This window comes from Longimicrobium sp., from assembly GCA_036389795.1.
GTDB lineage: Bacteria > Gemmatimonadota > Gemmatimonadetes > Longimicrobiales > Longimicrobiaceae > Longimicrobium.
This window is the reverse complement of the sequence record DASVWD010000099.1, coordinates 56,021-110,531: the sequence shown is the minus strand read 5'-3', so window position 1 is coordinate 110,531 and position 54,511 is coordinate 56,021. Positions and strand designations below refer to the sequence as shown.

Sequence of the window (54,511 nt, the reverse complement as noted above, 5' to 3'; positions counted from 1 at the left end):
GCGCGGCCTGCTGGCCGGGTGCAGCTCGCTCAACTGCGTGGCCACCGGCTTCGCGGTCGACGAGACCAACCAGGACATCCGCACCCTCGGCGCGTACATCCAGCAGCAGTTCGCGCTGAACGACCGGCTGTTCCTGACGGGCGCGCTGCGCGGCGACGACAACAGCGCGTTCGGCGCCGACTTCGGCTTCATCGTCTACCCCTCGCTCAGCGCCTCGTGGGTGCTGGCCGAGGAGCCCTGGTTCCCGCAGTTCGACGCGCTCAGCACCCTGCGCCTGCGCACCTCGTGGGGCCAGGCCGGGCTGCGCCCGGGCTTCCGCCAGTCCGAGACCTTCCTGGCGCCCACCGCGGTGACCGTGGGGACCACCAGCTCGCCGGGCTTCACCATCGGCGGCGTGGGCAACCCCAACCTGAAGCCGGAGCGCTCCGAGGAGCTGGAGTTCGGCTTCGACCTGGGCCTGTTCGACGACCGGGTGGGCCTCGAGTTCACCCACTACAACAAGACCTCGCACGACGCGCTGATCGCGCGCCCGCTGGCCCCGTCGCTCGGCGTGACGCTGTCGCGCTTCGACAACCTGGGCGAGGTCAACAACCGCGGGTGGGAGTCGTCGCTCAACCTGCGCCTGGTGCGCGCGGCCAACTTCGAGTGGGACGTGCACGCCACCTACACCCGCTCCCGCAACCGCCTGGTCGAGCTGGGCACCGACCCCGAGACGGGCGTCGACATCGAGCCGATCATCTTCGGCCTGGGCGGCGACACGCAGCGCCACCAGGAGGGCTTCCCGCTGGGCGCGTACTTCCAGCAGCCGTACACCTTCGAGGACGCCAACAACAACGGCATCATCGAGATCAGCGAGGTGGAGGTGGCCGACAGCGCGGTGTTCCTGGGCTCGCCCTTCCCCACCCGCGAGGCGTCGTTCCAGACCAACCTGACGCTCTTCCGCTGGGTGAAGCTGTCGGGGCTGCTCGACTACCGCGGCGGGTTCCGGAACTTCAACAGCACCAAGGAGTTCCGCTGCGGCACGTTCTTCAACTGCCGTGAGGCGTTCGCCGGGTACCCGGGCATCGATGTGTCGCTGGAGGACCAGGCGGCCTACATCGCGGCGGCGTACGGCGGCGTGGGCGGCAGCGACTTCACCACCGCCGCCGGGTACATCGAGGACGCCAGCTTCGTGAAGCTGCGCGAGGTGGCGCTCACGCTGGGGCTCCCCGAGAGCCTGGCCCACCGGCTGCGGGCGCAGGGGATGTCGCTGACGCTGGCCGGCCGGAACCTGAAGACCTGGACCGACTACACGGGCCTGGATCCGGAGATCAACGGCGCCGGGACGGGGTCGAACTTCAACACGTTCGAGTTCCTCACGCAGCCGCCGGTCCGCTACTGGACCGCCCGGATCGACGTGAACTTCTAGGGAGCAAAAGGAGCGACGATGCTCATGCGTTTCAATACCAAGAGGGGGGGCTTCGCGCCCCCCCTCCGGGCCGCCCTCCTCGCCGCGGCGCTGGCGCTGCCGGTCGTAGGGTGCGACTCCCTGCTCGAGGTCGACGACGAGGACGTGACGAGGGACGAGAACTTCGCGGACCTCACCTCGCTGACGTCGCTCCGGGCGGCGGCCATCGGCGACTTCTTCGTCGGCTACGAGAACATGATCTTCTACGGCGGGATGCTGGGCGACGAGTGGATCTTCTCGGAGACCTTCCCCACCCGCCTGGAGGTCGACAAGCGGGCGATCGACACCAACAACGGCACGCTGCTGGGCGTGTTCTCGTCGGTGGCCACCGCCGGCGCGAGCGCCGACTTCATCAACGCGCGCTACGACGTGGTCGACCCGGGCAACACGGCCAAGTTCCAGCGCGCCGAGGCCCGCAACCTGGCCGGCTACGCGTTCATCTTCTTCGCGGAGAACTACTGCGAGGGGGTGCCGATCAGCCGCCTGCAGCGCACCGACGCGGGGGCGCTGACCTTCGTGTACGGCCCCGGGCTCACCCGGGAACAGATGCTCGACTCGGCGCTGGCCCGCTTCGACGCGGCCATCGCGGCGCTGCCGGCCACGGGCCGCACGGCGAACGAGACGGTGCAGGCGCGCCTGGCGGCCATCGGCCGCGGCCGGGTGTTCCAGAACAAGGGCCAGTGGGCGAACGCGCTGGCGGCGGTGGCGGGGATCCCGCTCACCTACACCTACGTGATCAACCACTCGGCCAACTCGGGCGGCGAGAACAACATCATCTGGGGCTTCAACCGCAGCACCGAGCGCATGTCGGTGTCGTACCAGCCCAACAGCGGCGGCACGGCCGTCGCCGGCGACCGGGAGGGCGGCAACGGGCTGCCGTGGATCGCCAACCGCGCCGCGCAGGGGCATCCCCTGGGTCCGGGCGTCTCCACCACCTCGGCGCCCCGCGCGCGCGACCCGCGCGTGCTCTGGTTCCGCAACAGTGGGGCGGCGACCTCGACCACCCCGGGCAACGACGTCGGGTTCGACAACAGCACGCCGCAGCTCGACGCGCTGAAGTACCCCGACCGGCCCGCGTTCACGGTGCTGGCGAGCGGCGTCGAGTCCCGCCTGATCGCGGCCGAGGCGCAGCTCAACCTGGGCAACCCGCAGGCGATGCTGGACTCGCTGAACGTGCTGCGCTCGCAGGTGCAGCCGCTCATGCAGCTGCTGAACTACGACTACGTCAACCAGCAGCAGCTGGTGGGGTACGCGCCCGGGCAGTCCGCGGTGCTGGCGCCGATCGCCGCCCTGCCGGCCACCTTCGCCGCCCAGCGCGACCTGTTCTTCGAGGAGCGGGCGTACTGGCTGTGGCTCACGGCGCACCGCCTGGGCGACATGCGCCGCCTGATCCGGCAGTACGGGCGCCTGGAGGACCAGGTGTTCCCCACGGGCTTCCACTTCAAGGGCGGCCCGTACGGCGACGACGTGAACCTGCCGATCCCGATCCAGGAGGAGGCCAACCCCACGGCGATCGGGCAGTGCATCAACCGGAACGCGTAAGCGCTCCGGCGGTCCGGTTCGGGCGGTAAACGAGGGCGGGGGAGGGGCTTCGGGCCTCTCCCCCGCCTTCGCTCTGGGGAGTGCGGAAGGTGCGTGAGCGCGTGAGTGCGTGAGCGCGAAAGGCGCTCGTGCAGTTACGCACTTCCGCACTCATACCACGTTTCCGAGCATTGTTCTGGTTCGCGAGAAACAGATTGGCATCACTCAGAGGACACGGAGGACACGGAGAGAACTTCAATCTCTCCGCTGTTCCTCTGTGTTCTCTGTGCCCTCTGTGTGAGACCTTTTCAGGGCTGATACCCGAACGATTCCCTGCGAAATGGTATCACGCACTGCGTTTGGGCAGGTCCCTCCGCTGCGCTCCGGGCCGGGCTGCGCGCCGTAGGGCACGATACCACCGTGCCCAACGGCGCCGGGCCACCACGGCCACAAACTCCCGTGGCCGCGGCGTCCCGGCCCTCCGGGCGCGCATCCCTCATGCAACTTCGTCGTGCGCAGCGCCCGGGGTGTTCACCCTCTCCCCGAAGTGCGGGAGAGGTCGCGCGCTGTCCGTCCGCGAGGCTGTTTTCGCGGACGGATCACGCGCGGGGTGAGGGGCCGGACACGACGAAGCCCCCGGCGCGCGATGCGCCGGGGGCTTCGTTCACGTCAGTGGTCGATCAGGGACTCGAACCCCGGACCTCTCGCATGTGAGGCGAGCGCTCTAACCAGCTGAGCTAATCGACCGTTATCGCGGGCCGGTTTGCACCGCGCCCGCGCCGGGAGATGGGCTGCTGCCTGCGGGGCCCTGACCCTTTTTCCCCCAGATTCCTGCCAGTACCCCGTAGGGGAATCGAACCCCTGTTTTCGCCGTGAGAGGGCGATGTCCTGGGCCGCTAGACGAACGGGGCGTGCTGCCGCAGAGCCTGTAAATCTACCCACCTCAAGGGCTTGCGTCAACCCCCGGCGGATGAGAGGCGCCGCCCGGATTCGAACCGGGGGTCGAGGATTTGCAGTCCGCGCCACTCCCCTCTCAGGTCCGCTAAACTAGCGACTTTCCTCGCGATTCCGCAAGTCCCTGCCAGGTCCGGAAACCCCGAACACGACGGGGTAACGGGTCGCTACGTAGCAAAAACGTAGCAAGCTGGTCGCTGTCACCTGGAACCCCTTACAACCGGAGCCATCATGCCCCACCACACCGCCCTCTGCCAGGGCGCGGTAGAGCGCATCCGTGCATCCCTCGCACCGTACCGGAGTTTCGTTGCGCCTACTTCGCCGGGGCACTTCCGGTTGCTTTCGATGGCGGAAATCGCCTTCGCCAACGGCGGCTTCCCACGTGTCGCCCCGCCGTCCCCGGGGCCGGAGGTGGAGAGGCTGACCCGCGGCTTGGTCCGGCCGACCTCGGGCCATCTGTATGCGTCCCCGTCGGAGCCGCTGCGCCATTCCATCGCCGGGCGGAGGCTGCGTGCCCTCGACTGACCGGACGATCGGGCGACGGCGCGGGCAGAGGCGGGCGATCGTCATCGCTCGCGCCGCAGCCCTCCACCGTCACCCCGCCGCCCACAAGCCCGGCTGGATCGTGGACCTCTTCGCCGGGGGTGGCGGCTGGAGCGTCGGGGTGGAGATGGCGCTGCACCGTCCCGTGGACCTCGCCGTCAACCACGACGAGGACGCGCTGCAGATGCACGAGCTCAACCACCCGACGACGAAGCACAAGAAGGCCGACGTCTTCGAGGTGTGCCCGCACCTGGCGTGCGAGGGCCACCCGGTCGAGTACCTCCACGGGAGCCCCGACTGCACCGACCACTCCAAGGCCAAGGGCGGCAAGCCGATCCGGGCGCGCAAGCGCCGGGCGCTCGCCTGGGTGTTGGTGCGCTGGGCCGGGCAGGTGCGCCCGCCCGTGATCACGATGGAGAACGTCGAGGAGATCCGGGGGTGGGGGCCGCTGCGCGCCCGGCGCGACAAGGCGACAGGGCGCGTGGTCAGGCTGGACGGCACCGTCGCCGCGCCGGGCGAGGTCGTGCCGCTCAAAGAGCAGTGGCTGGAGCGCGACCCCACGCGGGCGGGCCGGACGTTCCGCGCGTTCGTCCGGGCGCTGGAGGGGCTCGGCTACCGGGTCGAGTTCCAGGAGCGGCGGGCCTGCAACGCCGGCGCGCCGACCATCCGCAAGCGGCTCTACATGATCGCCCGCTGCGACGGCCTGCCGATCGTCTGGCCGGAGCCGACGCACGGGGACCCCAAGAGCGAGGCGGTCCGAAGCGGGAGACTGCTGCCCTGGCGGACGGCGGCGGAGTGCATCGACTGGCGCCACCCGATGCTGTCGATCTTCGCCACCAAGGAAGAGGCGAAGGCCTGGGGCAAGGCGCACGGCCAGGCGCCGCCGGTCCGGCCGCTGGCGGATGCGACAATGCGGCGCACTGCGCGCGGCGTCCGGCGCTACGTCCTTCCGCCCGCGAAGCCGTTCGTGGTCACGCTGAACCACGGCGGCGGGCGGGAGCACGCGCCGAGGGGCCTGGACGAGCCGCTCCGGACCGTCGCAGCGGCGCGCGACGCGCACGGCCTGGTGGCGCCGTTGATCGCGGGCGTCGGCGGGCGGGCGGGGCAGTTGCCGGAGCGGCCCGGCGACGTGCCGTTCGGGACGGTGACCGGGAAAGCCGACGTGGCACTGGTGGCGCCGCTCCTCACCGAACACGCGAACGCATCCGCGCAGCGCACCTTCGCGATCGACGAGCCGCTCCGGACGCAGGTGGCGGATGTGAAGGGCGGGCACTTCTCGCTGGTGGCGCCGGTGCTGGTGGACGCGGCGCACGGGGAGGTGTCCCCGGACGGGCGGGTGAAGCGCTGGGGCAGCGGCGCGCGCTCCAGCGAGGAGCCGGCGCCCACGATCCTCGGGACCGGCAACCCGGCACTGGTCGTCGCCTCGATGCTCCCGAATCCGCCGCTGTTCCGATACCTCGGGCACGGAGAGCGGTTCAGGACGCCCCGAGACCGGCGCGACCGCGGCGTCACCATCGGCGTTCCCCGCACCGGCCGGAGGCGTCGCCCTCGGCATGTGATGTGCGCACCCGTGGTCGTGCCCAACAACACCAACAACGCCGCCCACGCGGTGGACGAGCCGGTCCCCACCGTCACCGGCGGCGGGCGCAACATCCTGGCGGCCGCCATCCTCGTGCCCCGCTACGGGGAGCGCGACGGCCAGGAGCCGCGCGTGCGCTCGCTGGAGGAGCCCACGCCGGTAGTGGTTCCCACCGACAACGGCGGCAGCCTCGCGGCCGTCCACCTGGCGAGCTACCACGCGGAGCGCGCAGAGGGTGACCGGGGCCATCGGGGCGGGGACGCAGGCGAGCCGGCCGACACCATCGACACGGCCAACCGCCACGCCGTGGTTGCCGCGTTCCTGGCCCAGCACAACGACGGCTTCTATCAGGGCGACGGCCGCTCGCTGGAGAACCCCGCCGGTACCGTCTGCGCGAGCGGTTCGCCGCAGGGACTCGTCGTCGCTCACGTCTCACACTTCCGAACGGGCGCTACCGGCCAGGAGGCGGACACTCCGCTCTGCACGGTCACCGCCAACAGCTTCGAGAAGCGCCCGGGTGGAGCCGCACCCATCGGTATCGTCGCCGCGAGCCTCACGAAGTTGCGCGGCACCAGCACGGACGCGGACCCGGCTGAGCCGCTCGACACCGTGAGCGCCGGCGGGACGCACCACGCACTCGCGGCCGTCCACCTCTCGCACGACCACGGCCACGACCCGGCCGGCGGCGAGGGCAGCCCGGAGCAGCCCGCGCGGGCGGTCCCCACGCACCCGCACGCCCGCCTGGTTGCCGCCTTCCTTCAGAAGTACTACGGCGCGGTGGCCGGCCAGGACTCCGGCTGCGACGAGCCCGTGGACACGATCTCCACCCGCGACCGCATGGGGCTCGTGACGGTCGTGATCGAAGGCGTTCTCATGGTGATCGCCGACATCGCCATGCGGATGCTCCAGCCGCGGGAGCTCTACAACGCGCAGGGCTTCCCCCGGAGCTACATGATCGACCGCGGGGCGGACGGCGGGCGCTTCACCAAGACGGCGCAGGTCCGCATGTGCGGCAACAGCGTCCCGCCGCCCGAGGCGATGGCGATCACCGCCGCGAACCTGCCGCACCTGCGTGCGCAAGCGAGGGCCGCGTGATCGGCCCGCCGCGGTCTTCCCGCCCAGACGTGCGCAATCCCGTCCTGCGGCTGGTGTCGGCGCAGCGTATCGCCCGGCTCTCCCCGGTACTGCGGGCGGAGCTGCGCCTCCTCCTGCTTGAGCTTTCGCGCGACGCCAACGAGCGCGCACAAGCCTGCTGGCGGAAAGGAAAGCCGCCGATGGCGGCCTACTGGAAGGCCGTGGCCGTCTACGCGCGCCACATCGCGCGAGCTGTCGGGAGAACGCCCGTGACCTCCGGCCCGTCCGCGTCGGGGGCCCCCCGATGCCTCTTTTCCCTGAGGAACCCGCTTCCACGTGCGATCAAGCAGAGACGACGGTCACATGATGCGTCTCACCCGCCGCCGCATCCGGCTCCGCCGGGACCTGCCCCGCCTACTAGCCCGCCTGGCCGCCCGGGGCGTTCTGGCTAGGGCGGCGCTCCTCAAGCGGGTGGAGCGGGCGAGGCTCCGGCTCTTCGGCAGGAAGCGGCTCTCGAAGGAGCCCTGGGCGGGCGAGAGGGCGGCGAAGAAGGCGATCCGGCGGGCGTTCCCCTGAACTGAACTGAACTGGAGACGAGATGGAGAAGACGTGCCCGCGTGGCGATCAGGTGGTCGGCGCCGCCACACCAGAGCGGCGACCTCTAACGGTCACCGACGTCTACCGGTTGCTCGCGAACGCGCTCGAAGGGCTTGCCCTCGCGGCGGGTGCCGCAACGCTTGGTGCTGATCCGCAGTGCATCCGACCGCACGCGGACCGCGCCGCGTCCCTGATCCTCTTCGGGACGACCCAGCCGCCCGGTGATCCTGACGCAGCGCCCTCGAAGCCGTGGTGCGACTGCGCCGGCGGCTACCTTTGTGGTCACGCGCCGGAGCGGCCGTGCCGGTGCGCGTGCCACGCCGCCGCCGATTCCGGCTCCCCTACCCCTCTGCAGGCCGTCGGCGGTCCCCAGCCTGAGCCGACCGGCGAAGAGTACCGCCTCGCGATCAGTGATGCGCTGGCGGAGATAGAAGAGGCGGGGGGCGAGTTGAGCGCATCGGAAGAGACGACGCGGCGCCGAATTCGCCGGGCCATCCGCATTCTTCGCGGAACGGACAACTGGAGGCTGCCCGGGTGCGAGGGCGACGACGAAGCCGAGGAGACGGAGGAGGTGCGGCATGGGTGACCGCAGCGCAATTGAGTGGACCGACGCCACCTGGAACCCGGTCACCGGCTGCACAAAGGTGAGCTCCGGCTGCGACAACTGCTACGCCCACAGACTGGCACACGGGCGGCTGGCGGATGTCTACGGGAAGCGGCTGCCGGTGGTGGACACGGAGACCAATCGCGCCGACCCGTTCGCGGTCCGCCTGTGGTCCGAGCGCCTGGATCAGCCGCTCCGCTGGACGCGGCCGCGCATGGTGTTCGTCAACTCCATGTCGGACCTCTTCCACGTGGATGTACCCGACGGCTTCGTGCGCGAGTGCTTCCGGGTCATGCTGGAGGCGCGGCGCCACACCTTCCAGGTGCTCACCAAGCGGCCGAGCCGGATGCGCCGCTTCGTGAACCGCAACGCAGACCTTTTCGCCGGCGACGGCGGGTACGTACCGGAGCACATCTGGTTAGGAACGAGCGTGGAGAACCAGGCGGCCGCGTTCCGCGTGGGGCACCTGCGGCTCGTGACCGCCCGTGTCCGCTTCCTTTCCTGCGAGCCACTCATCGGATCGCTCGTGCTTCCGTCTCGGGAGGGAATCCACTGGGTGATCGGGGGCGGGGAGAGCGGGGACGGCCACAGGCCGTGCGACCCGGCGTGGGCGCGCTCGCTTCGGGATCAGTGCGTCGCCGCAGTCGTGCCGTTCTTCTGGAAGCAGTGGGGCGGACGGACGCCCAAGGCCGGCGGGAGGCTGCTGGACGGGCGCACCTGGGATGAGTTCCCAGTGCTGGACGGCCGGAGCATTTCCGCGTTCCCGGAGGTGGGGCGATGAAGCCGTATTATCAGCACCACGGCATCACGATTTATCACGGCGACGTGTTGGAGGTGCTGTCGTCGTCGTCGATCCTTTCCCACGTCGTGGTGACGAGTCCCCCTTACAACATGGGGATCACGTCGGGAGGTAACGGGCGCGGCCTCTACCGCACCAGCAAGACCGGCAAGGCTCTCGCCGCAGCGGGCGCCAGATCGGCGCTTGACCCGTTCTGCGGTTCGGGCACCACGCTCCTCGCCGCAAAAACCGCGGGAGTCACCGCCATCGGCATCTACGTCGACGAACGGTGGTGCGAGGTCGCGGCCCGCCGCTTGGACCAGGAGGTTCTGCCCGTCGGTACCGTCGCAGCATCTCACGCCTCCGAGGTGCCCCATGCGTGAGCGCCCGATCCACTTCCCCACGGACTCCCAAGTGCGCGCGGCGCTGGAGGGGAGGAAGACCGAGCGTCGGGTGCCGGTGAAGCCGCAGCCGATCCGCGAGGAGTCATCGCTCCACGTGCCCGGAGCCAAGGTTCTCCTCCTGCCGCAGCCAGGCGGTCTGCCACGCCGTGTCTCACGAGCCGTCCTCGCCCGCGAATGCCCGCTCGGATGGGAAGGTGACCGTCTGTGGCTACGCGAGGCGGCGCGGGTGTCCGCCAAGTTCTCGGGCGGCGGGAACGACTGGTACGCGCTCGACTTCCGCGCTGGCGGTCCGTCCCCCACGCACCACGGCCGTCTCCCCGGCCGTTGGTTTCCGGATCGCACCTTCACTGCCGACGGCGTGCCGCGCTGGTGCTCGCCAATGCAAATTCCCCGCTGGGCCTCGCGCCTCACGCTGGAGATCACCGAGGTGCGGGTGGAGCGGTTGCAGGAGATCAACGAGGCGGGCGTCTTCGCGGAAGGGGTGCAGATCCCCATCAACGCGGAGACCGGCAACCCCCTGTTGCGCCTGTCGGGACCGTTCGCTCCGGCCCTCTACCTGAGCGCCGGGTACACCAGCGCCGACCTGATCCGCGCCCACTTCGCCTCTGAGTGGGACACCGCGCACGCCCGGCGCGGATTCGGCTGGGACGCCAATCCGTGGGTGTGGGTGATCGGCTTCCGCCGGGTGGAGGCGGCATGAGGTGGAACCTCTCCTGGCGCGCCGATCCCCGCGCGGTGCCGCTCGCCAACCGCCACTTATACCCGGCAGTCGCCCGACTCGCCGCAGTTCGTCCCGCCGGGTCGCTGCCTGGTGCTCCTCTCGCCCGCTGCCGATGCGCTGGGGGTGACGAGATGGCCGGAAGCGGAGTACGTGAAGCACGCGTGGGCGGGCGCCTGGGTGCAGCCGAACTACCCGGCGGCGGACACGTGGACCTGCTGGAGGCGGCGGCATGCGCCTGAAGCCCTTCTTTAGCTACTACGGGTCGAAGCACCGCATCGCGGACCACTACCCCACCCCGCAGACGCGGCGGATCGTGGAACCCTTCGCGGGAAGCGCCGCCTACGCCTGCCGTTGGTTCCGCTTGGACGTGCTGCTCATCGACGCGAACCCGAAGGTGGCCGGCGTCTGGGACTACCTGATCCGTGCGAGATCAAGCGAGGTGTTGGCGCTGCCCCTGCTGGCGGACGGCGAGGGTGTCGAGGCGCTGGGGGCCGTGCCGCAGGAGGCGCGTTGGCTGGTGGGCTTCTGGCTCTCCAAGGGCGCGGCTCACCCGCCTCTCTCGCGCTCGGCGTGGGCGCGCGAGCCAAAGTGGCATCGGCAGTTCTGGGGCGAGCATATCCGCGCCCGGATCGCGCACCAACTCCAGTGCATCCGCCACTGGAAAGTGCGCTGCGCGAACTACTGGGATTCGCCCGATGCAAGGGCGGACTGGTTCGTCGATCCGCCGTATGAGGGGCGGGCCGGCAACCACTATCGGCGGTTCGGAAGCAAGGGCTTCGACTACGCGGCGCTCGCGTCGTGGTGCGTGGAGCGGCACGGGCAGGTGATGGTCTGCGAGAATGAGGGCGCCGCGTGGCTCCCGTTCGGCCCGTTCCGGGTGGCCGCCGGCATGAACGGTACGCGCCGCAGCGGCATCTCCCGCGAAGCACTCTGGCACCGACCGTTGATCGACGCGCGCCATCTCGCGCTCCCGCTGGAGGAGGTGGTCTGAATGGACGCCCGCCCCGGCCTGATCCCTTTCGACTCGCTTCCGCCGGCCGGCGGAGAGGCGCAGTTGCCCGCGCGTTGGTGGGAAACCGACGGCGTGCCGCCCGGCTTCCTGGGTCGCCGCTGCCCCGGCCCCTGCGGCGGAAGCCAGTACCTCGTGCGCAAAGGCGAGGAAGCCCGGGACCCCGGCGCCTGTGAGGTGTGCCTGGCCGGAGGGCCGGAGCTGCACGACCAGAAGCGCGCGCGAACGCGCCTGGAACGCGAGGCGACGTTCACGCACCCGGCGGAGCGGCGCATCCTGGCGGCACTGGACTCCGGCGCGATCCGGCCGCCCCGGCGCAGATACCCCGACCCGCAGCCCCGCCGGGGCGTGCTGCCCCCGGCCCCCGACGAAGTGGAGAGCGAGCGGTGAGCGCCGAAGCCCAGGCCTGGGCGATCTCCCAGCGGATCGGCAACGCCACGCGCAAGCTGGTCCTGTGGGGGCTCGCCGGACATGCGCACAAGAACGGCCGCCACGCGTGGGCGGGCGTGGACACCCTGGCTGAGTACGCCGAGTGCGACAAGCGGACCGTCCGGCGGCACCTCTGCGCCCTGGAGGCAGAGGGGTGGATTCGGGAGGGGGACCAGAGCGTCATTCCCGCCTACATCCGGGCCGACCAGCGACCAATCGCCTTCGACCTCGCCATGGACCACGCGACCCGCGAGAAGTGGAGGACACAAGCCGCCGCCGGCCGCGCTACGGACTCTCGCCGCGCGCGCGCCGCCCGTGCCGGAGCTGAGGGCGGGCGTCGCAGCGCCGCAGCGCGGTGGAGCGAGGGCCAGGCGGACGAGCAGGTGGAGGCCGGCGGGGCACCCGACATCGGACGGGGTGACGATTTGTCACCCGGTGAAGAGACGCCACGGGGTGACAACACAGGCCCCGACGGGGTGACACCCGGGGCAGAGCGGGGTGACAGAGCTGTGTCACCCAAACCAAAGGATGAACCAACACCTGAACCAGTCGGTCAGTCGGACGGGCGCGCGAGGCGCGACGTCGAAGCGATGGACGAGCAGGAGTTCGTCGGGTACGTCGTTTCCCTCGCCAACCTCGGGATGCAGCACGGCGCGGTCGGCGAGGCGTTCAACCGCCTGGTCCACACCAACCCGCTCCACCGGGACGCGGTGGAGCGCTGGCGGCGCGGCGAGATCTTCGGCGAAGGCGCGGAGAACGCACCGCCGCCGGAACCGGTCCCGCGGCAAGTGATCGCGGCGGCGGTCTACCGAGCGGCCAGGGCCTACCGGCCGACGCCCGAACGCCGGCAGATCGACCGCATGTCGTACTTCACCCCCGTCGTCCGCCAGGAAGCCGAACGCCACCGAACCCGCAACCTGGATCCGCCGCCCCATGCCGGACACGACGACAGCGCCTCAGGCCGCCGCCCATCCCCCCGCCGGACAGCACCCGCCGGCCGGCCCGGCGCGCCGGGAGCCCGCACGTACTCCGATGCGGCGTGACCAGCCGCCACAGCCCCTCGGCGAGGTGTTCGGCGGCTTCGCGGACGCCTACGCCCTCTGCACTCGCTGCTGGGAGCGGTCCGGCTCCACCGAGGGTGCGGCGGTGCGCCGGGTCTCGCCTGAACTGGCCGAGGAGGGCAGCCCGGCCCCGCCGCCATGGTGGTTCCCGGTCGGCGTCCTCTGGAGCAACGGCCGCATGATGGGCGCGGTGCCGGAACTCTGCCCCCAGTGCCACCGGCGAGAGTGCGAGCAGGCGGCGGCGGCTTCCGCAGCTCTCGACAGCGACCAGACGCCTCGCCCCACCCCCTCGCGCTTCGAGCGGTGCGAAGCGGCGGGCGGCAACCCCTGGAACTTCAAGGCCACCTTCGCCGACCTCCAGCCCCGACCCGGACAGGAGCGCGCCTACGCCGTATCGCGCGAGTTCTCGAAGGCGGATCGCAACGACCGCTACACCGCCGGAACCCGCAGCGTGCTGCTCTGGGGCGAGTTCGGACGCGGCAAGACGGTGATCGGCCACTGCGTGCTCTACGACCTGCTGGAGAAGGGCGTGGCCCCTGGAACGGGCGTGCTGTACGACGACTGGGACACATTCCGCTACGAGGTGCGCGCCACCTACGACGCGAAGCTGCCCACGTGGCCGTTGATCCGTCGCCGTGTAGAGGCCGACGACTGGATCTGCGACGACTTCCTGGGCGGCAAGGTGAGCCCGGCGGCGTTCGAACTTGCCGCCCTCATCCTGAACCGCCGCGAAGGCCGGCGCGTCTGGCTGTCGACCAATGAAGACCCCGCGCGGTTGGAGGCGAACTATGCGGAGCACGTCTTCGGCCTGAGTGTGGGCCGCGTGGCCTCGCGGCTGGCCGCCTTCCGTGTGGTTCAGGTGGGCGGCGACGCGGACCTGCGCGGCGTGAGGTTCTGACCCATGCCCCTTACGCCGAACCAGAAGGCCTCCATTCGCAACGCCGTCGCGGACCTGGCCGGACACCCTTTGAACGACGACGAGGTAGAGATGGTGGACGCCGCCGCCTCCCTCGCGGACCGCCTGGCGACCACGCCGCGCGCGGACGCGGACCCGGCGCAGCTCACGCTCGCGATCCGGGCGCCGTTCCGCATCTGCCCGGAGTGCGCGGGGACCAGGAAGCGGCCCTATGGGGCGTGCCGGACCTGCACGGAGGCGACATGAGCGAGAGACCGATGCTTCGCATCCTCAGTCTCGGTGCCGGCGTCCAGTCGTCCACGCTGCTGCTGATGGCGGCGGCAGGCGAGTTGGAGCACGTCCCCGACGCGGCGATCTTCGCCGACACCGGCTGGGAGCCGCGCGCTGTGTATGAGTGGCTGGACTGGCTGGAGGAGCAGGTGCGCGGGGTGATCCCCATCTACCGCGTGTCGCGTGGGACGGACGCGCGCGGCAACGGCTCGATCCGCGACAGCTACTACATCGCGCAGAACACCGGCAAGCGCTACGTGCAATTGCCGGTGTTCGTGAAGGTCCCCGTTACGCGCATGATGCTGCCTGACGGCCGAGATCTGGAAGACGCTGTCGCAGAGGTGCGTGGTTGGAGCGAGAAGACGTTCCAGAAGATCCGCGACAGCGTGAAGGCGGAGCGGCGTGGGGCGGGTGTGACGATCATAGATCTGCACACAGGCTCGCACATCTTTACCCGAGACTTGCGCGCGCGGTTGGCTACCACTCTGTGGGAGATCCGCCGCCTCCGCCGCGCCGCCGGGCAGCGCGTGGTGGGCTACACGAAGGGGATGGCGCGCCGTCAATGCACGAAGGAGTTCAAGATAGAGCCCATCACCCGCAAGGTTCGCGAGCTGGTGGGGCTCCGGCCGGGACAGCCCGGACCGCGCCGGATCGTAGCAGAGCAGTGGATGGGTATCAGCCTGGACGAAGCCGTCCGGATGAAGGACAGCCGTATCCGCTGGCTTCAGCACCGCTACCCGTTGATCGATCTGCGCTGGACCCGCCGCGACTGCCTCCAGTGGTGGGAGTCGCGCGGACTTCCCACGCCGCCCAAGAGCGCTTGTATCGGCTGCCCGTACACGGACGACGCCCGCTGGCGCCACATGAAGGAGACCGCGCCAGCCGAGTTCGCGGAAGCCGTGGAGTTCGACCGCATCATCCGGCACGGCGGCGGCCGTGGCACCCTCAGGGGTGAGAACTATCTGCATTCATCTCTGCTGCCGCTTGATGAGGTGGACTTCTCCACCGCCGAGGAACGCGGCCAGGGCAGCCTCTTCGACGGCTTCGCGAACGAGTGCGAGGGGATGTGCGGCGTATGACCCCCGACGCCTTCGCCTCGCTTTACACCCACTACCACCGCCGGGTCGTGGCCGCCTGCTTCACCTACGGACGCCGCCGACCCCGCGCAGCTCACGCTCGCGATCCGGGCGCCGTTCCGCATCTGCCCGGAGTGCGCGGGGACCAGGAAGCGGCCCTATGGGGCGTGCCGGACCTGCACGGAGGCGACATGATCCACCTCGTGAAACTCTCAGGCGGGGCGGCCAGCGCCGTCACGGCGGACCTCGTCCGCATGGAGACCGGCGCCGCGCCGGAGTGCCTGTTCACCGACACGCTCATCGAAGACAACGACCTGTACCGCTTCCTGCTGGAGTGGTGCGGCTACCTCTACGGCGTGGACGTGTCGGACCTGGTGCCGCTCGCGCTCACGTTGCCGCAGGTGTGGGAGGACGAGCCAGGTCGCAAGGCGGCGCTCGCTCACCTGCGCATGCGGGCCAGCGCCCGACTGCCGCAACTGCACTGGCTGGCCGACGGGCGCCACCCCTTCGAAGTGTTCTTCGAGGAAGGCCGGATGGGTGGCGGAGCCCGGCAGGCGGGCCCGTGCAGCCGCATCCTGAAGCGGGCGCTCTCGGATGACTACGTCGCGGCGCGGTGGAGCCCGGAGGCGGTTCGGTTGTACGTCGGGCTGGCTCACTCCGAGGGCCACCGCTTCCACGGCGGGCGCGGGCGAGGTGGAATCCGCAGGCTCTTCCTGCCGTGGCTGGTCTATTCCCCACTAGTGGACCGTCCCGACCTCGACAGACCCGCGCTTCGGACCTGGATACGCGGTGTTGGCATCGCCACCCCGCGCCTCTACGCGCAGGGCTTCCCCACCAACAACTGTGGCGGCGCCTGCGTGAAGGCCGGACACGCCTGGTGGATTCACCTGCTGAACACCAACCGTCCGTACTTCCTCTGGTGGGCAGCGCTGGAGGACGCTTTCCGGCGGGCCACCGGCAAGGACGTGTCGATCCTGCGTGACCGGCGCGGTGGCCGCACCCGCCCGCTCACCCTCTATCGCCTGCTGCAGCTGGTCGAGGCGCAGACCGACCTAACGGAACTGCTCATCGCGTCTGACACCGGCTGCGGCGGCTCCTGCATGCTGCCAGCGACGTGGGGCCGAAGGAGGAAGGCCGCATGAGCCCCGACGCCTTCGCCTCGCTCTACCGCCACTACCACCACCGCGTGCTGGTGGCCTGCCGCTACTACCTGCGCGACCGCACCGAAGCCGAAGACCTCGCGCAGCAGGTGTTCATCTGCTGGTGGCGGACCCTCACGACCACCGAGGTCAAGCATCCCGAAGCCCTGCTCTTCGGCATCGTCCGCCAGCGCGCCCGTAACTGGAAGCGCGACCGGATCCGCCGCTGCCAGTTGCAGGACGCCTACGCGCTCGCGCTCACCTGGGAGAGTGACCCTCGCGAAGCCACGGCCGAAGCGGACGCGGACCTGCGCGAGCGGGTGGAAGCGAGCCTCCCGCACCTCACCGCGCCGCAACAGCAGGTCGTCCGTCTGAGCCTCGACGGCGTCGGCAGCAAGGAAATCGGCCGCCGGATGCATCTGCGCGACAAGCAAATGATCGGGCACCGCGACCGGGCCTGCGTGAAGCTCGCCGCGCTCCTGGCCGGGCCGGCGAAACCGATCCGCGGGAGTCCGCGACAGCGGGCCCCCATCCTCCAGCACCACGCTTCCGCAGTGCGCCACCGGCACCCCGAATGGACGTACGCGCAGGTAGCGTGCGAGGTCGTGCGCGCCACGGGCTACTCCCCGAGCCGGCAGACGTTCGCGGCCTGCGGGCCCAGCCAGAACGATCCTCAGGGAAAGACCCCATGAGCCGAGTCGCAACTCTTGAGGACGTCCGCACCGACGTGCCCTGCCCGACGTGCGGGTGGGAGTGGAACGTCACGGCGGCGCCTGGCATGCTCGGCCACTGGGCCGTGCGCCACACCTGTGAGCGCGACGGGACTAGCAACAGCACAAAACAACGCTGCCGGTGGAGGCACTGGGTTGCGGTTTACTACGCGCGGCTGTCGACAGGTGGGATCGAAGTGTTACTCAGGGGCTATACCTACGACCGCGGCAAGACCCTGAGCGCGTTCGCGGAAGCGCTAAGGTCGATCCAAGGTTTTTGCGAACGCGACGACAATAGCATCGGCCTTCCCCCAATCAACGAGGACGAGGTCACCACGATGATCGCCATTGCGGAAGCGCAACAACGCGCAGCGGCAGGCACGAAAGGAGGCGCGAGTCGGCTGGTGCCCGACGCCGCGAAGCGTCTCTTCCCACCGCTCCAACCGAACCCAGCAGTTGTAACGGGACGATGCAGCGCGGGTCCTTCCGGCGTCGGAGGCTCGCGGGTAACGCGCGACCGCTCCACATCTCTAGATACAGGCGGGGGGAGTCACTCCCCCCTGCGCCGCTCCGGAGGCTGAGAGATGCCGTCCGGTTTCGGGCTGATGAAGGTCAAGCCCTACGCAATGCGGCGGGAAGAACTTGGCCTCGTAGGCTTCACCCCGAAGGCCGTCCGAGACGCATTGAAACGCTTTGATGTGGGCCGGGATAGCGACGGTTGCTTTGATGCGGATTTGCTGCACCGATTGTGGCAGGAAGAAATTGCCGAGCGGGGGGCGGACGTGAGTCGCTCCCGCCGACCAGAGCAGGGGGGAGTGGAGGGGGGGGAGTGGGGGGAGCGAGAGGGCGCACCCGCGGCCAACGCCGAACCGCTCGACACCTCTCCCGGCGAGCTGCCCGCTGACTGGCGCGAAATCAAGGCGAAGGACAAAGGGCGCTTCCAGGCACTCAAGGAGTGGTTCCTCGCCGGGAAGCACAGGCTGGACTTCGAGGAGCGGTTGGGACAGCTGGTCGCGCTCGACTTCCACGTGGAGAAACTAGAGGCGCTCGCCTACGCCGTGCGCGAGGTCTTGAACCAGGTGCCGGGCAAGTACGCCCCCCGCATGGCCGGCGTCCAGCAGGATTTCCGCGCGAGCATCGAGGATCTACGCAACCGCCTCGCCGACGACCCGTCGCGCATGGGAGTGCTGGAGCAGGTGGTCGCCCTGGACAGCGACGCGACCACCCGCGCGCAGGCGATTCTGGATGATGCGATCGACGAAGTGCTCTCCGCTCTTGCCAACGTAGCCGAAAGCGCCGAATCGGATGCCGAGCACGACGCACCCTAGCGCGATCCTCAACTGGCGGCGCCGCTTCACCGCCACGGTGCGCGAGGCGTTCCGGCCCAAGCCGCGCTTCAGCGCCACCGAGTGGGCGGAGAAGAACAGGAAGCTCTCCGTGCTGAATAGCTCGGAGCCCGGGCGGTACCGCATGCGGCGCACACCGTACTTTCGCGAAGTGCTGGACGCGGTGTCCGACCCCACCGTGCAGCGCGTCGTGGTGATGAAGTCGGCCCGTGTCGGGTATACTCAAGGGGTGCTGGAGAACGCCATCGGGTACCACATCGACCAGGACCCGTGCTCGGTCTTGATGGTGCAGCCGACCCTGGAGGATGCCGAGAAGTGGTCGAAGGAAAACCTGGCGCCGCTGATCGACGAGACGCCGGCGGTCCGCGCGAAGATCGGTGAAACGAAGTGGAAGGACCCCGACCAGACCATCCTCTCGAAGCGCTACCCGGGCGGCATCCTTCGGATCGTAGGTGCCACCAGCCCGCGCGGCTTCCGGCGCTTCGACTGCCGCGAGGTCTACTTCGATGAGGTGGACGGCTACCCGCTCTCCGCCGAGAACGAAGGCGACCCGATCACCTTGGGCGAGAAGCGCGCGCGCAACCACTGGAACAAGAAGTTCTTCTATGGCTCGACGCCCAAGGAGAAGGCTACCAGCCGTATCCTGAAGCTATGGAACCTCTCGGACCAGCGCCGGTGGTACGTGCGCTGTCCTCATTGCGGGCACGAACAGGTGCTCCGCTTCGGGGGGCGGGAGCAGCCGTTCGGGCTCAAGTGGGAGACGGATGACTTTGACGGGGTGAAGAGGGTGGTGCCCGGTTCCGTTATCTACCTGTGCGCAGGCGGCGCGTGCGTGATCGACGAGCGCTACAAGGTGTCGATGGTTGAGGGCGGGCGCTGGATCGCGGAGAAGCCCGGCCGCAGCGGCGTGCGTGGGTACCACATCAGCGCGCTTTATTCACTCGTTGATCCAGGCGGCTGGGAGGGGATCGCGCAGGAGTGGCTCGACGCGCAGGGAGATTGGGAAGCGCTCAAGGGCTTCATCAACACGGTGCTGGGTGAGTGTTGGGAGCAGCCGGGGACGTCGATCACCGCGGAGGGGCTGGAGGCCCGGGCCGAGCGGTGGCTGACTCCATCGGGCGGGCGCATCGAGGTCCCGCACGGCGTGGGGCTTCTGACGGCCGGCGTGGACGTGCAGCCCGACCGCATCGAGCTTCTGGTGAAGGGGTGGGGGGCGAGGGAGGAGAGCTGGAACATTCTGCACGATCGCATCTACGGCGATCCCACCCAGCCGGCGGTGTGGGAGGCACTGGAGGCGTTCCGGATGCGCATCTGGCGCCACGCCTCTGGCGCGCCCCTGCGCGTCGCGCTGATGTGCGTGGACTCCGGGTACCTGAAGAACGAGGTATACCGGTACGTGGCGTCCCGACAGGACGGGCCGGTGCCGGTGCGGGCCACCAAGGGGGGGAAGACGGAGCAGGCGGAACCCTACAAGATGTCGAAGGGCAAGAACGAGCAGGGCGTGCAGCTGGTGCTGGTCGGGACGGTGCCCATGAAGGATACCTTGTTCCAGCGCCTTCGGACCGAGCCGCGTGGCGACCAGGCCGCGGCCGGGTTCTTCCCCGACGGCTACATTCACTTCCGTGCCGCGGACCCCGAGTGGCACAATGGCGCCGACAGCGAGTACTTCGCCCAGTTCGGCCGCGAGCGGCGGGTCTGGAGGGAGGGCCGGTTCATGTACGTGAACGAGTCCCGGCGGCCGAATGAAGCGATCGACCTCGAAGTGGGAAACCTGGTCGCACTGCACCTGCGGCTCCCCAAGGCGACACGCAGGACGCAGCTCGCGCAGTTCGCGGAGGCGCTGTCCCGGTGGACGCCTCCAGGCGCCGCCGCTGCGCTCGCTGGAGGCGGGACCCACCGTCCACGCGGCGGCGTGAGGGTGATCGCGCCGGGCAAACGACTGTGATCACTCTTGCGGAGGTGGACGCGACCCTGTAGTTTCTTTGCCCATGCAGTAGGCGCGCCCTGAGCGCACCCGACCCGGTGGGGGTCCGAGCCGATGTTTCGGCTTGGGCCCCCGCTTCGTTTTGCCCCCCTGCATCCTTCAAAGTGGCAACTCGCGAGGAAGCCCTGGCCGTCGCGGAAACTCAGCTCGCAGAAGTGCGGGCTGCGATCAGCCGCGTTCTCCACGGCGGACAGTCGCGCACGGTGAACGACCGCCAGCGGGTAGAGACCGAACTGCGCGACCTCCGCGCGTACGAGCGGGACCTGAAGGCGGAGATCGCGCGGCTGTCCGGCGGGAGTTCGGGGCTGCGGTTCTTCAAGGTGGTGCCGCAGTGAACCGCGCCGCGCCCACGCGCCGCACACTCGCGATCGCCGCACTGTCCGGCTACGCGGAGTCGCTGGGTCACCGGGGCGCGAGTCTCTCCGAGCGCGCGCTGCGCTCCTGGGAGACGGCGTCGGGTAGCGCCGACAGCCTCGCGCTGCGCGACCTGCCGACGCTGCGGGACCGCTCGGCGGACCTGGTCCGCAACGAGCCGCTGGCCGCGGGGGCGGTGCAGACGCAGGTCGACAGCGTCGTGGGGACCGGGCTGCGGCTTCGCGCCACCCCGCGCCGGGGGCCGCTGGGGCTCTCTCGCGTCGAGGCGGAGGCGTGGGCGGACGAGGTAGAGACGCTTTGGGACGCGGTGAAGAACCATCTCGACATCGAGCGCGTCTCCTCCTGGCGGCAGCTTCTGGAGATGACCTTCATCGGCACCGTGGTGCGCGGCGATCTCCTGACCATCCGGCGGTACCGCAAGCGCGCGGGCGACGCACTGGGACTCAAGCTGCAGCAGGTGGAGCCGGGCCGGATCTCGAACCCGCGAGGGGCGTGGGATACGGACTCGCTGCGCGCGGGTGTGGAGAAGGACGCCGACGGTGCGGCGGTGGCCTACCACGTGGCGGACCGCCACCCGAACGACTGCCTGGCACGGCGCGCCGGCCCGACGACGTGGACGCGCGTGCCGGCGTTCGGACCCCAGAGCGGCGAGCCGCTGGCGCTCCTTCACCTGCGCCGGCGCGACCTGGGGCAGACCCGGGGGACGCCCCTCTTCGCCCCGGTGATCGCGCTGTTCCGCCGCTTCGGGATCTTCAACGACGCGTACGTGGAGGCCTGCATCGTCAACACCATGCTGGCCGTCCTCATCACCACGCCGGACGACGGCTTCACCGACCCGATGTCGCTCACGGCCGAGAGCGCGGACGCGGCGGCAGCGGGTGAGATCGCCGAAGACGAAGTGAAGCTGGGCTCCGGCACCATCGCCACGCTTCCCCACGGAAGCTCCGCCACCATCGTAGACCCCAAGCGCCCGAACGACGCGTACGGCGCGTTCGTAGACACGATCCTGATGCAGGTGGGGGCGGCGCTGGGGCTGCCGTTCGAGGTGCTCACGCGGCGGTTCCAGTCGAGCTACTCCGCCGCGCGCGCGGCGCTCCTGGAGGCGTGGCGGACCTTCTATGGCTGGCGCGAGTGGCTGTCCGAATCGCTCTGCGCGCCGGTCTACGGATGGGTGGTCGCGGAAGCGGTCTCGACGGGACTGCTGGAAGCCCCGGGGTTCTTCGACTCCCCGCTCACCCGCGCGGCGTGGCTCGCTCACGAGTGGATCGGCGACGCGCCGGGCCAGCTGGACGAGCTCAAGGAGGCCCGCGCGGCCGAGATACGGCTTTCGCTGGGGATCACCACGCTGCAGGAGGAGACGGCGTCGATGACCGGTGGCGACTGGAGCCGCAACCACGAGCAGCGCGCGGAGGAAGTGCGCCGCCGCCGTGAGGACGGCCTGGAGGGGCCGTCCGCAGAGAGCCTCGCCGAGGCCGACGCCATGATCGAGCGCGCGAATGCACAGGAGGCTGGGACATGAGCGGCCGCACGGTCCCGCGCCGCCTGGCCGCCGCCTTCATGGTGGCGCAGTGGGCGATGCAGCGCGAATGGCTGGAGGCGATGCGGCCCGTGGCCGAGCAGATCGGCGGGCGGGACCTGAGCGCGGCGCAGCTGCGCGAGGAGCTCCGCGCCGCGCTGGAGCCGTTCCGCAAGGACGCGGTGGCGGTCGAGTGGGGCCAGCCCGTCGACGGGGCGCCGCGCGCGAGCGTGCGGGGCGGCGTCGCGGTGCTCCGGATCGTCGGCCCGATGTTCCACTACGCGGACGAGTTCACCGACGTTTGCGGCTGCACGGCGTACGACGCGCTTGCTCGCGATGTGGCGGCGGTGCGGGCCGCGTACCGCGCAGGTGTGGTGGGCGCGGCCGTGGGCTACTTCGACACGCCCGGCGGCGAGTTCGGCGGCTGCGGGGAGGCGGCGGACCTGGTCCGGTCCCTCGCGGCCGAGATGCCTACCGTGGCGTACGCGTCCGACCTGTGCTGCTCCGCCGGGTTCTGGCTCGCGAGCGCGTTCGGTGAGCGCGTGGGGGCGGACGCTTCCATGTGGGGCTCGCTGGGCGTGGTGAGCTCCTACGTCGACAGTTCCGAGCGAGACGCGAAGGCCGGGGTTCGCAGGTTCGAGATCGTCTCCTCGCAGAGCCCCGACAAGCGCGCCAACCCCGCAGAGGATGAAGGGCGCGCGCGGCACCAGGCGCTGGTGGACTCGCTGGCCGACGTCTTCATCGACCACGTCGCCCGCAACATGAACGTGCCGCGCGCCCGGGTGCTCTCGGACTTCGGCCGTGGGGGCGTCCTGGTCGGACAGCAGGCGGTCGCCGCGGGAATGATCGACCGGCTCGGCTCCTTCGAGGGGCTGATCGCGGAGCTTTCGGACAAGTACGGCCCCGGTTCCCGGGGCACGCCCGCCGCCGGCGGGTTCACCCTCTCCCAGGAGCGCACGATGCGCCAGGAGCCCATGTCCGGCAGCGAAGAGCAGCCGGGGCCCATCACCGCCGACTCGCTGCGCCAGGCCCACCCGCAGGCGGTGGCGGAGCTCGAGACGGCCGCCGCCGCGCGGGAGCGCGAGCGGATCCGCGCGGTTCTCGCCGAAGCGACCACCGAGGACGAGCGCGCCGCGGTGGCGCCGCTCATCGAGGACCCGCAGGCCACCGCCGGGGACGCGGCGCGCGCCATCCTCGCCGCCGCCCGCAAGGCAGGCTCGACGGCCGGTGCCAGGGCGAAGGCCTTCCACGACGCCGTGCGGGCGGACGAGGTCGCGCTGGACGCGCCCGCTCCCAACGCCGCCACCGCGGGGGCGTCCGCCACCGACGCCGCGCAGGTGCTGCAGATCCTGAACGCCGGCAAGCTGCCGGCGCCCTCGCCGAACTGACGGGCGCGCAGCGCGCGCCGCTTCTTCCCACTTCGCGGAGAGACCAGCCGTGAGCTTCGACCTGAACCCCAAGTTCGCGACGGAGGGCACCTACACGCCCGACAACCTGATCGCGGACGGCTGCCCCCACGCGGACACGGTGACCGTGAAGAGCGGTCAGAACGTCGTCCGCGGCACGGTGATGGGCAAGTGCACCAAGGACACCGTGGGTGTCGCAACCGCGGGCGCGAACACCGGCAACGGCACCGCGTCGGCCGTGACGCTGGGCGCCAAGGCGCAGGCGGGCACCTACACGCTGCGCTGCGTGACGGCGGCGAGCAACGCCGGCACCTTCGCGGTGTTCGCCCCCAACGGCGAGCGCCTGGCGGACCTGACGGTGGGCGTCGCCTACACCGGCGGCCACATCAACCTCACGATCTCCGACGGCGCCACCGACTTCGTGGTGGGCGACACCTTCACGGTCGCCGTCTCCGGCTCCGGCAAGTGGATCAAGTCTCTGGCAGCGGCGGTGGACGGCTCCCAGGACGGGACTGGCATCCTGGCGCACGACTGCGACGCCTCGGCCGGCGACAAGCTCGCGCCGATCTACACCGGCGGGCCGGCCGAGATCAACCAGCGCGCGCTCACCTTCGGGACCGGCCACACGGCCGGGACGGTTAAGGACACGCTGGCGGCGCGCGGACTCTACCTGCGCAGCAGCGTCAAGGCCTGACGCCCGCCTCCACTCACGACGACCACCAACAGGAAAGGTCCGACCCATGGCCGACACGTACACCACCCGGGTGCTGATCGGGGTGGTCGAGAGCCGCGAAGGCGGCAAGCTCCAGACGTTCTTCCGCAATTTCTTCCCCTTCCGCGTGCAGAGCGACCGGGAGGAGATCCTCTTCGACGTGGTGGACAAGAAGAAGCGCCTGGCGCCCTTCGTCTCGCCGCTGGTCAAGGGCAAGATCATGGAGGCGTGGGGCTACGTGACCCGCGTCTTCAAGCCCGCGTACCTGAAGCCGAAGGGGGTCGTGCGGCCCACCGACGCGATCAAGCGCCTCGCGGGCGAGAAGCTGAACGGCGAGATGAGCATGGCGGAGCGCCGGAACATCCACATCCGGAACCACCTGTTCGAGCAGGACGACGCCTGCGACAACCGCGAGGAGGTGATGTGCGCGGAGGCGCTGCGGCTCGGGCAAGTCACCGTTTCGGGAGACGGCTACCCCACCCAAGTGATCAGCTTCGGGCGCAACTCCGCGCACCGGATCGTCCTCTCCGGCGCCGACTTGTGGAGCGCGTCGACCGCCACGCCCAACGACGACCTGGAGGAGTGGGCGGAGCTGGTGCGCGACAACGGCGACGGCGCGGTGGTCACCGACTGGATCATGGGGACGCGCGCCTTCAAGGCGTACAAGAACTGGCTCAAGGACAACGAGCCGGACCTGCTCAAGATCCTGCTCAACGCCCAGAACCGGGGCCAGACCACCTCGCTGCAGATGGGCCCGCAGGCGGCGCGCAAGATCGTCAACCAGGGAACGGTCGGTGAGTTCCAGTTCTGGACGTACAGCGACACCTACCAGGACGAGGACGGCGTCACGCAGCAGGTGTTCCCGAAGGAGGAGGTGCTGGGCGTCTCCATGGACGTGGAGGGCACCATCTGCTACGGCGCCATCATGGACGCCGACGCCGGGGAGAGCGGGCTCGCGGTGATGGAGCGCTTCCCGAAGAACTGGAAGGAGGCTGACCCGTCGGCAGAGTACGTCATGACGCAGTCGGCCCCGCTCGCGGTGCCGCTGCGTCCCAACGCCACCGTGAGCGCCGTGGTGCTGGCGTAACCCCCCCGGCCTCGCGCGGAGGAGTCGAAGAACCCGGGCGGGGCCGTACCCCGCCCCTCTCCAAACGATCAACCTCTCACCACTACAGGTGATCCCGATGGCGGACGACGTGAAGATGGTGAACGTGATCCCGCTCGTGCAGGTGCGCTACACGCCGCCCGGCGGCAGCCGCGGCACCTACCTGCCGGGCACGAAGGAGAAGCCCGCCGAGGCCTTCCCGATGGAGGAGGGCGAGGCGCTCAGGCTGGCCCGGATGAAGCCGCCCGCCGTGGAGATCGTGCCGTCGGCCACGTCGGCGGACCAGCCGCAGCACCCGGCGGCGACCGTCCCGCCGACGCGCGCGGAGCTGGAGCAGGGGGCGAAGGCGCTCGGGATCGACCTCGGCTCCATCGTCGGCACGGGCAGGAACGGCGCGCTGAAGAACGCCGACATCGCCGCCGCCATCGCCGCGCGGCGCCACGAGCTGGAGGCGGACGTGGACGACGATCCGGGCGGGCGCATCCCCGGCCTGGTGACCGAGTAGTCCGCTCACCGCCGCCGCCCCCGTGTTCACCCCTCAGGAGGTGGAGACAGATCTCCGGCTGACCGGAGGCAAGCCCGTGCTCTATGGGCACCGGCCGTTCACGGTGGACGGCGCCACCGACCGGGTACTCACCGCCGGCCACGGCTTCCCGGCGGGGCTGCGGCTGGAGTTCGTGGGCGGGGCGCCGGGCGGGCTGGCGACGGGCACCGGCTACTACGTGCTCGCCCCCAACCCGCAGGGGTTCCAGGTGGCCGCAACGGCGGGCGGCGCGGCCGTGGACCTCGTCGGCGCGGCCCCCGCCGGCAGCCAGGTGGCGCTCTCCACCTGGGGCCACTGGGACGTCGACCGGCAGGAAGACACCTTCGAAGGCGAGCGCGCGGTTCACGGGGAGCCGGCCGGGCTGGTGCGGGTGGCGACCGGGATGGTGTCACGGGTCCACCTGCGGGCGCGCGCCGCGCTCTTCTTCAACGGCGTGCGGTACGTCATCCTCGCCGCGACGCCGGTGGGAGACGGGGAGGAGACGGAGATCGTGGTGGGCAAGGGCAGCTAGTTTCCCTGCGGAAACAACGACCCCGTGCAGATTCCAGCGAGCATCCTCGAACGCGTGCTGCAGGCGGCGGAGGGCCGCCTCGGCGAATCCTCCGCCACGACCCCGGCCGGGGTGACGTACGAGCGGCCGGCGGCGCTGGTGTGCCGCTCCCCGCTGGCGCCGGGGGAGCCGGGAGAGCTGCCCCGCATGGCGGTGGTCCTGGCGCAGCCGCCGGAGAAGCTCGGGGAGACAGGGGAGCTCAGGGCGCCGGGGTCGGTGACAAGCGAGGTGTTCGCCGCCGTGGTCTGCCAGGTCGAGGGCAGCAACGAGAGCGGGGCGCCTGGGCTCGACACGTTGCTGGACCCTCTCCGCTCATGGGCGATCATCGCCTTGCTCTACGACTGGACCGAGCCCCGGCCGTTCGGGGGGCTGGTGGAGCGGGCGGAGTACGTCGGTGCCCGGTGGGACCGCGACCAGGCGGGCGTGCCCTTCGGCGAGGTGATGCTTTTCTTCCGCTTCCAGCTCGCGACCGATGCGGCGGACCCGACGACACTCTCACCCGTGGCATGAGGGCCCACTGATGCTGATCGAGCTCCTGTCGGAAGTCATGAACCGCTTCGGACGCTTCCCGGTGACAAACCCTCCCACGCGCGTAGACTGGCCGGCTGACGTCGCCCAGCCTCTGCTGGACGTCAAGGCTGCGCGGCCGGTCGAGCCACCGCGCCGCCGGGCGAAAGGGGCTCAGCCGTGAAGACGACGCCCATTCGCCACGTCGTTGTCGGCGGACGCGACGTCTCGCAGCACATGAGCGCGGGTTTCCTGCGCAGGTGGACGAAGCCGAACGGCTTCGTGTACTCCGAGCTTCACCTGCGGTGGCGCCGCGACGCAGAATCGGCAGCGCTTGCGGGCGACCTTTGGTGGTCCATCAGGGAGAGCGGCGCGCCCTGCGAGGCTGAGATCCGCGAGCGGTGCGGGCCCGTGGGTCCCACCAACTGCGGCTGGCGAGCGGCGTTCGTCCTGCGCGACGACCCGCCCACTGAGCCACAGGACGTGCTGGTGCTCGTCCAGGCCACCGCACTGGAGGAGATCCGCGCATGATCTTCAAGACCGGTCGCCTGTTCGTGGGCGGCTACGACCTGACCAACGGCCTGCAGCGGATCTCGCTGGGTGCCACACTGGACGAGAAGGAGACCAGCCACGCCGGCAGCGCCGGAATGCGGCAGTCCGATGCGGGGATCGAGCAGGCGGAGTTCTCCTGCGGGCTCCTCTATTCCGACAACAACGTCGACGCCCCAGGCGATGCGCTGTTCGCGCTTCAGGGCGACGCTGGCGTGCCGCTCGCCTTCGCGCTCGGCTCCGCCGCCGCCGGAGACCTCGCGTGGCTGTTCCTGTCCACTGCGTTCCGCGCTCCGAAAGACCTGCGCGTAGGTGAGCCGGCGACGATCACGGCGGAAGGACGGAGCAGCTCGGGGCCGCTGGTGCGGGGGCGGGTGATGCTGAACCTCACGCGGAGCGTGACCGGCGCAACCAACAACGGAACGGCCGTGAACCTGGGGGCCGCGCTCTCCAGTCAGCGGGTCTACCTGGTCGTCCATGTCGGCGCCGCCTCGGCCGCGCTCGCCACCACGTTCAAGCTCCAGAGCGCGCCGGCGTCCAACTTCGCCTCGCCCACCGACCGCGTCACCCTCACTCCGGCCGGCCCGAACGGCGCCGCCTGGGGCTCGCTCGCTGGGCCGGTGACCGACACCTGGTGGCGCGTGGTGGACACCGTCACCGGCAGCGCGCCCACGGTGCCCCTCTTCGTCGCGGCAGGCATCCGCTGACACACCCCTCCCTCCCTCAGCACCGGATGGCAACCGATGATCCTCAAGAACCCGTACGTAAGCGTGACGACCTCCGGCCCCACGACGGTCGACCTCTCCGCGTACGTCCAGCAGATCTCCGGCGGTCCGGAGTTCGACGAGGTGGACACCACCGTGGGCAACGCGGCCGGCACGAAGTCGAGCGAGGCGGGCATGGAGTCCGGCTCGCTGGAGGTCACCTGCCTCCAGGCCTTCGGCACGGGCACCCCGGACGCGGTGAACGCCGCGGCATACGAGGACGCCCGCAACGGTCTCAACGTGACCGTGGAGTTCCGGGCGGTGAACGCCAGCCGGTCGGCCACCAACCCCGGCTGGAGCGCGGCCTACAAGTGCTTCGTCTACAAGCCGGTGGACACGCAGGTGGGCCAGGCGATCACCACCGTGCTCCGCTTCGTGAAGCAGGGTGCGCTGAGCAAGCTCACGTCGTAAACGGAGGGACGAACGATGCCCAGGAAGGAGGTCGCCCCGGCCGCGCCCGTGCCGTCGCTGGCGGAGCGGGCCCGGGCGCGGGTCGCGGCCAAGCGGGCCGAAGCACGGCCGGTCGGGGCCACCAGCGAGTGGCACTACGTGCCGGAGCTGGAAGGCGAGGTGGAGGTGCGCGGCGGTTCGGGGGTCACCCGCTCGGCCGTACTGATCGACGTCGCCGCGTCGGAGCCGGAACACGAGCAAACCGTCGCTCTCCTTTCCGCGATCAAGCACACTACTCGCGACCCTGAGACCGGGGCGCTCGTGTTCGCGGGGATGAGCATGGACGACCTCGCCGCGCTCGACTTCGAGACGCAGTGCATCCTCGGACCGCCGGCACTGCGGGCGGCGGGACTGGGCGCGCGCGAGGGAAAAGGCGAGGCCCCGACCACTGGCTCTACTTCCGCATAGCCACCGAGCTCGGCGGGATGACCGTGGCGGAGCTCAAGCGGCGCATCACCGCAGAGGAAGCCGCCGACTGGGAGGAATGGTTCCTGGAGGAGCGGCGGCGGGTGGAGGAGGCGGCGGGGGGCGGGGCTGGCGGAGCCGGGGCGCCGTCGCTCGCGGACGTGGAGGATGGTTACGCCGAGCTGGACGCGCTGCTCAAGGCGGGCGGCCTCACCGAGGAGCAGCACCGCGAGGCGTGTGAGAACCTGAAGCGCAAGCGGGAGGTCTGGGCGGCAGCCGGCGTTAGCTGAAGAGCACCAGCAGAACCAGAACTGCCAGCACGACCCCAGCGGCAATCGTTCCCGCCGTGACCGGCTTTGCTGGGGGCGGGCCCTGGGTGCAACCGCAGGTCGGGCAGGTTGGCGCCGCAGAGTCGATCAGGGAGCGGCACTCGCGACACGGAACATCGTGAGTCATCGGGAGGTGGATACGGCGGGGGCGGAAGGGGTGGATTTCACGTACCTCGTCTTCGTGAAACTAATAGCAGGCCAATTCCGACCCCAAGCCCGATCAGAAGTCCTACGGCGAGCGCGAGTAGGAGTAGGGCGGTGATCATCTGCACTATCCTCCGGGCTTTTGAGTGTGCGGTTCTTACGGTAACGAGCGGGTCCGGCGTTCGTCAAACCCTTCGGCTGATCTCCGCTGATGGCATTGAAGTCCGAGCTGGCGACGCTGGCTGTCCGCATCGTCGGGGACAACGACGAGCTCCGTCGCGCGCTCAAGCGCAGCGAGGGCGACGTCCGCACGTTCGCCAAAGCCACGTCGGGTTTGCGGGATTCGTTCCTCGGCAACCTAGCCTCCGATGCGTTCCAGCGAGGCGCGCGCGAAATCATTGCCTTCGGCCAGAGCGCGGCTCGCGAGTTCCTGGAGGCGGAGCGGTTGGGGAAGATGCTCGGCAACGCAGTTGAAGGCGTTGGTCAGAACTTCGCGCGCTTGGAGCCCCATATCGACGGCGTCGTCTCGCAACTGGACCGCATGTCCGCTTTCGATGATGAGCAGATCACCGAGGCGCTCACCCGCATCATCGAGGTAACCGGAAACACGGAGACTGGACTTAGGCTTATCGGGCTCGCCGTAGACATTGCCGCCCGGCGTGGGGACGACCTGGCGCAAACCGGGGAGAAGCTCGCCCGCGCATGGAACGGTCAGACGCGGCCGTTGCGCGAGTACGGCGTCACCACGAAGGACGTCAACCAGGCATTCACTGAGCTGCGTGCCAACTTCGCCGGGGCGGCGGAGGCCGAGCTGCAGACCACGCCGGGCCGCATCAAGGAATTCGGAAACATCGTCAGTGATTTGAAAGAAGCACTTGCGGAGGTCGTCGCCACGTCGCCCGATGTGCGCCGCCTATTCACCGATGTTTACGACGGAGCTACCGGGGCTGCCAGCGGCGTGGGTGGTCTGACGGAGTCCCTTGGCGCTCTGCTCGACACCATCTTCGACCTGCCGCAGGTGTTCCGCAACGCTGGGTGGACGACGAACAACTGGGGATGGCTGGGGCTTCTGACTGACCCACATGCAGAGGACCGCCTCGACAAGGCCTTCAAGGACCGGCGCGCGCTCAACATGCGGCAGCGCGAGGCGCTCTCCGCAATCTCCCGGCAGACCAGCGTTGAGTCTCTGCGTGCGACCATGGAGGCGCTACGTCGAGAACAGGCGGCGGTGAGTTCCGTGGCAGAGCGCTACGGGGAGATCACAGATCTTCTCGGCGCTGCGAATCAGCGCATTCTTGCGCTTCAACGTCCTGCGCGGCCGGGAGGACGTCCGAACCAGCCGGGCGGCGGTGGGGGCGGCGGCGGTGGGCGCCAGCGCCCGGAGGAGCCCTTCGCCGACCTCCTCAAATCCGTCAGGGCCGAGCTTGAACACCTGAAGCTCCTCGAAGAGGCGGGCCACGCCAACCGCGACGCGCTGCGGCTGATGTGGGAGCAGGCGGCTCGCGTGAACGACCAGGTCCGAAAGCTTGGCGGTGAAGCTCCCGCCAACCTTCTGCGGGCAGCCGTGGATCTCCGCCGGTTCGTGGAGGAAGAGGCCCCGCGGCCGCTCGCCGAAATCTCACTTACCCGCGGGCTGGCCGATGACAAGGCGCTCCATGCGCGCGGCGGCGCCCTCATCGGACATCAGCAGGGGGCGCGCGACGCAGCCAAGATGCGCGCCCAAGCGGAGGAGTTCCGTCGCATGCGCGAAGAGGTGGAAGAGCAGATGGAGCGGCTCGGACCGATCATCGACATGGCCGGGTCTCACTTCAGCGATTGGGCGAGCGACGTCATCGAGAACAACCGCAAGGTCCTGAAGTCGTTCCGTGAGATGCTGACCGCCCTCACCGCGGACCTTGCCCGCTTCTTCATGAACCAGGCGGTCCAGCAGTTCGGGCAGATGATCCTGGGTGCGGTGGTCGGGGGTGCATCGCCCTCCTCCACGTCCTCCCGGCTACCCGCGATCCTTGCCCCCATTGATGGTGCGCGTGCGACGGGGGGCCCAGTCTCCGCCGGTGGCGCGTACCTGGTGGGCGAGCGCGGCCCGGAGCTCTTCCTGCCGGGTTCCTCAGGGAACATCATCCCAAACCACCGACTCTCTCGGGGTGGCGGTGGCCGTCCGGCGGCGGGCGGCGGCGTGGTCAACGTTCACGTCACCGTCAACCAGAACGTCCAGGCCTGGGACGCCAGGAGCGTGTCTCAGATGCTGGAAGGCTCGCGCGACGAGATCGCCATGCAGGTGGCCCGGGCGATCAACGGAAGCGGCGCGGTGCGCAAGGCCATCCGGGGAAACTGAAGCACAAGGAGGAGCCAGCGATGCTTCGCGATTTACTGAGGCGGCTGTTTCGCCGCCGCCCCGCCCCGCCGCCGCCGCAGGCGACAGCGACCGTGCGATTCGACGATGTGCCGTGGGACGCTGACCGCGTGGCCCGGTTCCTTGAGGAACACCGGGACGCGGTGGCGGCGGCGGTCGCGAAGTGTGCCCGCGCCGGCGGGCCCGAGCGCCCGCAACCCCCCACGTCCTGAACTGCCGTGCCCTCCTTCCCCCGCACCCTGCTCTCGCGCGAACAGTCGGCGCTGATCGACATGCCCGCCGGCTTTCTGTCGGTGGGGCACACCGGGGGCATCCAGGCCAGGACCGGCAACGCCGTGGGGCGCACCTGGAGCGAGGAGTGGGGGCCGCTCAAGCGGGGCCGGCCTGAGGTGGAGGCGCTGCTGGTCTTCATCGAGGAGGCCGCCGCGCGCCTCGTGGTCTTCGACATCGCACACCTGCTGACGCCGGGGTCGGGCCTGGCGAAGAACGGCGCGGCGGCGGTCGCTTCGGCCACGATCCTGGACGCGGGCCCCGGGAGCAATCAGGGCGCCACGATCACGCTTTCCGGACTGGGCCCCGCCGTCACGAACGCAATCCGCGCCGGCGATGCGCTGCGGATCGCGGGGCTCAACCCACTCTTCCGCTTCACCTCGGACCAGAGCAGCAACGGCGGCGGCGGCGCTACGGCCACGATCTCGCCGGCCCTGCCGGTCGGCTACACGGTGCCCAACGGCACCGTGGTCACGCTCTCCAACTGCACCCTGCGGGCGATGATCGCGGGCAAGCCGGAGATTCCCGCCGCGGGGCCGGACGGCTGGTACATGGGGCTGCGGGTCGCGTTCCGGGAGGCGCCGTGACGCGGGCACTCACCTCCGGCATGGTGGCGGCCGTCTCCGCGGAGCGCAGCACGGCCGTCCACCTGATCCAGGTCTCGCACTCCGGCGGCACGCTCCGGCTCGCGACCGCGCCGCAGGACCTGCCGTGGAACGGTTTCACGTGGGACGCCGTGGGCGGGCTGCTGGAGCTCGGCGCGGCGGAGGAGAGCCCTGATGGGGAGAGCCAGAGCATGGAGCTCACCCTCTCCGGCGTGGACACGGCGGTCATGTCGGCGCTGCTGGCGAACCAGGTGCGTGGCTTCGCGGCGTCGGTGTGGCTCGCGCACGTGACCGAGGCCACCGGCGCGATCGTGGCCGACCCGCTCCTCCTTTGGACAGGCTACCAGAACGAGGCGTGGGAGATCGGTGAGGAGCCGGGCGGGGACGGGGCGCCCGGCACCTGCACGGTGCGCACGCGCGTCGTCTCGCGCTCCGCGCGGCTCGCGCATCCGCAGCCGGTGCGCGCCAACGTCACCAGCCACAACGAGCTTCTGGCCCGGGCCGGGCAGGCGGCCGGGGACACCTTCTTCCAGAACGTGCCGACCATCGAGGGGAAGCCGATCTACTGGGGCACCAACGCGCCGAGCGGACCCTCGCGCGGCGGGCAGACGCCGGGGACGCCGTCGGACACCGGACTGAGGCCATCGACATGAGCATCGACAACGCCGTTCAACCCGCACTCAATCACGACCTGTGGATTCGGGTCTTGGCTGGCGAGCCACATGAGGTCATCCTGGCGGATGCGGTGTTCGACTCTGCCGACGAGTCGTTTCATGCCAGGGCTGCGCTTCTGCTGTACGATCATCCGAAGGGTTTCACCTGGGATCACGTAACGGCGCTTCTCCAGTCGTCGGTTATCTACCGCGTTGGCGATGCTATGGAGGTGGACGAAGTGGCGACGGCGCGAGTCCGCCAATGCGCGGGCCTGATCGCAGCCATGCTTCCGCCCCGCGACCTCCTGGATTGGTTCCCGGCGCCGACGCGCGACCGCGCTCCCACACGGGAGCCCGGCCAGTGAAGCGCGCCGAGAACTGGGACGTGCGCCTGCACCACTGGGCCGCCGGCCGCGTGGGCCGGCGCTTCGCATGGGGCCGCACCGACTGCGCCTCGCTGGTGCGCCAGGCGGCACGGGTGATGTACGGCCAGGAGGTGTTCGCCTCGGTGCCGCGCTGGGCGAGCGCCCGGCAGGCCGTGGAGGCCATGCGCGTGAGCGGCGGAGTCCGCCCGAGCCTCCAGCGCCTCCAGGCCTGGTGCCTGCCGCTCGGGTTCGCGCAGAGCGGGGACGTCGCCGTAGGCCCGGAGCAGGGCGGCGAGGCGCAGACGGCCGTGGTCGTGGACGGCCGGGCGCTGGTCTCGACGCGGGCCGAGGGGGTGCGTCTGGTTCCCCTGTCGGAGCTGAGCGCGGGGGTGCTGCTCTGGAGGCTGCCGAGCCATGAGTAGCCCGCTCGGGAAGATCGTCGCCGGGGCGGCATTGATCGGGGTGCAGTTCATCCCCGGGGTGGGGCAGATGGTGTCGGCGGCGGCGTTCTCGCTGGGCGCGAGCTTCGTCGCCTCCGGGGTCGGCGGGCTCCTCGCGGGACGCCTTCGCGGCGGGCAGGAAGGCTTCCAGACCAGCGCCACCAGCGCCCAGGCGGACGTGCCGGTCATCTACGGCACCGTGAAGATGGCCCCCAACATCGTGGATATCCGGGTCGATCCCAACAACAACAAGATCCTCGCGATCGTCGGCGTGCTAGGGGTGGGCTCGGATGACGGCAACGGCATCCAGGCCATCGACGAGATCTACCTGGACGACAAGCTGGCCGTCTCGGCCTCCGGCGTGGTGCAGAGCGCCTTCGTCGGCAACAGCACGATCGACGGGGCGACCGCGCGGGTGCGGGTCGCGAAGTACATGGGCACGTTCGGCCAGAGCGTGGACGCAGAAATGTCGGCCCGCTTCTCCTCCACCGGCTGGCCCTCGTCCTCCCGCGGGCGAGGCATGGCATACGTGCGGCTGCTCCTTACCTACGACAACGAGAAGTTTCCCGGGGGAATCCCGCGCATCGCCTGCGTGGTCCGGGGGCGGCGCGTCTTCGACCCGCGCGACTCCACGTGGAAGCACGCGGAGAACCCCGCGCTCTGCGTGCGTGACTACCTGCTGTCCACGCAGGTGGGGCTCGGGGCATCGACGGCCGAGATCGACGAAGCGTCCTTCGCCGCCGCCGCCAACTACTGCGACGAGACCCTCTCCGTGCCCGGCGGGGTGCAGAAGCGCTTCACCTGCAACGCGATCCTCGCCACCGAGCGCGCGCGCGGCCAGAACCTGAACGACCTGCTCTCCTCCTGCCGGGGGCAGCTGGTCTATCAGGGCGGCGTCTACCGGCTCTTCATCCGGCGGCCCACCACGCCCACGGCGTTCGCGCTCACCGAGGACAACATCGTCGGCAACTGGAGCTTCCGCCGGGCGGGGCTCAAGGAGACGGCGAACACGGTGCGCGTGGCGTACGTCGACTCCGGCAAGAACTACGTGGTGGAGACGGCCACGTGGCCCGAACCGGGCGCGGCGAATCCCTATCGCACCGCCGATAACGGCTTCGCCAACGAGGTGGACGTCGACCTGCCCTGCACCACCAACCGCTACGCCGCGCTGCAGATCGCCGAGGTGCTGCTCAAGGAGAGCCGGAACGATCTCTTCGTGAGCCTGACGGCCAAGGAGGCGGCGCTGCAGCTGCAGGTGGGCGACGTGGTGCCGGTCACCCACTCCACCCCCGGCTGGACCGCCAAGCCGTTCTGGGTGCTGGGGCTCTCCATCCGGCCGGACCACCTGGTGGAAGTGGTGCTCCAGGCCTACAGCGCCGACACGTACACGCTCTCGACTCCCACCACGACGGCAACGCTGCCGGGCGGGAGCCTGCCGGATCCGCAGAGCGTGGCGGCGCCGTCGGGCCTGGTGCTGACGGCCGACGCCACAACGGCGCTCGAGGTGCAGGACGGCATCCGCGTGCCGCGGATCCGGGTGCAGTGGACCGCCTCGCCGGAGCCGCACCTGCTGCGCTACGAGATTGAGATCAAGCCGACGGCTGGAGGGGTGTTCAACCTCTGCAACTACGCGGGGCCGCAGGACACCGAGGCGTTCGTCCTCTCCGAGGTGAGCGCGGGAGTGGGCTACGATGTACGCGTGCGGGCCGTCTCGATGGTGTACGTCGCCTCCAACTGGATCAGCGGCTCCGTCACGCCCAGCACGACGGTCAGCAACTACGGCGGCAACATCAACAACGTCCCGGCGCCTACGGTGCAGGGGGAGGCGCGGACGGGCCGTCGGGGCGTGGGCAACGGGGCGCGTAACGTCCTGGTCAACGGCAGCGCGCAGCGCGACGCGGAGGGCCTCACCGAACTCACCGCCGTCAATTCACTCACCATCGACACGGCAACGTTCTACCGTGGGGACCGCAGCTTCAAACTCTCGCATGCGTCCGCGGCGGACGAAGCGTGGGCCTTCCCGCAGTACGCGGTGGCGGACGGCGATTACGTGACGGTGCGCGGCAGGATCAAGACCACGGCCCTACCGCCCGGCGAGGCTGGCGAGGGCGCGGCGCTCAACACGGATATCGTCTCGGGCGTGTCCTCCCTCACGGTGCTGGAGACACGCAGCGCCGGGGTGTTCTCGTTCGTCGCGGACGTAGGCTTGCCTGCCGATGGCGTTGCCCGAGACTTCACCGAGGTTTGGGCGTACTTCCAGGTGAACGGCGCCGGTGTGCTGCGGCTCGCCATTCACCTGGGCTACAACGGCGCCCAGTCGGGGAGTGCCTGGTTCGATGATATCGAGGTGATCGTCGAGAGCCGGTACGCGACCGAGGGGGCCACCCGCTCCAAGGCGGGTCTCGCCGCGGGGACGGGACAGCTCGCGAGCCCGGCCAAGGGGCTGCCGTACTTCCAGGGCAACCGCGGCAGCGCGATCAAGGGCTACAGCGGGAACCTGATCTCGACCACCAACAACGGCGACGGCACCGCCACCGTCTCGCTCGCCGCGCACACGCACCAGTTCGGCCAGATGGACGTCAACTATAACTCCGGAACCGTGACGCTCTCCGGCGTCGCGGCGCTGCAGGAGTGGTTCGTCTACACCGACGACCTGAACCTGGCCGGAGGCGCCGCCACCTACCTCGCCACGCAGTCGGAAGAGACGGCGAAGGCGGGCAACGGGCGGGTGTTCGTGGGCATCGCCGGGGTTCCCGCGTCCGGGGCGACGACTCCCGGCACCCCCGGCGGCGGAACCACGCTTCGCTGACCCTTCTACCTCATCCACCGATGCCCGCACCCACCCGGCTCCCGCGCGCGCAGGGACAGCACGCCGACGACCACCGCTTCCGGCTGAGCAGCGGGGAAGAGTGCGTCGTGAAACTCTTCCTCGCCGGCGAGCCCACCGACACGGCGTGGCCGATCCTCGTGGTGGCGGAGGTGGCGGAGTCGGACGGGAGCCTGGTGCAGCTCCCCGGCAACACGCACACGTTGCCCGTGGAAATGGTCCACCCGGACCGGATCGCGCACGGGCAGGTGAGTCTCAGCCAGGAGAAGGAGCGGCTGGCCGCGGCGGCGGCCGAGCGGATGGAGCGCTACCTCCCGGCCGCGCGCCAGGCGCGCCAGATGCGCCGGCTGGCCGCGCCCGCGCCCGTCGTCCGTCCATCTCCGCAGTCGTGGCGTCTTCCCCGACTGGAGGAGGCACGGTGAGGATCGACGTCACAGCCGACGCCCGCCAGGTCGAGCGGGCGTTCGGCTCCCTGGCCCGCGATCAGATGCCCTTCGCCACCAGCCGGGCGATCAACGCGACGGCGTTCGACGTGGACGAGGCCGCCACCCGGCAGCTGGCGGGCAGCTTCACCGTGCGGCGGCGCGACTTCGCGTCCCGCGCGTTCAAGCCCGGCCCCGCGGCCACGAAGACCCGGCTCCATCGCGACGTGAAGCTGGAGCCGCCGGGCGGCGCGCAGCGCGCGGACATCTTCGCCAAGTTCGAGCACGGCGGCGTCAAGAAGCCGCAGGGCACTCGCCTGGCGATCCCGGAGTCTGGGGTCCGGAGGACCAGGGCCGGCATTGTGGCGCCCTCGCTTCGGCCCCGGGCGCTGGACTTCAAGGCGCAGTCGCCCAACGTGCTGATCGGCAAGAACCGCACGGTGATGATCCGGACCGCGGGCGGCAAGGGGATCATCCTCCAGCGCACCGGCCGGGGGCGGAAGGGCAGGCGGGGCAGGCGGGTGCTGGTTTCGGACCTGCGCACGCGCAAGGTGAGGGACGTGAGCCTGAAGGTGCTCTACGGACTCGCGCCGCGCGCGCGGATCGACGGCCGCCTGGAGTTCTTCCCGACCGCGGAGAAGACCGTGCAGACGGTGTTTCCGGAGCACCTGAAGCGAGAGCTGATGAAGGCGGTTGTGACCAGGCGGTGAGATGGTTAGCTTTCGGGCGAAGAGGCGTGGGTGTGTCGGGCCGCGGCGGAGAAGCTTCCACATGCGAATCCTTCTGAGATCCCTCGAAGACTTCCGCGAAGCCTGCCGGACGCACCAGGCGATGCATGGCGTCGCCCAAGGCGTCCTTCGACGCCAACACAAACGCTGGGACCGGGCTGAAGGCATTGCACGGTCGCTCTCACTGAGTCCGGAAGAGGTGTACGCCGGACTTGAGGCGGCGCGCGACGATGAGGCGCTCGTTCGGCGCGCGTCGAACCTGACGATGCGCCTGCCGATCCCCGGCGGCGTTCCGGCTGCGGTCTCTCTCTGCCTTCTGGACGCCGATGACTCGCGTATCTGCGAAGCCGCAGCGACCTGGTTCGCGTTAGGCGGGCACCAGAAGCAGTGCATAGGTCTGACGCCGTTCGTACGCGCCACCAGGGGGGGCTCGGCAAAAAAGGGGGGGTGACGGGCGCGCAGAGAGAGATTGTGCTGACCGGGTCGCCGGACGCCGCCGCCCCGGGAAGCGGTTGGCGCCCGCCCCCACGATTTCTCTTGCCAGCCGCGACGAACACGTGTAGTTTCCACCACATTCGTGTAGACGGGCGCCCAGAGCGCACCCGACCCGGTGGGGGTCCGAGCCGATGTTTCGGCTTGGGCCCCTGTTTCGTTTTGCCAGTGCCCCCTTACCACACAAAACCTCCCGCGCAGGAAGCGCCGAAGATGACGCCTGCCCGCCGGACCGCTTCGACATGGTTCAGCCGACTGCGCGAAAGCACGCTCACCATGGCCGCGGTGGTGGGCGCCGCCTCCGCGCTACTCACCATGGGTCTTAACAGCGCCGTGCGCGTGAAGGCGGTGGGCGCGCTGCCGGCGCGGGTGGACTCGATCAGCCTGAGCTACGTCAACAGGCAGGCGTACGACTCCCTGGCCGCTCGCGTGGGGGGGCTGGAGGAGGGGCAGAGGAAGATCCTCACGCGCCTGGACGCGATCCACCGCCAGCAGCTCTACGGCGACTGCAAGGCCGGCGGCGACACCCTGCCCGATATCTGCGCCCGGCGTCACCTGGCGCCGGACCTCACCCGCTAACGGCAGACGCGCCATGCAGTGGTGCGAGAAGACGGGGAAGCAGTGCCACGACAGGGCCGGGGCCAACCGGCACCGCGGCGCCATGCGGCGGCGGGGGAGGCGCCGCGCTCCGCTGGACGTCTACCGCTGCAAGCACTGCCGGGCCTACCACGTCGGGAGGAACAACCGCGCATGAGCCTGTCTCGCCGTTCCTCAGGGAACCCCGTCGCTATGCGCGCGACGCTGCCGCTCCCGGGCGCCGCACGCAGCGTCGTTCCGCGGAGCCTCTGCCCGTTCCGTGACGAGCTCTGCGGCGAATGTCGCTGCCCGACCTGCTGCACGGGGAAGAGCGACCTGACGCCGGAGGAGAAGGTGCGCCGGCTGGACAACCTGGCGAGCGACCAGCGTTGGCCGCCGGAGGACCAGGCGAGGTTCCGCGCGGCCGCGGACGCGCTGAGGCGGGAGTTGACGGGCGATGCAAGGCGGCGTCCGCGGCGTATGGCCGCGCCGCAGACGGATGGAGGACTCGCCGTGACGGCCGCGCTGGCGTGCGGGGCGCTGGGGCTCCTGATCGCGGGCGCCATGCTCTGGCTGCTGGCGAGCGAGGACGGGCAGGACCAGCAGGCGCTCCGCCGGTCGCGCGAGATCCTGGGAGGCCTCCCCGACGCGAGGCAGCAGGGGAGCGGCAGTGACCTGCCGTGGATCGGGGCACCGGAAGCGGTCAAGGCCATGGGCCCCGCAGGTGGCCACCTGTACCCGGCGAGCCCCGCGCCGCTGCCCGGCTGCCCGCGGGTCAACTGCGGTGGTACCCTGCTCACGAGGGTCCGCGACGACGTCCGGTACTGCACCCGGTGTGGCGGCGTGTTCCGCCCCGCGGAGAGCATTTTCGCGCTGGCAGGTATCGAGGAGCCGCAGTGAGCGACGGCTGGTGCTGTCACCCGAGAAACGGGGCCGGTCCGCACGAGGGCAGCACGTGGCGCTGCCCGGAGTGTCACCGGCTGATCCCGATTCTGCGCTGAGAGGCGCACCGCGCTGCGCGGCCGCGGGAGACTGCCGCGTAACCGAACAGGAAGGAGGCCTCCGCAGATGCGATCCGTCTTCACCCGCCGCACCGCCGTGCTGGCCTGCGCCCTCGCGCTGCTGCCGGCCACCCTCCACGCCAGGGCGCACGACCCGGTGGGGGAGATCCTCAACGCCGTGTCGATCATGAACGAGACCGTGCCGCCCGGCGCCGCCGAGAGCGCCGTGATGATGGTGCCCGCGCCCACCGTGCTGGTCCTCTCGCGCCGCGAGGTCGAACGTTACCGGCCGCGGGACTGCAACGAGACCTGCATCTCCATCCTGTCGCCCCCGATGGTCGCAGGGGAAGAGCCGCAGATGGCAACGCTCTCGCCCGAATTCGCCGCAGTGCTGCGCCTCTGGTTCGTGGACGCCGACCTGCGCCACGTGGACGAGAACTGGCCGCACGGGTGGCTCACTCCCGAGATGGCGCGCGAGAGCGGGCTGATCGCCTTCGACGAAAACCACGCCGCCCTGGTCGTCGACTTCATGGCGCGCCACCCGGGGGCGGCGCGCGTGGTGGTCCACTGCGAGATGGGCGGGTCGCGGTCACCGGGCGTCGCGCTCGGTCTGGCAGACGCGGCGCTCGTGCGCGACGCATCGGCGGACCGATGGCCCGGCTACAACCGACACGTACGCGAGACCCTCGCCACGACGGCGCGGCGGCGGATGCTCGCCGGCTGACGTGCGCCGCTTCCTCGCCGGGCTGCTGGTGGGCGCGCTCGCGCTCGCGGGCGGGGTCCGCCTCTACGTGGACCACAGCCCGGTGTGCGAGCGCGCCGCACGCCGTGCGTGGCGGCGCGTGCGCGTGCTGCTGGCCGGGGCGGCGCTCAGCTGCACGGCTGCGCCGGAGCGGCTCGAACCGCTGCCCGCCCGGAGCGTCCCGGCGGCCTGGGTGGCGCCGCGGCCGGCTCCCGACACCGCGTCGCTGCCGCGCTGCAACGGCGGGCGGCGCTTCCGCCCCTACCTCTGCGGGTACCGCAGCGCGGACTGACCAGTTCTCCCAACCCGCTTCCGATCACAAGGAACACGGCCCTCTGATGCTCGCCCCCGCTGCCTGGAACCTGATGCTGGACGCGCTGGCCGCCGTCGCGCAGTACGTCTCCCTCCACAGCGCCTACAGCGCCACCGGCGCCAACGAGATCTCCGGAGGCTCGCCCGCGTACGCTCGCAAGGCGAAGACGTGGAACGCGGCTTCCGAGTCCGCCTTGGACGACAGCAACACGGCCACCTTCGACGTGCCGGGCGGCGGGACGCAGGTCGCCTTCCTGGGCCTCTGGAGCGCCGCGAGCGCCGGCACCTTCTACGGGATGATCCCGCTCGGCAGCACCGGCGGCTACAAGCCGTTTACCGTCACGACGGCGAGCGACACGGTCAACTGCCCGTCCCACGGATTCTCGGACGGGGAGCGGGTCGTGTTCCTGGGCGGGGCGCCGGCCGGTCTCAGCGAAGGCGTCATCTACTTCGTCCGCGACTCCGCCACGGACTCCTTCAAGGTGGCCGCCACGTCGGGAGGCGTCGCGATCGACCTCACCGGCCAGGCGTCGGCCGGCATGGCGGTGACCCGGATCGTACCCGAGACCTTCAACGGCCAGGGCACGCACCAGGTCACCGACACCGACATCGCCCGGGTGTTCGGATGATCGAGGTCTTCCGCAACAACGCCGCCGGCACCCTGGCGTCGGGGATCACCTCCGGGGCGACGTCGCTCACGCTGCAGGCCGGGAACGGCGCGAAGTTCCCAAGCCCTGGCGCCAGCGAGTTCTTCTTCGCGACCCTGGAGGAGGGCTCGACCGTGGAGGTGGTCAAGGTGACCGCGCGCTCCTCCGACACCTTCACCGTCACACGTGCCCAACAGGGATCGAGCGGAAGCGCGTTCGGGAGCGGGGCGAAGTTCGAACAGCGCCTCACCCGCAGCTCCGTGGAGGGGGCGATCTACGGAGCGCTCCACCAGCGCTTCGCGAGCGGTGAGTACTACCACTCCTACTCGCCGGGACTCAGCAGCGCGAACGTGTCGGCGAACACGCTGCGGGCGGCGCCGTTCTACGTCCCGGTCCGCACGGCGTTCGACCGGATCGCCTGCGAGGTTGCGACCTTCGCCGCGAGCTCGGTGGTGCGCCTGGGCGTGTACGCGGACGGGGGCGACGGCAAGCCCGGCGCCCTCCTCTTCGAGGCCGGCACGGTGGACAGCACCAGCAACGGTGTCAAGGCGATCACCATTAGCCAGACGCTGGACCCCGGCGTCTACTGGCTGGCCGCGCAGCCGGAGGGCGCGACGGTGGGTCTCAGGAACTTCACCGCCCTCGGCGCCTTCCTGGCCCGGAACGCCACCTTCGGGACCACGACGCACAACGGGTACAGCGTCGCGAGCGCGGCCGGATCCCTGCCGTCCTCGTTCGGCGCGGGCTCGCTTACCAACGCCACCCCCGTGGTGGCCCTCCGGGCCGCGTGAGATGCCAGGATCGAAACCGCTCCACACGTACAACCAGCAGGGGCAGCTGGTCGAGTCCGGCACCCTCTCCGTCCCTGACGAGGAGGTCAACCGCGACGCGATCGAGGCGGGTCTCCGGGCCATGGCCATCACCCTGCGCGGCTACAGGAACAACACCGGCGGGTTCACCAACGTCCAGCGGGATCAGGCGATCCGGGACCTGTCCGCGGTCGTTCTGCGGCTGCTGCGTCTCCAGCTGGCCGAGCTGAGCGGGACGGACTGACGTGCAGCTGAACCGCCACCCGCTGGGCGTCGCTCCCCTGAACGGGGCCGCCGGCGCCGCGGCGCTCGCGACGAACGGCGTCGCGGCGGGCTCGGTGGCGGCGGCCGGCGTGGTCTCCGGAGCGAAAAAGGGGGGCGGCGTCGCGGGCGCGTCCCTCGCCTTCAGCTTCGCGGTGGCCGCCCAGAAGCGGGGTGAGGCGTCCGGCTGCGCCGGCGTCGGCGCGGGAGGGGCGGTCGAGGCGGTGGTCCAGCACACGGCTACCGCCGCCGGCGGCGTGGCCGCGGCGGGGCTGGCTTCCGGAACGCGTCACTGCACGGCGCCGGCGGCGGGGGCGGGGCTCGCGCTGGGCGGCGCCTGCTGGGCGGCTAAGGGCGCCGCCTCGGCCGCCGTGGGCGGCGCGGGAGTCACGTGCGCCGCGGCGACGTTGAAGGGATCGTCCGCACAGGCGCGGGCAGAGCTGGCGGTGAGCGCCGCGGCTGGCGTCGGCAAGCAGTCGGCCGGCCCGGCGGCGCTGGGGCTGGCGGTGGCGACGGCCTTCGCCGGGCGGAAGGTGAGCGCCGGCACCGTGTACGTCACGCTGGGCATCGGCGGAACGGTTGCGGCGGGCGCTCTCGTCGTCGCGGTCCGCTACCGCGTCAGCTTCACGGTCTCCGCGCTCGCGCCGATGCTGTCTGCGTCGGGCCTCCGGCCCGAGGTGGCCGCGTCGGCGCTCGCCCCCAACCTTTCCGCGGAGTAGCGGCCGTGTCCCAGAAGTTCACGGTGGGCCAGGAGATCACCGTCACCGCTTGCTTCACGCACCCCGAGACCGGCGAGCCGGCCAACAGCCAGGACCCGGTGACGTTCACGTTCCTTGGGGAAAGAGGACAGGAGCTCGCGGTCGTCACGAAGGGGCCGGAGGAGGCGAGCCCGACCGGGACCTACGAGGGTGCGCGGATCGTGGACGGGAGCGAAGGGGCGTGGGTGGACTGCAGGGTGATCGGCTACCCGGGTGGCAGGCGCGCGTCGGACCAGAAGCGGGCGTACATCGCCGACTCAAGCGGGGTGTTCTGATGGGCCTCTTCCGCCGCCGGCGGCGCGCCCACTGGCGCCAGGTCCGCCGCCGCACGCCCGCGCCGATCCGCGCCCCGCAGATGGCCGCGCTGCGCCGCAGCCTGGCCCGGATGCTCGGGGTCTCCGTCACCTCGCTCACCTCCAGCCAGGTGGAGTGCTTCTCCTACGGGCTGGAGCTGGGCAGGCGGGTGGAGATGCAGGGGATCGGGAAGGTGCTCAAGGGCGCGTGACCAGCAGCCGACCGTAGGATGCGGCGCGACAATCGCGCGCAGTCAGTTAGGACAGCACGGCCGCCGGCACCTCCCGGCGGCTGTGCGATTGAGCAGGGGGGCAGAAGGCGGCGAGCCCCCGGCCTGAACGGAACCGCGGGTTCGTAATCCCGGGGGCACGAGCCCCCCCCCCCCCCTCCCCGCCCCCCTCGGAGATGAAAATTCATCTCTTGACAATGTGATGAGCCTTCACCATACTAACAACCGCGAGGCCGATCGCGGTTGTGTGTCGCCTACGGAGGGGGATTGTTGTCATGGAAGCGGAAGCGAACGCGCGGCGGCGGGGCCAGAGGTCCAGGGTGAGAGCGCCCGCACCTGTGCGGGCCGCGCCTGCGGGCGGCGCCATGACGGCCGGCGAGTTGAAGATGCGGCTCTCTCTGGTGGTCAAGGCGCGTGTGGGCAACCCCGAGTCGCAGGAGGAGCGCGCCGCGGCGGTGGGGCTCGGCCGGTCGACGCTTCGCAACTACGAGAGCGCAACGCTGCCCGTGCCGCCCATGCTGGCTCGCCTGGCCCGCGCCCTGGACCGAGTGGAAGACCTGGAGGCGGAGAACCGGAACCTGAAGGTCCGGCTGGCCATCGCAGAACAGGCGGGCGGGGTCCGCACCCAGGCGCGGCAGGCGCGTCCGGCACGCCTCGAAGCCAGGTATCCGCTGCGCAAGGTCGTCTCCGCCCAGGTGTGGAAGGAGTCGTGGACGCTGCTCCTCGATTGCGACCACGTGGAATATTCCGACCTCGCGCCGAGTCAGCTCCGGGCGGTCGCGCGGGGGGAGGTGCCTCGCGCGCCCAAAACATGCCGGTGCCGCTCCTGCCACCATGCGGCGCAGAGTTGATGTTTTGCTGGGGGGGCTTCGGAACCCGGGCTCTTCCTCAGAGGTGGAGCAGGACGTAGAGGACGCCCGGCCTCACCTGCAGCCTGCGCGCGAGGTGGACCAGGCGGCGTCGCTCCGTCCAGCGGACGGCGAGCCAGTGGGGATCGGCGTACGGGCGGCCCGGCCGGGCCTGCGGGTCTTGGGACGGGTGGCGAGGTGCGGGTTCGGGGGAGGCCAGCGGATGAGGTGTGTGCGCCCGCATGGTGAGGAGCCCGGCCGGCTTAATTCTCTTGGGACCGCTCATGCCGCCCCTCGGGTTGCCGAGGCCCTGCTGTGCGGGTGAAGAGCCCCACACAGCGGGGAACAGCCCCCGGTTCTTACGGAGGCGGCGTAATATTCCGCGTTCGAGGGTGGGAAAAGCGTTCGCGTGCCTCCGCTTCTGTGATCCTTCCCAGGGAGGGCGGCGGCGCGAATGCTCCAGGTGATACGTGGATGGTAAAGTAGTAACTGACCCCCGGCCTGAAATCCAAGGTGATGCTCGCCGGCCCCGCCGTTCCGATGGCATGTGTGCCAGGGGGTACGCTAAAAGTAAAGTACGTTCCCGATCTGAGAAAGCCGATCCGAAACCCGTCGAGAAGCACGGGACTGACAGCACCGTCGAGCTTTTGAAATACGGTGATGGTCGCGGAGGACTCTGGGGCGAGAGGCCGCGGGAACTTTTCAGTCACCCCGGCAGCCGGTGTGCACGAGGTGCAGAACAGTAGGATTACCACGTAACGCATCATCATTTGAGGGCCTTTCCTTTCAACCGCGGGGAGGGCAAGAACTTCCCTCGTAACCTCTGTACTTATATACTTCCGGCCGGCGGCACACCCGATCCGCCGCATTTCTCTCGTTTCCCGCCCACCTTCACCGACAACCTGGAGAGTACCCCGATGCGGACCCATCTCCGCCTGATGCTCGCGTGCATCGGGCTCAGCCTCAGTGCAGCCGTCTTCGCGGCCTGTTCCGATCAGGGGCCCGTTGAGCCCCAGCTCGCGCCGCCCGCGCCCGCCGCGGAGAAGCGCGACACCACGCCGACGTTCACGCCGCTCTCGGAACCGATCCAGACGGACTCGACGTGCCGCAACGGCACGCTCGGCGGCGGGGGGCGCTGCTAGTCCGTCGCTAGAACCCCCTCCACTTCGCGCGCAAATAGTTCGTCGGGTACAGCCTCTTTCCGCACTGCACCTATGGCCGCGTGTGTCGAGATTGCGTTCATGACGCGCTCGGCGTACGCGGCCACACGCGTCTCGCCGTGTAGAGAAGCCAAGCCCCCGGCAAGTCCGGCAGCGAGTGTCGCCCGCTTCCATTGCCCGGTCGAGTGCGCGGCGTAGGCCAGATGCAAGAACGAGCGGGCGCGCTGGGGGCTGTCCGCTGATTCATGCGCCGCCCTCCACGCCGCAGACCACCAAGCCTCGTAAGACGCCCGGTCTCCCGCCCCAGCAGCCGCCCGGACGAAGTTAGCAAGCACCAGCATGCGCAGGCCAGGCTCGGCATCGGCCACGGCCGAGAGTACGGCACCGAAAAGACGTTGCGCGGCGACGAACCGCCCTTCCTCCACCCAAAGGTAGCCGAGATCGTGGAGAAGGTGCAGGCGGTGCGGGTCGCCAGCAGGGTAGAGCCGTAGCGCGAGCCTTACCAAACGGCGCGCGCGCCGCCCGCTTGGTGCTTCGATTGCGAGCGACGCTAAGCCGTGAACTGCGTATGCTGCTTCGGCTCGAAATCCACACCGGAGCGCGACATGCGCCGCCCTCGCGAAGCACCGGCCGGCCTTAGGGAACGCACCGCGGAGCTTGTGAACCTTTCCCAATCCCGTCCACCCAAGCGATACCGCCGAAAAGTCCCCGAGGTGCCGCCCGGATCTGATCGCGAGCGCAAACCAGATTGAGGCGGCGCGGTAACGTTCGCTCTCCCGGGCGTCGCGCCCTGCCGACCAAGCACTCCTGGCGGGCGAATGCAACCAGGTGCGGAACTGCGGCGGCGGGCACGAGGCGAGCGCGTGGTGGACCGCCGTGCGCAATCGCAGGAGGGCCGGAAGGTCTCGTACAACCCAGCGTGCACGCGGATCAAACTCCGAGAGAAGGTCGACCACGGACCTATCAGTTGGATTGACGGTCGCCGGGAAGACAACGGCGAGAGAGAATAGGTCACACGCAGCACGCTTGAAGCGGTGGTCGCGGAACAGTTCCCGGCCGACGCAGTTCGCGACCGTGAATCGAAGCAGTTCGCCCCCCAATCCGCTGCGAACCCTCCAGCGCGCGGCCTCGCCGCGGCGCGGACGGACGGGCTCCAGCACATTCCCGCCGGTTGCGCCGTGCTCCAGCCCGACACGGAAGAGCAGCCGCAAGGCGCGAAGGTCGCTCAACGCCGCCGGACCTGCGCCGAGGCCGGAGTCGACGTCGCGCAGGAACAGGATGGTGCGGGCGACGTCATAGACGAGGGCGCGCTGCCTATCCGTCAGTTCCTCTTGTGGGCCTGTCATTGTTCAAAACTGTCCTGCGTCTGTTGTCAATGGGGTGGAACTCCACCTCACGCAAGCCGCGCCGAAGCGCGATCCGGTAGGCTTCCGCGAGCTGTCGGCGCTCGCTCCACCCATGCTCACGTGCAAGTCGTGCAACCTCTTCGAGGACCTTGAATCCACGGGAGTCCTGAAGCGCTTCGGGGTCCCACGCATCCAAGCTGTCCAATGCGTCCGCGGGTAGCCCGAACGCCTGCGCTATCAGTTGCCGCGTGCGCGGGCCAGGCACCTTTGCACCCGCCTCGATCTTACTGACGTAGGATTGGCCTCCCGACAGCCGGACGCGCCGCGCGAGTTCGGATTGGCTCAACCCTGCCCGCTCCCGCAACTCCCGAATCCGCTCACCCAGCCCCTTCGGCGCCTCAGTCATTGGGCTCCCCCATAGATGCACTAGGTACTTGACTTCATGTACCCAGTGCATTAGTATGGTAGTCACCGGTCGGGCAGCGGTCAAGAACCGGGCGCGAACCGGGCAAACTAGGGGCGCAAGATAGGACTCAGGCGATGGCGAGCAAGCTTCCTGACGTGGAGAAGGTAACAGAGTTCGAGCGGCAGGCCGGCGGCTTCCGCACTGATCGGACTCTGGAGCTGCTGGGCCTCAAGGACGACAGCAGCCTGCGCAGGCTCCGCCGCGCGGGCGAGCTCAAGCGACGGGGCCGCCTCTACACGTTCGCGAGCGTGCGCAAGCTCAACGAGCAGCGCGTGAAGGACGGGCTCCTCGAACCGGAGTACCTGGCGCTGTTCTCGGGTGATCCCGCGGAGGTGGTCGTATGACCACGCGCGAGCCTTCGAGCGGGACCCTGACGGTAACGCCCCCCTCGCCGCCTGTCCAGCCCCGTCCCGAAGTCGCCGCGACGTTGGACAAGGTTGGGACAAACTGCGGCCCGGCGCTCCGCGCGCTCGCGGCCGTAACGCCGCCCTGCTTCTTCGGCGATCCCGCCCAGGACGCCGCCTGCGTGGACGGCGGCAAGGCTGCCTCGGCGGGTCTCCCGCGCGACTGCAACCGCTACGACTACTCCACGGCCCCGCTCCTCTGGCACGCGTGGGATGAGGGCTGGTGCGGCTGGCACGCGGACACTGGGGGTGAGTCGTGACCAGGCGTGGCAAGAAACCGGAGTCGCCCCCCCCGCTAACGGAGGTGGCCGAGTTACTCGCGTTCGAATTCGCGCTCAAGCTCGACCGCGAGTACGAAACCCGGGACGCAGCCCTCGCCGCGCTGGACCGCTGGCTCGTGGAGCGGGAGCGGACCGCCTTCAACCCTTCCCGCCGTGAAGCAGTACGTGAAGCGGCCCGGTTGGCCCGTGCGGAGATCGAGGGAATCTGGGAGCGTCGAAAGCACCGAGGTGAGACGTGAACGCCCCCACCCCGGCCGTCCCCTGGCAGATGGAGCGCCTGGCGGGCCTCTGCCCGTGCGACCACGGCGCCCACGCCGGCCCCTTCGCCCCCGCCGCTGAGCCGGAGTGGATCGGCGCGGCGCCCACCGCGGCGGCGGACGTGTTCCTGGCCGGCCTCGCCTGGTTCACCTGCATGGCGCCCAACTGCGGCTCCACGATCAGCGAGGGCTCGCTCTCCGCCCGCGGCGTGCGCGACATGCTGGCCGCGTCCGGACTGCTGCTCCCCGTCCGCGAGGTGCAGTGATGGACGGCGGCACAGCTGGCGGCGGCCGTGGACTGGGCGTGGTGCTGGCGCCCGCAGCAGTTGGACGGCGGACCTGTCCTCCCGCCTTCGGCCTACTGGCGTGCGACGTTGCCGCCCCATCTCGCCGCGTACGTGTGGGACGACACCGGCATGGGCGTCTACATGGCGCGCACGCCGCGCGAGGAGTCCCCCCATGCCTGACGCCTGCATATACTGCTCCTGGAGGCGAGCGCATGAAGCCCGTTGATACCAGCCTTCGCGAGCGTCTCGACGCGTGGTTCGAGCAGAGCCTACCATACATCGGATCCACAGTTTTCCCCGCAGCGTCCAGGCCCGAGAACCCTTCGTTGGTGATCGGGGGATCGGTCGTGCTGGTGGAAGCGTGGGGCGCTTGCGGGGAGCCGCTCGCGGAGCAGGAGGTCTCGAAGTTCCTGCGGCTCGCCGACCACCAGTGGATCTGGTCGCATGTGGGGACGGCGGACCGGAAGCGTCTCAGGCGCTGGCTCGCCGCGATCGGCCCCATCACCGCATCAGGCCGCGAGCCGGGGCGCGTCGGCGGTCTGGTCGTGAACCGACAGTTGGTTCGTCATCTCGTTAAGCACCTCAAGCCCAGTCAGCTCGCCATAGCCGAGGAGCGCGAGCGCCACATCATACGCTTCGACGCAGGGCGCGGCGCCGGGTGGCGCGCTTTCGTGGCGGGAATGGCGGAGTACCCCGACCGACCGTACGCAGACGCGCCCGCGCTGGAGGTGGAGTCGGGGGGCGATCCGCCTCTTTACCCGTGCATGCCCCGCCCTGATAACGCGCGGGTGGCGGCATGAAGCGCATGTACGAGGACCTTCCCGGCGCTAAGCCCGCGCGCCCGCCCCGCGGCGGCATCGACTGGGACCAGCTCGCCCAGCCGAAGGACGAGGCCGGCCAACGCCGCGCGGCGGAAGCGTTCGGCCTCTCGTCGTCGGGCGTCTTCGCGGCGATCCGGCGTGCCAACCAGCGCGACGCTACGCCGACGCCCGTTCCGGACGACCCGCCGGGCGAGCCCCCGGCCGTCCCGCTCCGCGTGTGGCCCGCGCCGCCTCCCCCGCCGCCCGTCGATCTCCAGGCGGAGCTCCGCGATTCGCTCCGGCGCCGCCAGCTGGACCTGGGTGTCAAGGTTCCGCGCGCGCGGCGGGGGCACAAGCGCAAGCCTCCCGCGCGGGAGTTGGTCCCGTGACGCCGCTCCGCCGGTGCAGCGACGTCGTCCCGGTGGATGTGCGCTTCGCCGCCTTCCTGGTCGGCCTGTTCGTGGCGCTGATGCTGGTGCTCTACTTCGGCGGTGTCGCCGTGGACTGGCTGGAGCGCAGGCAGCTCGCCGGCCTCGCGCGACGCCCCAGGGGTTGAGCGGACGTGTCCTGGGTCTTCGTCCTGCTCCCCCTCTACGCGGCCCTCGTGGGCTGCGTCCGGAGCCCCGGTCCTGCGCCGTGCCCATGGCCGCGCAGACTCCCGGCCCGGCGGCTCCGCCGATTCGAAGCACCGCGCTTCCTGCCCATCGGGGCATCGGCACCAGGCCGACAGCGCGCAGCGGGGGGAGCCCGCACCGGCGATGGGAGCGCCGGCAAACGAGACGGCGGTCCGCGTGTGACACCGCGCGCGGGCCGACCGTTCGATTCGAATCGCACCGATCGTGAAGGCGCTGAACGATGCAGGAGTCTTGACCACGCAGTCTTGCTGCGGCCACGGCCACCGACCGGGAAGCATCGACCTCGCCGACGGGCGCGTGCTCTGGATCCAGCCCGCCGGCGGCGAGGCAACGTCACCGAGGAAGTGATGTTCGGAACGCCCATGTGCCGGGTGGACATTCCGGAGGTGGAGGGCCACCCGGCGCAGACGGTTTACCACGGCGGGCAGTCGATCTACGCCGTCCACCCGTGCACGGAGGAGGTCGCGCGCAAGGCGGTGGCTAGGCTGCGCGACTACGGCGGCGACCCCTTCCCGGTCCACGTGCCCGAGTTGGCCGCGGCGCGCCGCATCATTGAACGCGCCCGCCAGGTTCAGGAGGAGGAGCGCCAGCCCGCCGCCCTCCCGGCTGGTGCCGGATGGGACGAAGACGACGACCCCACGCTCTGACCGATGCGCCACCCTCACCACGGCAACCAGTCCCGCCGGGCCCGCAAGCGGCACGGCCACCGCCGGAGCGGCTACGGACGCTGGATTCCTAAGCCGCCGTACGCTTCGCCGTGGCGTAACCTCCGGTGGCTCACCGAGGCGCCCGTACTCTCGTTCCCCAAGGAAAGCCGATGGCAGCCAAGGTAGGCGTCCACCTGACCGATAAAGAGAACGCCGCGTTCCGCGCGAGCGGTCTCTCGCTCAAGGCGTGGCTCCGGTCTCAGGCGCCGGAGGGCGCCTCTCTCGGGGTCGCCGAGATCCCCCTCCACTGGATCAGCGGCCCGTACCGCTTCCAGGAGGGCCCTTTCGCCGGCCAGCGGATGAATCCCCGCCAGCGCTTCCCCGAGCTGGAGCAGGCGAGGCTCAGGAACTCCTTGCGTGCGAACGGCCAGCAGGAGCCGCTCCTGGTCCACGTCTCGGCGGCCGACCTGGCGGAGTACGGCCCGCCATTCCGGTGGTCGGAAGAGTCCCGCCCGCACGTCGAGATCGTGGACGGCGAGCGCCGCTGGCGCGAGGCTCGAGCGGCCGGGCTCGCGACGCTCCGCTGCGAGGTCCGCACCTGGACGGACGAGGAGGCGCTCCGCTACGCGCGCGTCACCGGCACCGAAAAACTCCTGCTCTCCGACGTGGAGCAGCTCCGCGCGCACGCCGTCGAGGTGGCGCTCGGCGAGGCGGCCGGCAAGACCCGCGAGGAGATCGCCGCGGCCCTCGGCTACGACTCCCCGTCCACGCTCTCCAACGACCTGGGGCTGCTCAAGCTCCCCGACTACTGGCTGGCGGGCGTCGAGGCCGGCGACTGGAGCCGAACGGCGCTCAAGAACTACGTGAAGCCGTTCCTCTCCAAGCTCAAGAACGATGCAGCGAGGGCGCGCCTGTTCGGGCGCGCGGCGGCGGCGTGCGAGGAAGCGGCGATCACCGAGCCCAAGGGCCTCTCGGACCGACAGGTGAAGGAGATCGTTCTCGGGGTGGCGCTCGAGGTCTCCTGGCCGCTCGACTGCGCCGCGGACCTGCCGGCGGACTCCCCTATGCTGCCCGCGGGCGAGCACGACGCGGAGTGCGGCTGCGGCGCCCCGGACACGCTGGTCGGGCACCGGCGCTGTTACAACCCGACGTGGTACGAGACCAAGCTCGAGGAGATGCGCCGGCGGGGCCTCGCTGTCGACACCCACGCGGATCTGGCGGCGGTCTTCCCCGAGGAGCGAGAGCGACAGGCAGCACTCGACCTGATCGGGCGTACGTCGCTGCCAGTCAGTGGAAGCGAGGAGGTGCAAGCCGACGAGTCCGGCATGGGCCCGCGCCCGCCAGGCGAGCCACGGGGCGCCGAGGGCCGTTGGTCACCCGAGCCGTGCACGACACCCTGTCGGTCCTGCGGCTCGACTTTGTGGGGGCTGGCGGACCTCACCGTCGGCGTCTGCGAAGACTGCACGCCAGAACACTTCCGGACGCCGCCGGCGGGGTCGGGTGGTTCCGTCGGGGACCGCGACGGCCAGGAGTGGGGCGGCACCGATCCGACCGAGGCCCACGGGCCGCTCCTCGTCGCCGACCCCAGCCCGATGCCGGAGGAGCCGTCCACCGAAGGTTCCACGACGTCCACCGTGTCGTCCGGTTCCACCGCGGACCCTTCGATGGCGTCTGGTGCGACCTCCGCCACGTCGTCACCTCCGCAAGCGGGTGGGTCGTCTTCGGCCCCCGCTTCGCGAAGCGCCCCCGGCCCGGCTGAGGCCGCAGTCGCACCGTCCGGCATCGCCCGCGCCATCGTGCGCGGCACGGCCACCCTGGGGGAGATTCGCGCCTGGTTCCATCCCGAAGCGCCTGCGACCCCCGCGCACGTGGTCGTCCTGAACGAGGCGCTTCGGACGACGCTTCGGCTGCTGCAGGAGGTCGGGGCGCCTGCGTCGGCGGTCCCGGGGAGCGGGTGGGAAGGGCGGCACGGCGCACAGGACCCACCCGCGCAACCGGCCAAGAATCCGCCGGCGCGCCGGGACGCCGCCGCGGCCGAGGTCGACCGGCTTCCGGCGAACATCCGCGATGCGTTTGCGCACGCGCAGCAGCCGGACATGAGCGCGGAGGACAAGGCGCACGCCCTCCGGGTACTCTCGCGGCATTGCGAACTCGGCTGGGCGTTCCTAAACGCGAACCAGGAGGGCGGGGCGGACCTGTCGGCGCTGGCGGACGCACTGGACCAGGCCGATGTGCTGCTGCGCGGCGAGGTGGCCGGTGCCTGAGCCCCCGAAAGACGCTCTCGACGCCGTATGGTACGCCGCCAAGCTCGATTACCACCACGGGGTCGAGTCGAATCCCTGGCCGGAAGGCACGCGCCAGCACGCGGTGTGGGCGCTTGGGTGGGGAGGCTGAGCGTGAAGCGGAAGCCTGGGAGCACAGTGACGCCTTCCGTGTCGAAGAGGCACTGGAGGAGCAGCGCTACTTTGAGCGGCGCCGGGCGGAAGCGCGCGAGTCGGGCGGGCCGGACCCGGACCGCGTTGCCCTCTTCCTGCGCAACAGCGTCGACCGCGTTCTGAGGTATCTGGGGATGAACGGCCCGTCGGTGATCGTCAACCAGGAACGCCGCAACCTGCTGCGGCTCGCCGACGAGCTCGCGCGCATCCCTACCCCGACGGAGCAGCGCCTGGGGTGGGTCCCGCTGGCGGAGACGGATGGGGGCGCGACGTGAGCCCGTCCGAGCTGCTCCAGCGCTGGCGCGAGGACGCGGCCCGCTTCCGTGAGTACGGCAGCGGTGGCGAGGCGCTTGCCTCCGTCCTGGACTCGGTCGCGGACCAGATGGAGGTCTCTCTGCGCGACGATGCGCTGCGGCCGCTCAGTCTCGCGCAAGCCTCCGTCCTGGGCGGATACAGCGTCGAGCGCCTGGGCGCGCTTCTACGCGAACGCCCGGAGCTGAACGTCGGACGCAAGGGTGCGCCGCGAATCATGCGCTCGCAGGTCCCCTTCAAGGCCGGGCACGCGCCCGCGGATTCGGATGATCTCCGGAAGGCTCGCGCGGGACGCGGCGGGAGTGCATCATCTACCGCGGGGGCGGCGGCC

The 54,511-nt window shown here is 70.3% G+C and carries 66 protein-coding genes and 3 tRNA genes (2 of these 69 cut by a window edge); 64 read left to right on the top strand and 5 right to left on the bottom strand.

Annotated features, from left to right (window positions below):
- Positions 1-1,408, top strand: the 3' portion of a protein-coding gene (locus VF746_13525; GenBank protein ID HEX8693436.1) for a SusC/RagA family TonB-linked outer membrane protein. Its footprint begins 1,637 nt before the window's first position; 1,408 of the gene's 3,045 nt are visible here — the last part of the coding sequence; its start codon lies off the left edge, out of view; the stop codon is at positions 1,406-1,408.
- A gap of 18 nt (positions 1,409-1,426) precedes the next feature.
- Positions 1,427-2,989 (top strand): hypothetical protein, encoded by a 1,563-nt coding sequence (locus VF746_13520; GenBank protein ID HEX8693435.1) that lies wholly within the window; start codon positions 1,427-1,429, stop codon positions 2,987-2,989.
- A gap of 652 nt (positions 2,990-3,641) precedes the next feature.
- On the opposite strand, the gene VF746_13515 is transcribed toward VF746_13520, so the two are convergent.
- The 3 genes from VF746_13515 to VF746_13505 all read right to left on the bottom strand — a co-directional run bounded on the left by VF746_13515 (position 3,642) and on the right by VF746_13505 (position 4,009).
- Positions 3,642-3,715 (bottom strand) — tRNA-Val (locus VF746_13515).
- Positions 3,716-3,806: 91 nt separating this feature from the next.
- Positions 3,807-3,879, bottom strand: a tRNA-Glu gene (locus VF746_13510).
- Between the two features lie 64 nt (positions 3,880-3,943).
- Positions 3,944-4,009: transfer RNA gene (locus VF746_13505), tRNA-Cys, on the bottom strand.
- A 424-nt stretch (positions 4,010-4,433) separates the two neighbouring features.
- Here VF746_13505 and VF746_13500 point away from each other — a divergent pair.
- The 51 genes from VF746_13500 (at position 4,434) to VF746_13250 (ending at position 45,153) form a co-directional block, all read left to right on the top strand.
- Complete coding sequence (locus tag VF746_13500; protein ID HEX8693434.1) at positions 4,434-7,139, top strand: DNA cytosine methyltransferase; 2,706 nt, start codon at positions 4,434-4,436, stop codon at positions 7,137-7,139.
- A gap of 342 nt (positions 7,140-7,481) precedes the next feature.
- Positions 7,482-7,694: a hypothetical protein gene (locus VF746_13495; GenBank protein ID HEX8693433.1), complete on the top strand. Its 213-nt coding sequence runs from the start codon at positions 7,482-7,484 to the stop codon at positions 7,692-7,694.
- 22 nt (positions 7,695-7,716) lie between these two features.
- Positions 7,717-8,301 carry a hypothetical protein gene (locus VF746_13490; protein ID HEX8693432.1) on the top strand — a complete coding sequence of 195 codons (585 nt, stop codon included), beginning with the start codon at positions 7,717-7,719 and terminating at the stop codon, positions 8,299-8,301.
- Complete coding sequence (locus tag VF746_13485) at positions 8,294-9,100, top strand: phage Gp37/Gp68 family protein (protein HEX8693431.1); 807 nt, start codon at positions 8,294-8,296, stop codon at positions 9,098-9,100. Before VF746_13490 ends, VF746_13485 begins: the two co-directional genes overlap by 8 nt.
- A complete protein-coding gene (locus tag VF746_13480) occupies positions 9,097-9,480 on the top strand; it encodes a DNA methyltransferase (protein ID HEX8693430.1) in 384 nt (127 codons plus the stop codon). The genes VF746_13485 and VF746_13480 overlap by 4 nt, the downstream gene beginning before the upstream one ends.
- Positions 9,473-10,201 carry a hypothetical protein gene (locus VF746_13475; protein ID HEX8693429.1) on the top strand — a complete coding sequence of 243 codons (729 nt, stop codon included), beginning with the start codon at positions 9,473-9,475 and terminating at the stop codon, positions 10,199-10,201. Before VF746_13480 ends, VF746_13475 begins: the two co-directional genes overlap by 8 nt.
- A 250-nt stretch (positions 10,202-10,451) precedes the next feature.
- Positions 10,452-11,213 (top strand): hypothetical protein, encoded by a 762-nt coding sequence (locus tag VF746_13470; protein ID HEX8693428.1) that lies wholly within the window; start codon positions 10,452-10,454, stop codon positions 11,211-11,213.
- The gene (locus VF746_13465) at positions 11,214-11,621 is read left to right on the top strand and encodes a hypothetical protein (GenBank protein ID HEX8693427.1); all 408 of its coding nucleotides are present in this window, start codon (positions 11,214-11,216) and stop codon (positions 11,619-11,621) included.
- Entirely contained in the window at positions 11,618-12,703 is a 1,086-nt protein-coding gene (locus VF746_13460) for a helix-turn-helix domain-containing protein (protein ID HEX8693426.1), read from the top strand. Before VF746_13465 ends, VF746_13460 begins: the two co-directional genes overlap by 4 nt.
- Positions 12,693-13,619, top strand: a complete 927-nt coding sequence (locus VF746_13455) for a hypothetical protein (GenBank protein ID HEX8693425.1) — start codon at positions 12,693-12,695, stop codon at positions 13,617-13,619. The genes VF746_13460 and VF746_13455 overlap by 11 nt, the downstream gene beginning before the upstream one ends.
- Before the next feature lie 3 nt (positions 13,620-13,622).
- A complete protein-coding gene (locus VF746_13450) occupies positions 13,623-13,883 on the top strand; it encodes a hypothetical protein (protein ID HEX8693424.1) in 261 nt (86 codons plus the stop codon).
- Positions 13,880-14,986: a hypothetical protein gene (locus tag VF746_13445; GenBank protein HEX8693423.1), complete on the top strand. Its 1,107-nt coding sequence runs from the start codon at positions 13,880-13,882 to the stop codon at positions 14,984-14,986. Before VF746_13450 ends, VF746_13445 begins: the two co-directional genes overlap by 4 nt.
- 188 nt (positions 14,987-15,174) lie before the next feature.
- Entirely contained in the window at positions 15,175-16,125 is a 951-nt protein-coding gene (locus tag VF746_13440) for a hypothetical protein (GenBank protein ID HEX8693422.1), read from the top strand.
- The gene (locus VF746_13435; GenBank protein HEX8693421.1) at positions 16,122-16,814 is read left to right on the top strand and encodes an RNA polymerase sigma factor; all 693 of its coding nucleotides are present in this window, start codon (positions 16,122-16,124) and stop codon (positions 16,812-16,814) included. The genes VF746_13440 and VF746_13435 overlap by 4 nt, the downstream gene beginning before the upstream one ends.
- A gap of 602 nt (positions 16,815-17,416) precedes the next feature.
- On the top strand, positions 17,417-18,160 hold the full coding sequence (locus VF746_13430) for a hypothetical protein (protein HEX8693420.1): 744 nt from the start codon (positions 17,417-17,419) through the stop codon (positions 18,158-18,160).
- Positions 18,138-20,123 carry a terminase gpA endonuclease subunit gene (locus tag VF746_13425; GenBank protein ID HEX8693419.1) on the top strand — a complete coding sequence of 662 codons (1,986 nt, stop codon included), beginning with the start codon at positions 18,138-18,140 and terminating at the stop codon, positions 20,121-20,123. Before VF746_13430 ends, VF746_13425 begins: the two co-directional genes overlap by 23 nt.
- 242 nt (positions 20,124-20,365) lie before the next feature.
- Entirely contained in the window at positions 20,366-20,497 is a 132-nt protein-coding gene (locus VF746_13420; GenBank protein HEX8693418.1) for a hypothetical protein, read from the top strand.
- Positions 20,494-22,056 carry a phage portal protein gene (locus tag VF746_13415; GenBank protein HEX8693417.1) on the top strand — a complete coding sequence of 521 codons (1,563 nt, stop codon included), beginning with the start codon at positions 20,494-20,496 and terminating at the stop codon, positions 22,054-22,056. The genes VF746_13420 and VF746_13415 overlap by 4 nt, the downstream gene beginning before the upstream one ends.
- Complete coding sequence (locus VF746_13410; GenBank protein HEX8693416.1) at positions 22,053-23,441, top strand: S49 family peptidase; 1,389 nt, start codon at positions 22,053-22,055, stop codon at positions 23,439-23,441. The genes VF746_13415 and VF746_13410 overlap by 4 nt, the downstream gene beginning before the upstream one ends.
- Positions 23,442-23,490: 49 nt before the next feature.
- Positions 23,491-24,153 carry a head decoration protein gene (locus VF746_13405; GenBank protein HEX8693415.1) on the top strand — a complete coding sequence of 221 codons (663 nt, stop codon included), beginning with the start codon at positions 23,491-23,493 and terminating at the stop codon, positions 24,151-24,153.
- Positions 24,154-24,199: 46 nt separating this feature from the next.
- Complete coding sequence (locus VF746_13400) at positions 24,200-25,258, top strand: major capsid protein (GenBank protein HEX8693414.1); 1,059 nt, start codon at positions 24,200-24,202, stop codon at positions 25,256-25,258.
- Between the two features lie 97 nt (positions 25,259-25,355).
- Positions 25,356-25,781: a hypothetical protein gene (locus VF746_13395; GenBank protein HEX8693413.1), complete on the top strand. Its 426-nt coding sequence runs from the start codon at positions 25,356-25,358 to the stop codon at positions 25,779-25,781.
- A gap of 76 nt (positions 25,782-25,857) precedes the next feature.
- Complete coding sequence (locus VF746_13390) at positions 25,858-26,331, top strand: hypothetical protein (GenBank protein HEX8693412.1); 474 nt, start codon at positions 25,858-25,860, stop codon at positions 26,329-26,331.
- Positions 26,332-26,355: 24 nt separating this feature from the next.
- A complete protein-coding gene (locus tag VF746_13385) occupies positions 26,356-26,880 on the top strand; it encodes a hypothetical protein (GenBank protein HEX8693411.1) in 525 nt (174 codons plus the stop codon).
- A 10-nt stretch (positions 26,881-26,890) separates the two neighbouring features.
- On the top strand, positions 26,891-27,061 hold the full coding sequence (locus tag VF746_13380; GenBank protein ID HEX8693410.1) for a hypothetical protein: 171 nt from the start codon (positions 26,891-26,893) through the stop codon (positions 27,059-27,061).
- Complete coding sequence (locus VF746_13375; GenBank protein HEX8693409.1) at positions 27,058-27,408, top strand: hypothetical protein; 351 nt, start codon at positions 27,058-27,060, stop codon at positions 27,406-27,408. The genes VF746_13380 and VF746_13375 overlap by 4 nt, the downstream gene beginning before the upstream one ends.
- On the top strand, positions 27,405-28,133 hold the full coding sequence (locus tag VF746_13370) for a hypothetical protein (GenBank protein HEX8693408.1): 729 nt from the start codon (positions 27,405-27,407) through the stop codon (positions 28,131-28,133). Before VF746_13375 ends, VF746_13370 begins: the two co-directional genes overlap by 4 nt.
- A gap of 36 nt (positions 28,134-28,169) precedes the next feature.
- Positions 28,170-28,601: a hypothetical protein gene (locus VF746_13365; GenBank protein ID HEX8693407.1), complete on the top strand. Its 432-nt coding sequence runs from the start codon at positions 28,170-28,172 to the stop codon at positions 28,599-28,601.
- Positions 28,602-28,616: 15 nt separating this feature from the next.
- Complete coding sequence (locus VF746_13360) at positions 28,617-29,048, top strand: hypothetical protein (protein ID HEX8693406.1); 432 nt, start codon at positions 28,617-28,619, stop codon at positions 29,046-29,048.
- Between the two features lie 17 nt (positions 29,049-29,065).
- Positions 29,066-29,335, top strand: coding sequence for a hypothetical protein (locus VF746_13355; protein HEX8693405.1), 270 nt, complete (start codon positions 29,066-29,068; stop codon positions 29,333-29,335).
- A 394-nt stretch (positions 29,336-29,729) separates the two neighbouring features.
- Complete coding sequence (locus VF746_13350) at positions 29,730-31,853, top strand: hypothetical protein (protein HEX8693404.1); 2,124 nt, start codon at positions 29,730-29,732, stop codon at positions 31,851-31,853.
- Between the two features lie 236 nt (positions 31,854-32,089).
- A complete protein-coding gene (locus VF746_13345) occupies positions 32,090-32,728 on the top strand; it encodes a hypothetical protein (protein HEX8693403.1) in 639 nt (212 codons plus the stop codon).
- Entirely contained in the window at positions 32,725-33,399 is a 675-nt protein-coding gene (locus tag VF746_13340; protein HEX8693402.1) for a hypothetical protein, read from the top strand. The genes VF746_13345 and VF746_13340 overlap by 4 nt, the downstream gene beginning before the upstream one ends.
- Positions 33,396-33,764, top strand: coding sequence for a hypothetical protein (locus VF746_13335; protein HEX8693401.1), 369 nt, complete (start codon positions 33,396-33,398; stop codon positions 33,762-33,764). The genes VF746_13340 and VF746_13335 overlap by 4 nt, the downstream gene beginning before the upstream one ends.
- Positions 33,761-34,186: a hypothetical protein gene (locus tag VF746_13330; GenBank protein ID HEX8693400.1), complete on the top strand. Its 426-nt coding sequence runs from the start codon at positions 33,761-33,763 to the stop codon at positions 34,184-34,186. Before VF746_13335 ends, VF746_13330 begins: the two co-directional genes overlap by 4 nt.
- Positions 34,179-37,013: a phage tail protein gene (locus VF746_13325; GenBank protein HEX8693399.1), complete on the top strand. Its 2,835-nt coding sequence runs from the start codon at positions 34,179-34,181 to the stop codon at positions 37,011-37,013. The genes VF746_13330 and VF746_13325 overlap by 8 nt, the downstream gene beginning before the upstream one ends.
- Before the next feature lie 20 nt (positions 37,014-37,033).
- Positions 37,034-37,453, top strand: coding sequence for a hypothetical protein (locus tag VF746_13320; GenBank protein HEX8693398.1), 420 nt, complete (start codon positions 37,034-37,036; stop codon positions 37,451-37,453).
- Complete coding sequence (locus VF746_13315) at positions 37,450-38,163, top strand: hypothetical protein (protein ID HEX8693397.1); 714 nt, start codon at positions 37,450-37,452, stop codon at positions 38,161-38,163. The genes VF746_13320 and VF746_13315 overlap by 4 nt, the downstream gene beginning before the upstream one ends.
- 61 nt (positions 38,164-38,224) lie before the next feature.
- On the top strand, positions 38,225-38,632 hold the full coding sequence (locus VF746_13310) for a hypothetical protein (protein ID HEX8693396.1): 408 nt from the start codon (positions 38,225-38,227) through the stop codon (positions 38,630-38,632).
- Positions 38,633-38,886: 254 nt separating this feature from the next.
- The gene (locus VF746_13305) at positions 38,887-39,252 is read left to right on the top strand and encodes a hypothetical protein (GenBank protein ID HEX8693395.1); all 366 of its coding nucleotides are present in this window, start codon (positions 38,887-38,889) and stop codon (positions 39,250-39,252) included.
- 13 nt (positions 39,253-39,265) lie between these two features.
- Positions 39,266-39,427, top strand: coding sequence for a hypothetical protein (locus tag VF746_13300; GenBank protein ID HEX8693394.1), 162 nt, complete (start codon positions 39,266-39,268; stop codon positions 39,425-39,427).
- 35 nt (positions 39,428-39,462) lie between these two features.
- The gene (locus VF746_13295; protein HEX8693393.1) at positions 39,463-40,149 is read left to right on the top strand and encodes a hypothetical protein; all 687 of its coding nucleotides are present in this window, start codon (positions 39,463-39,465) and stop codon (positions 40,147-40,149) included.
- A 168-nt stretch (positions 40,150-40,317) separates the two neighbouring features.
- The gene (locus VF746_13290; protein HEX8693392.1) at positions 40,318-40,974 is read left to right on the top strand and encodes a hypothetical protein; all 657 of its coding nucleotides are present in this window, start codon (positions 40,318-40,320) and stop codon (positions 40,972-40,974) included.
- A 1-nt stretch (position 40,975) separates the two neighbouring features.
- Positions 40,976-41,284 carry a hypothetical protein gene (locus VF746_13285; GenBank protein HEX8693391.1) on the top strand — a complete coding sequence of 103 codons (309 nt, stop codon included), beginning with the start codon at positions 40,976-40,978 and terminating at the stop codon, positions 41,282-41,284.
- Between the two features lie 46 nt (positions 41,285-41,330).
- The gene (locus VF746_13280) at positions 41,331-41,933 is read left to right on the top strand and encodes a hypothetical protein (protein HEX8693390.1); all 603 of its coding nucleotides are present in this window, start codon (positions 41,331-41,333) and stop codon (positions 41,931-41,933) included.
- On the top strand, positions 41,930-42,742 hold the full coding sequence (locus VF746_13275; protein ID HEX8693389.1) for a hypothetical protein: 813 nt from the start codon (positions 41,930-41,932) through the stop codon (positions 42,740-42,742). Before VF746_13280 ends, VF746_13275 begins: the two co-directional genes overlap by 4 nt.
- Position 42,743: 1 nt before the next feature.
- The gene (locus tag VF746_13270; protein ID HEX8693388.1) at positions 42,744-43,004 is read left to right on the top strand and encodes a hypothetical protein; all 261 of its coding nucleotides are present in this window, start codon (positions 42,744-42,746) and stop codon (positions 43,002-43,004) included.
- A gap of 1 nt (position 43,005) precedes the next feature.
- Positions 43,006-43,740 carry a hypothetical protein gene (locus VF746_13265; GenBank protein ID HEX8693387.1) on the top strand — a complete coding sequence of 245 codons (735 nt, stop codon included), beginning with the start codon at positions 43,006-43,008 and terminating at the stop codon, positions 43,738-43,740.
- 5 nt (positions 43,741-43,745) lie between these two features.
- The gene (locus VF746_13260) at positions 43,746-44,054 is read left to right on the top strand and encodes a hypothetical protein (protein HEX8693386.1); all 309 of its coding nucleotides are present in this window, start codon (positions 43,746-43,748) and stop codon (positions 44,052-44,054) included.
- Positions 44,054-44,284, top strand: coding sequence for a hypothetical protein (locus VF746_13255; GenBank protein ID HEX8693385.1), 231 nt, complete (start codon positions 44,054-44,056; stop codon positions 44,282-44,284). The genes VF746_13260 and VF746_13255 overlap by 1 nt, the downstream gene beginning before the upstream one ends.
- A 383-nt stretch (positions 44,285-44,667) precedes the next feature.
- Positions 44,668-45,153, top strand: a complete 486-nt coding sequence (locus tag VF746_13250) for a helix-turn-helix transcriptional regulator (protein HEX8693384.1) — start codon at positions 44,668-44,670, stop codon at positions 45,151-45,153.
- A gap of 37 nt (positions 45,154-45,190) precedes the next feature.
- Here VF746_13250 and VF746_13245 read toward each other — a convergent pair whose 3' ends face one another.
- Positions 45,191-45,436, bottom strand: a complete 246-nt coding sequence (locus tag VF746_13245; GenBank protein HEX8693383.1) for a hypothetical protein — start codon at positions 45,434-45,436, stop codon at positions 45,191-45,193.
- 631 nt (positions 45,437-46,067) lie between these two features.
- On the opposite strand from VF746_13245, the gene VF746_13240 reads away from it, so the two are divergent.
- A complete protein-coding gene (locus VF746_13240) occupies positions 46,068-46,292 on the top strand; it encodes a hypothetical protein (GenBank protein ID HEX8693382.1) in 225 nt (74 codons plus the stop codon).
- On the opposite strand, the gene VF746_13235 is transcribed toward VF746_13240, so the two are convergent.
- The gene (locus VF746_13235; protein HEX8693381.1) at positions 46,289-47,656 is read right to left on the bottom strand and encodes a hypothetical protein; all 1,368 of its coding nucleotides are present in this window, start codon (positions 47,654-47,656) and stop codon (positions 46,289-46,291) included. The two genes, VF746_13240 and VF746_13235, sit on opposite strands and share 4 nt — an antisense overlap.
- A 540-nt stretch (positions 47,657-48,196) precedes the next feature.
- Here VF746_13235 and VF746_13230 point away from each other — a divergent pair.
- The 10 genes from VF746_13230 to VF746_13185 form a co-directional block, all read left to right on the top strand.
- Positions 48,197-48,466, top strand: coding sequence for a hypothetical protein (locus VF746_13230; protein ID HEX8693380.1), 270 nt, complete (start codon positions 48,197-48,199; stop codon positions 48,464-48,466).
- Between the two features lie 364 nt (positions 48,467-48,830).
- Positions 48,831-49,046 carry a hypothetical protein gene (locus VF746_13225; protein ID HEX8693379.1) on the top strand — a complete coding sequence of 72 codons (216 nt, stop codon included), beginning with the start codon at positions 48,831-48,833 and terminating at the stop codon, positions 49,044-49,046.
- Positions 49,043-49,330, top strand: a complete 288-nt coding sequence (locus VF746_13220) for a hypothetical protein (protein ID HEX8693378.1) — start codon at positions 49,043-49,045, stop codon at positions 49,328-49,330. Before VF746_13225 ends, VF746_13220 begins: the two co-directional genes overlap by 4 nt.
- 233 nt (positions 49,331-49,563) lie before the next feature.
- Positions 49,564-50,151: a hypothetical protein gene (locus VF746_13215; protein HEX8693377.1), complete on the top strand. Its 588-nt coding sequence runs from the start codon at positions 49,564-49,566 to the stop codon at positions 50,149-50,151.
- Positions 50,148-50,540 (top strand): hypothetical protein, encoded by a 393-nt coding sequence (locus VF746_13210; GenBank protein ID HEX8693376.1) that lies wholly within the window; start codon positions 50,148-50,150, stop codon positions 50,538-50,540. Before VF746_13215 ends, VF746_13210 begins: the two co-directional genes overlap by 4 nt.
- Complete coding sequence (locus tag VF746_13205; protein ID HEX8693375.1) at positions 50,537-50,707, top strand: hypothetical protein; 171 nt, start codon at positions 50,537-50,539, stop codon at positions 50,705-50,707. The genes VF746_13210 and VF746_13205 overlap by 4 nt, the downstream gene beginning before the upstream one ends.
- Before the next feature lie 426 nt (positions 50,708-51,133).
- Complete coding sequence (locus VF746_13200; GenBank protein ID HEX8693374.1) at positions 51,134-51,433, top strand: hypothetical protein; 300 nt, start codon at positions 51,134-51,136, stop codon at positions 51,431-51,433.
- 170 nt (positions 51,434-51,603) lie between these two features.
- Positions 51,604-53,697 carry a ParB N-terminal domain-containing protein gene (locus tag VF746_13195; protein ID HEX8693373.1) on the top strand — a complete coding sequence of 698 codons (2,094 nt, stop codon included), beginning with the start codon at positions 51,604-51,606 and terminating at the stop codon, positions 53,695-53,697.
- 113 nt (positions 53,698-53,810) lie between these two features.
- Entirely contained in the window at positions 53,811-54,143 is a 333-nt protein-coding gene (locus VF746_13190; GenBank protein HEX8693372.1) for a hypothetical protein, read from the top strand.
- A protein-coding gene (locus VF746_13185; GenBank protein ID HEX8693371.1) for a hypothetical protein crosses the window boundary here: on the top strand, positions 54,140-54,511 show its 5' portion. It continues 18 nt past the right edge of the window; only the first 372 of its 390 coding nucleotides appear in the window; its start codon is at positions 54,140-54,142; the stop codon falls past the right edge of the window. The genes VF746_13190 and VF746_13185 overlap by 4 nt, the downstream gene beginning before the upstream one ends.

What these genes read in the sequence shown, in the direction of transcription:
- VF746_13270 (HEX8693388.1), top strand. Translation starts at nt 42,744, where the DNA reads ATGCCAGGATCGAAACCGCTCCACACGTACAACCAGCAGGGGCAGCTG.
- VF746_13325 (HEX8693399.1), top strand. Translation starts at nt 34,179, where the DNA reads ATGAGTAGCCCGCTCGGGAAGATCGTCGCCGGGGCGGCATTGATCGGG.
- VF746_13210 (HEX8693376.1), top strand. Translation starts at nt 50,148, where the DNA reads ATGAAGCGCATGTACGAGGACCTTCCCGGCGCTAAGCCCGCGCGCCCG.
- VF746_13215 (HEX8693377.1), top strand. Translation starts at nt 49,564, where the DNA reads ATGAAGCCCGTTGATACCAGCCTTCGCGAGCGTCTCGACGCGTGGTTC.
- VF746_13365 (HEX8693407.1), top strand. Translation starts at nt 28,170, where the DNA reads ATGATCCTCAAGAACCCGTACGTAAGCGTGACGACCTCCGGCCCCACG.
- VF746_13435 (HEX8693421.1), top strand. Translation starts at nt 16,122, where the DNA reads ATGAGCCCCGACGCCTTCGCCTCGCTCTACCGCCACTACCACCACCGC.
- VF746_13445 (HEX8693423.1), top strand. Translation starts at nt 13,880, where the DNA reads ATGAGCGAGAGACCGATGCTTCGCATCCTCAGTCTCGGTGCCGGCGTC.
- VF746_13485 (HEX8693431.1), top strand. Translation starts at nt 8,294, where the DNA reads ATGGGTGACCGCAGCGCAATTGAGTGGACCGACGCCACCTGGAACCCG.
- VF746_13200 (HEX8693374.1), top strand. Translation starts at nt 51,134, where the DNA reads ATGTTCGGAACGCCCATGTGCCGGGTGGACATTCCGGAGGTGGAGGGC.
- VF746_13235 (HEX8693381.1), bottom strand. Translation starts at nt 47,656, where the DNA reads ATGACAGGCCCACAAGAGGAACTGACGGATAGGCAGCGCGCCCTCGTC.
- VF746_13250 (HEX8693384.1), top strand. Translation starts at nt 44,668, where the DNA reads ATGACGGCCGGCGAGTTGAAGATGCGGCTCTCTCTGGTGGTCAAGGCG.
- VF746_13275 (HEX8693389.1), top strand. Translation starts at nt 41,930, where the DNA reads ATGATCGAGGTCTTCCGCAACAACGCCGCCGGCACCCTGGCGTCGGGG.
- VF746_13410 (HEX8693416.1), top strand. Translation starts at nt 22,053, where the DNA reads ATGAGCGGCCGCACGGTCCCGCGCCGCCTGGCCGCCGCCTTCATGGTG.
- VF746_13495 (HEX8693433.1), top strand. Translation starts at nt 7,482, where the DNA reads ATGATGCGTCTCACCCGCCGCCGCATCCGGCTCCGCCGGGACCTGCCC.
- VF746_13470 (HEX8693428.1), top strand. Translation starts at nt 10,452, where the DNA reads ATGCGCCTGAAGCCCTTCTTTAGCTACTACGGGTCGAAGCACCGCATC.
- VF746_13465 (HEX8693427.1), top strand. Translation starts at nt 11,214, where the DNA reads ATGGACGCCCGCCCCGGCCTGATCCCTTTCGACTCGCTTCCGCCGGCC.
- VF746_13350 (HEX8693404.1), top strand. Translation starts at nt 29,730, where the DNA reads ATGGCATTGAAGTCCGAGCTGGCGACGCTGGCTGTCCGCATCGTCGGG.
- VF746_13195 (HEX8693373.1), top strand. Translation starts at nt 51,604, where the DNA reads ATGGCAGCCAAGGTAGGCGTCCACCTGACCGATAAAGAGAACGCCGCG.
- VF746_13245 (HEX8693383.1), bottom strand. Translation starts at nt 45,436, where the DNA reads ATGAGCGGTCCCAAGAGAATTAAGCCGGCCGGGCTCCTCACCATGCGG.
- VF746_13430 (HEX8693420.1), top strand. Translation starts at nt 17,417, where the DNA reads ATGCCGTCCGGTTTCGGGCTGATGAAGGTCAAGCCCTACGCAATGCGG.
- VF746_13305 (HEX8693395.1), top strand. Translation starts at nt 38,887, where the DNA reads ATGACGCCTGCCCGCCGGACCGCTTCGACATGGTTCAGCCGACTGCGC.
- VF746_13455 (HEX8693425.1), top strand. Translation starts at nt 12,693, where the DNA reads ATGCGGCGTGACCAGCCGCCACAGCCCCTCGGCGAGGTGTTCGGCGGC.
- VF746_13360 (HEX8693406.1), top strand. Translation starts at nt 28,617, where the DNA reads ATGCCCAGGAAGGAGGTCGCCCCGGCCGCGCCCGTGCCGTCGCTGGCG.
- VF746_13310 (HEX8693396.1), top strand. Translation starts at nt 38,225, where the DNA reads ATGCGAATCCTTCTGAGATCCCTCGAAGACTTCCGCGAAGCCTGCCGG.
- VF746_13480 (HEX8693430.1), top strand. Translation starts at nt 9,097, where the DNA reads ATGAAGCCGTATTATCAGCACCACGGCATCACGATTTATCACGGCGAC.
- VF746_13320 (HEX8693398.1), top strand. Translation starts at nt 37,034, where the DNA reads ATGCCCGCACCCACCCGGCTCCCGCGCGCGCAGGGACAGCACGCCGAC.
- VF746_13520 (HEX8693435.1), top strand. Translation starts at nt 1,427, where the DNA reads ATGCTCATGCGTTTCAATACCAAGAGGGGGGGCTTCGCGCCCCCCCTC.
- VF746_13295 (HEX8693393.1), top strand. Translation starts at nt 39,463, where the DNA reads ATGCGCGCGACGCTGCCGCTCCCGGGCGCCGCACGCAGCGTCGTTCCG.
- VF746_13490 (HEX8693432.1), top strand. Translation starts at nt 7,717, where the DNA reads ATGGAGAAGACGTGCCCGCGTGGCGATCAGGTGGTCGGCGCCGCCACA.
- VF746_13280 (HEX8693390.1), top strand. Translation starts at nt 41,331, where the DNA reads ATGCTCGCCCCCGCTGCCTGGAACCTGATGCTGGACGCGCTGGCCGCC.
- VF746_13290 (HEX8693392.1), top strand. Translation starts at nt 40,318, where the DNA reads ATGCGATCCGTCTTCACCCGCCGCACCGCCGTGCTGGCCTGCGCCCTC.
- VF746_13440 (HEX8693422.1), top strand. Translation starts at nt 15,175, where the DNA reads ATGATCCACCTCGTGAAACTCTCAGGCGGGGCGGCCAGCGCCGTCACG.
- VF746_13395 (HEX8693413.1), top strand. Translation starts at nt 25,356, where the DNA reads ATGGCGGACGACGTGAAGATGGTGAACGTGATCCCGCTCGTGCAGGTG.
- VF746_13355 (HEX8693405.1), top strand. Translation starts at nt 29,066, where the DNA reads ATGACCGTGGCGGAGCTCAAGCGGCGCATCACCGCAGAGGAAGCCGCC.
- VF746_13380 (HEX8693410.1), top strand. Translation starts at nt 26,891, where the DNA reads ATGCTGATCGAGCTCCTGTCGGAAGTCATGAACCGCTTCGGACGCTTC.
- VF746_13230 (HEX8693380.1), top strand. Translation starts at nt 48,197, where the DNA reads ATGGCGAGCAAGCTTCCTGACGTGGAGAAGGTAACAGAGTTCGAGCGG.
- VF746_13370 (HEX8693408.1), top strand. Translation starts at nt 27,405, where the DNA reads ATGATCTTCAAGACCGGTCGCCTGTTCGTGGGCGGCTACGACCTGACC.
- VF746_13300 (HEX8693394.1), top strand. Translation starts at nt 39,266, where the DNA reads ATGCAGTGGTGCGAGAAGACGGGGAAGCAGTGCCACGACAGGGCCGGG.
- VF746_13255 (HEX8693385.1), top strand. Translation starts at nt 44,054, where the DNA reads ATGGGCCTCTTCCGCCGCCGGCGGCGCGCCCACTGGCGCCAGGTCCGC.
- VF746_13400 (HEX8693414.1), top strand. Translation starts at nt 24,200, where the DNA reads ATGGCCGACACGTACACCACCCGGGTGCTGATCGGGGTGGTCGAGAGC.
- VF746_13240 (HEX8693382.1), top strand. Translation starts at nt 46,068, where the DNA reads ATGCGGACCCATCTCCGCCTGATGCTCGCGTGCATCGGGCTCAGCCTC.
- VF746_13335 (HEX8693401.1), top strand. Translation starts at nt 33,396, where the DNA reads ATGAGCATCGACAACGCCGTTCAACCCGCACTCAATCACGACCTGTGG.
- VF746_13450 (HEX8693424.1), top strand. Translation starts at nt 13,623, where the DNA reads ATGCCCCTTACGCCGAACCAGAAGGCCTCCATTCGCAACGCCGTCGCG.
- VF746_13475 (HEX8693429.1), top strand. Translation starts at nt 9,473, where the DNA reads ATGCGTGAGCGCCCGATCCACTTCCCCACGGACTCCCAAGTGCGCGCG.
- VF746_13425 (HEX8693419.1), top strand. Translation starts at nt 18,138, where the DNA reads ATGCCGAGCACGACGCACCCTAGCGCGATCCTCAACTGGCGGCGCCGC.